The sequence below is a fragment of the Rhodohalobacter sulfatireducens genome, assembly GCF_022012475.1.
Classification (GTDB): domain Bacteria; phylum Bacteroidota; class Rhodothermia; order Balneolales; family Balneolaceae; genus Rhodohalobacter; species Rhodohalobacter sulfatireducens.
Genome location: NZ_JAKLWS010000007.1, coordinates 57,672 through 115,342, shown reverse-complemented (window position 1 = coordinate 115,342; position 57,671 = coordinate 57,672). Strand labels below are relative to the sequence as shown.

The 57,671-nt window shown below is 41.5% G+C and carries 39 protein-coding genes (2 of these 39 cut by a window edge); 26 read left to right on the top strand and 13 right to left on the bottom strand.

Annotated features, from left to right (window positions below; genetic code table 11):
• The 9 genes from L6773_RS07790 to L6773_RS07750 all read left to right on the top strand — a co-directional run.
• Positions 1-1,028, top strand: the end of a protein-coding gene (locus tag L6773_RS07790) for a hypothetical protein (protein ID WP_237853308.1). Its footprint begins 1,345 nt before the window's first position; 1,028 of the gene's 2,373 nt are visible here — the last part of the coding sequence; its start codon lies off the left edge, out of view; it ends in the stop codon at positions 1,026-1,028.
• A gap of 206 nt (positions 1,029-1,234) precedes the next feature.
• On the top strand, positions 1,235-3,397 hold the full coding sequence (locus L6773_RS07785) for a hypothetical protein (RefSeq protein WP_237853307.1): 2,163 nt from the start codon (positions 1,235-1,237) through the stop codon (positions 3,395-3,397).
• 36 nt (positions 3,398-3,433) lie between these two features.
• Positions 3,434-5,746: a hypothetical protein gene (locus tag L6773_RS07780; RefSeq protein WP_237853306.1), complete on the top strand. Its 2,313-nt coding sequence runs from the start codon at positions 3,434-3,436 to the stop codon at positions 5,744-5,746.
• 218 nt (positions 5,747-5,964) lie between these two features.
• Positions 5,965-8,457: a zinc-dependent metalloprotease gene (locus L6773_RS07775; protein WP_237853305.1), complete on the top strand. Its 2,493-nt coding sequence runs from the start codon at positions 5,965-5,967 to the stop codon at positions 8,455-8,457.
• 112 nt (positions 8,458-8,569) lie between these two features.
• The gene (locus L6773_RS07770) at positions 8,570-9,607 is read left to right on the top strand and encodes a glycoside hydrolase family 43 protein (protein WP_237853304.1); all 1,038 of its coding nucleotides are present in this window, start codon (positions 8,570-8,572) and stop codon (positions 9,605-9,607) included.
• A gap of 243 nt (positions 9,608-9,850) precedes the next feature.
• Positions 9,851-11,050, top strand: a complete 1,200-nt coding sequence (locus L6773_RS07765) for a lysophospholipid acyltransferase family protein (protein WP_237853303.1) — start codon at positions 9,851-9,853, stop codon at positions 11,048-11,050.
• A gap of 1 nt (position 11,051) precedes the next feature.
• Positions 11,052-12,431 (top strand): sodium/glutamate symporter family protein, encoded by a 1,380-nt coding sequence (locus L6773_RS07760; protein WP_237853302.1) that lies wholly within the window; start codon positions 11,052-11,054, stop codon positions 12,429-12,431.
• A 311-nt stretch (positions 12,432-12,742) separates the two neighbouring features.
• Positions 12,743-13,228 carry a hypothetical protein gene (locus tag L6773_RS07755; RefSeq protein ID WP_237853301.1) on the top strand — a complete coding sequence of 162 codons (486 nt, stop codon included), beginning with the start codon at positions 12,743-12,745 and terminating at the stop codon, positions 13,226-13,228.
• A gap of 12 nt (positions 13,229-13,240) precedes the next feature.
• Positions 13,241-13,909 carry a hypothetical protein gene (locus L6773_RS07750; RefSeq protein ID WP_237853300.1) on the top strand — a complete coding sequence of 223 codons (669 nt, stop codon included), beginning with the start codon at positions 13,241-13,243 and terminating at the stop codon, positions 13,907-13,909.
• 225 nt (positions 13,910-14,134) lie between these two features.
• Here L6773_RS07750 and L6773_RS07745 read toward each other — a convergent pair whose 3' ends face one another.
• Positions 14,135-14,752 carry a DUF2238 domain-containing protein gene (locus L6773_RS07745; protein ID WP_237853299.1) on the bottom strand — a complete coding sequence of 206 codons (618 nt, stop codon included), beginning with the start codon at positions 14,750-14,752 and terminating at the stop codon, positions 14,135-14,137.
• 527 nt (positions 14,753-15,279) lie between these two features.
• On the opposite strand from L6773_RS07745, the gene L6773_RS07740 reads away from it, so the two are divergent.
• Positions 15,280-15,936: a hypothetical protein gene (locus tag L6773_RS07740; protein WP_237853298.1), complete on the top strand. Its 657-nt coding sequence runs from the start codon at positions 15,280-15,282 to the stop codon at positions 15,934-15,936.
• 4 nt (positions 15,937-15,940) lie between these two features.
• Here the strand turns inward: L6773_RS07740 and L6773_RS07735 are convergent, their stop codons facing one another.
• Entirely contained in the window at positions 15,941-16,717 is a 777-nt protein-coding gene (locus tag L6773_RS07735; RefSeq protein ID WP_237853297.1) for a CPBP family intramembrane glutamic endopeptidase, read from the bottom strand.
• 115 nt (positions 16,718-16,832) lie between these two features.
• Between L6773_RS07735 and L6773_RS07730 the strand changes: the two genes are divergently transcribed.
• Positions 16,833-17,711, top strand: coding sequence for a DUF4097 family beta strand repeat-containing protein (locus L6773_RS07730; RefSeq protein ID WP_237853296.1), 879 nt, complete (start codon positions 16,833-16,835; stop codon positions 17,709-17,711).
• Positions 17,712-18,090: 379 nt separating this feature from the next.
• Here the strand turns inward: L6773_RS07730 and L6773_RS07725 are convergent, their stop codons facing one another.
• Positions 18,091-19,710 (bottom strand): peptide chain release factor 3, encoded by a 1,620-nt coding sequence (locus tag L6773_RS07725; RefSeq protein WP_237853295.1) that lies wholly within the window; start codon positions 19,708-19,710, stop codon positions 18,091-18,093.
• Positions 19,711-19,891: 181 nt separating this feature from the next.
• On the opposite strand from L6773_RS07725, the gene L6773_RS07720 reads away from it, so the two are divergent.
• Complete coding sequence (locus L6773_RS07720; RefSeq protein WP_237853294.1) at positions 19,892-20,311, top strand: fasciclin domain-containing protein; 420 nt, start codon at positions 19,892-19,894, stop codon at positions 20,309-20,311.
• Positions 20,312-20,390: 79 nt separating this feature from the next.
• Here the strand turns inward: L6773_RS07720 and L6773_RS07715 are convergent, their stop codons facing one another.
• A complete protein-coding gene (locus L6773_RS07715; RefSeq protein ID WP_237853293.1) occupies positions 20,391-21,542 on the bottom strand; it encodes an aminotransferase class V-fold PLP-dependent enzyme in 1,152 nt (383 codons plus the stop codon).
• Positions 21,543-21,724: 182 nt separating this feature from the next.
• Entirely contained in the window at positions 21,725-22,591 is an 867-nt protein-coding gene (locus L6773_RS07710; protein ID WP_237853292.1) for a DUF72 domain-containing protein, read from the bottom strand.
• Positions 22,592-22,922: 331 nt separating this feature from the next.
• Between L6773_RS07710 and L6773_RS07705 the strand changes: the two genes are divergently transcribed.
• Both L6773_RS07705 and gcvP read left to right on the top strand, forming a co-directional pair.
• Positions 22,923-24,782, top strand: coding sequence for a sodium:solute symporter family protein (locus L6773_RS07705; protein WP_237853291.1), 1,860 nt, complete (start codon positions 22,923-22,925; stop codon positions 24,780-24,782).
• A 409-nt stretch (positions 24,783-25,191) separates the two neighbouring features.
• Entirely contained in the window at positions 25,192-28,119 is a 2,928-nt protein-coding gene (gene gcvP, locus L6773_RS07700) for an aminomethyl-transferring glycine dehydrogenase (RefSeq protein WP_237853290.1), read from the top strand.
• 223 nt (positions 28,120-28,342) lie between these two features.
• Here gcvP and L6773_RS07695 read toward each other — a convergent pair whose 3' ends face one another.
• The 5 genes from L6773_RS07695 to L6773_RS07675 form a co-directional block, all read right to left on the bottom strand.
• Positions 28,343-29,104 (bottom strand): creatininase family protein, encoded by a 762-nt coding sequence (locus L6773_RS07695; RefSeq protein ID WP_237853289.1) that lies wholly within the window; start codon positions 29,102-29,104, stop codon positions 28,343-28,345.
• A gap of 150 nt (positions 29,105-29,254) precedes the next feature.
• The gene (locus L6773_RS07690; protein WP_237853288.1) at positions 29,255-30,760 is read right to left on the bottom strand and encodes a PH domain-containing protein; all 1,506 of its coding nucleotides are present in this window, start codon (positions 30,758-30,760) and stop codon (positions 29,255-29,257) included.
• A complete protein-coding gene (locus L6773_RS07685) occupies positions 30,753-31,232 on the bottom strand; it encodes a PH domain-containing protein (protein ID WP_237853287.1) in 480 nt (159 codons plus the stop codon). Before L6773_RS07685 ends, L6773_RS07690 begins: the two co-directional genes overlap by 8 nt.
• Before the next feature lie 180 nt (positions 31,233-31,412).
• The gene (locus tag L6773_RS07680) at positions 31,413-31,589 is read right to left on the bottom strand and encodes a BF3379 family histone-like protein (RefSeq protein WP_237853286.1); all 177 of its coding nucleotides are present in this window, start codon (positions 31,587-31,589) and stop codon (positions 31,413-31,415) included.
• A 332-nt stretch (positions 31,590-31,921) separates the two neighbouring features.
• A complete protein-coding gene (locus L6773_RS07675) occupies positions 31,922-33,280 on the bottom strand; it encodes an MFS transporter (RefSeq protein WP_237853285.1) in 1,359 nt (452 codons plus the stop codon).
• Between the two features lie 240 nt (positions 33,281-33,520).
• Here L6773_RS07675 and L6773_RS07670 point away from each other — a divergent pair, with 240 nt between their 5' ends.
• The 10 genes from L6773_RS07670 to L6773_RS07625 all read left to right on the top strand — a co-directional run bounded on the left by L6773_RS07670 (position 33,521) and on the right by L6773_RS07625 (position 49,557).
• Positions 33,521-34,531, top strand: a complete 1,011-nt coding sequence (locus tag L6773_RS07670) for an isocitrate/isopropylmalate dehydrogenase family protein (protein WP_237853284.1) — start codon at positions 33,521-33,523, stop codon at positions 34,529-34,531.
• Between the two features lie 740 nt (positions 34,532-35,271).
• Positions 35,272-38,544, top strand: a complete 3,273-nt coding sequence (locus L6773_RS07665) for a SusC/RagA family TonB-linked outer membrane protein (protein ID WP_237853283.1) — start codon at positions 35,272-35,274, stop codon at positions 38,542-38,544.
• Between the two features lie 26 nt (positions 38,545-38,570).
• Positions 38,571-40,484 (top strand): RagB/SusD family nutrient uptake outer membrane protein, encoded by a 1,914-nt coding sequence (locus L6773_RS07660; protein ID WP_237853282.1) that lies wholly within the window; start codon positions 38,571-38,573, stop codon positions 40,482-40,484.
• A gap of 362 nt (positions 40,485-40,846) precedes the next feature.
• A complete protein-coding gene (locus L6773_RS07655; RefSeq protein WP_237853281.1) occupies positions 40,847-41,275 on the top strand; it encodes a response regulator in 429 nt (142 codons plus the stop codon).
• A 114-nt stretch (positions 41,276-41,389) separates the two neighbouring features.
• Positions 41,390-43,513, top strand: a complete 2,124-nt coding sequence (locus L6773_RS07650; protein WP_237853280.1) for a glycoside hydrolase family 18 protein — start codon at positions 41,390-41,392, stop codon at positions 43,511-43,513.
• Entirely contained in the window at positions 43,510-45,051 is a 1,542-nt protein-coding gene (locus L6773_RS07645) for an SPOR domain-containing protein (protein WP_237853279.1), read from the top strand. The genes L6773_RS07650 and L6773_RS07645 overlap by 4 nt, the downstream gene beginning before the upstream one ends.
• A 16-nt stretch (positions 45,052-45,067) precedes the next feature.
• The gene (locus tag L6773_RS07640; RefSeq protein WP_237853278.1) at positions 45,068-45,397 is read left to right on the top strand and encodes a hypothetical protein; all 330 of its coding nucleotides are present in this window, start codon (positions 45,068-45,070) and stop codon (positions 45,395-45,397) included.
• Positions 45,398-45,428: 31 nt separating this feature from the next.
• On the top strand, positions 45,429-46,877 hold the full coding sequence (locus L6773_RS07635) for a TackOD1 domain-containing metal-binding protein (RefSeq protein ID WP_237853277.1): 1,449 nt from the start codon (positions 45,429-45,431) through the stop codon (positions 46,875-46,877).
• 3 nt (positions 46,878-46,880) lie between these two features.
• Entirely contained in the window at positions 46,881-48,203 is a 1,323-nt protein-coding gene (locus L6773_RS07630; RefSeq protein WP_237853276.1) for a glycosyltransferase family 2 protein, read from the top strand.
• Positions 48,204-48,324: 121 nt separating this feature from the next.
• The gene (locus L6773_RS07625) at positions 48,325-49,557 is read left to right on the top strand and encodes a hypothetical protein (RefSeq protein WP_237853275.1); all 1,233 of its coding nucleotides are present in this window, start codon (positions 48,325-48,327) and stop codon (positions 49,555-49,557) included.
• Positions 49,558-49,605: 48 nt separating this feature from the next.
• Here the strand turns inward: L6773_RS07625 and L6773_RS07620 are convergent, their stop codons facing one another.
• A complete protein-coding gene (locus tag L6773_RS07620) occupies positions 49,606-52,122 on the bottom strand; it encodes a family 10 glycosylhydrolase (RefSeq protein ID WP_237853274.1) in 2,517 nt (838 codons plus the stop codon).
• A gap of 195 nt (positions 52,123-52,317) precedes the next feature.
• Positions 52,318-55,359 carry a T9SS type A sorting domain-containing protein gene (locus tag L6773_RS07615; protein ID WP_237853273.1) on the bottom strand — a complete coding sequence of 1,014 codons (3,042 nt, stop codon included), beginning with the start codon at positions 55,357-55,359 and terminating at the stop codon, positions 52,318-52,320.
• 287 nt (positions 55,360-55,646) lie between these two features.
• Between L6773_RS07615 and L6773_RS07610 the strand changes: the two genes are divergently transcribed.
• Positions 55,647-56,105 (top strand): hypothetical protein, encoded by a 459-nt coding sequence (locus tag L6773_RS07610; RefSeq protein WP_237853272.1) that lies wholly within the window; start codon positions 55,647-55,649, stop codon positions 56,103-56,105.
• 66 nt (positions 56,106-56,171) lie between these two features.
• Here L6773_RS07610 and L6773_RS21715 read toward each other — a convergent pair whose 3' ends face one another.
• Entirely contained in the window at positions 56,172-56,420 is a 249-nt protein-coding gene (locus tag L6773_RS21715; protein ID WP_369431495.1) for an SRPBCC domain-containing protein, read from the bottom strand.
• 670 nt (positions 56,421-57,090) lie between these two features.
• Here L6773_RS21715 and L6773_RS07605 point away from each other — a divergent pair.
• Positions 57,091-57,671, top strand: partial view of an alpha/beta hydrolase gene (locus L6773_RS07605; RefSeq protein ID WP_237853271.1) — the 5' portion only. Its footprint extends 301 nt past the window's final position; only the first 581 of its 882 coding nucleotides appear in the window; its start codon is at positions 57,091-57,093; the stop codon falls past the right edge of the window.

The following is a 57,671-nucleotide window of genomic DNA, read 5'->3' as shown; positions in this document are numbered from 1 at the left end:
CGTATGAGGACAGTTTTTTAATATTGCAAAACCAAAATGGTATAGAGGTAAAAAGACTGGAAGTTGGAGCACAGACGGTTTCATATTACACAAGCAGCAATGGGGAAGTCCATCCTGGTACAATTGCGGCAAATCCACTTGCCATTCTTATCGATATTACCAACGATGGTTTCAATGAGGTTATATATGGAAGAAGAGATCGTCTAAGTCAGTCAAACAGGGAAATTTCTGAAATATCTGCATATTCAGTTAGTGGAGATTCTTTAATCTGGAATCGTGAATTGATACTTAATTATGATTTTCCAAGACAATCAGGAGTTACACAACAAGAGATGTTGATTCGGGAAATGGGGCTGGTGGATACAAAAGAAGGGCCAAAGGTAGTTGTAAATGCAAATTCATTTTACTATTTCCAAACTATTTTATACCTGGTAGATGTTGTCACCGGCGAAATAGATGCGGAATATCTGCACATAGGCCATGTGAGAGATATGATTTTGCAGGATATAAATGGTGATAATCAAGCGGAAATCCTATTCTCAGGAATCAACAATGCCTACTGGTTGGCTGCACTGGGAGTTTTGGATATTGATACCTTTCATGGACACTCGCCACTAACCAAAGATTACAGACCTACCGGGATTGAACCCGCAAGTGAGTTACATTACATTTTAATTCCAAAAACAATCGTAGCGGAGTATACAAGCCCTTTAATGAAATATAATGAAGCTAAAAATTTATACTACGATGCGGCGAACAAAACAATCAGAGCACTCGTTGAAGAAGCTCGAATTCCATTCAGAAAAGAGTTTGGGGATGTCATGGTTTCAATAAGTTTTGAAAATGATCTAAAACCTATTGGCGTAGGTACAAGCGATGTGTACGATATCGTTGCCCGGCAACTTTATGAAGAGGGGGAAATTCCGGAAATTCCCGATTTTGATTACTTTCAGGCTTACAAAGATTCCATCCTCTATTGGACAGGAGAAGAGTTTTTATTAGCTGAGGAGTATTTTAACGAAAACTAATATTAGTCCAAAAATATTATATGCCAGACCCGATTCAAATTGAAGAGAACTTCCAAGATTTGTTTGGGTCATTTGGTTCCACACCTTCCATTCGATTCCGCCATGAGCTTTTCTTCGAATTTTTAGAATCACTTGAGGGTGAGTACAGGAAATACGAATCGTATATACAACAATTACTGGATGAATTACCGTTCTTTAAGGGGTATTTGTCTTGGAGTGGTATAGATCCAGAAGAGATCGAAGAAAAGCTTGTACTGTTTAAGAAAATCCATTCAACAATAGATGTGTCGGATAAGGGAAAGCAATTATCTGACTTGATAACAAATCTCCAAGAAGTATGGTTACTACTGCAAGTTTGCATTGGCAATATTAAAAAGACAGGTAAGGTTCTTCATAAACTAACCGGTGTTTATTGGCCAGAACCAAAAGTTTCGGAACAATTGACACCAGATTGGAATCAATCCATCATGAGTCTTTATGAACATCTTTTAACCGAGCTGCAAAAAAATCAAAAGCGCCCGGTTGAGCAGGAAGAATCACTTCAGAGATTATACAAAGAGGTAAAGGGTGTCATTAAAAGGAAGGAGGGAAATATACTCATACCAGTTTTGGAGCGATACGTTGGAGTTTATCAAAATAACAGGGAATATGGCCGCTTACGAAATATGACCATTGAACTTTATGGGGAGTCCGAATCAAAATCAAAAGATGAATTGATTTGGGCAACAAATATTTACGGAGCTGAAAAAGCTTCAGTTGAAAAGACAGAAAATCCAATTAATGCTTCAAGAAAGCTTTTAAATATGTTCATCCCACGAAGTGCATCTGGAAATTATTATCGGGGTGCCATACAGTTTGAAAATGTAACAGCTATCCACAATGGAAATTCAGCTAATCTTGCTATTGCTGCCCTTTGGTACACTATTCTACTAAAGAAAGCCGGTCAAAGAGAACGATATTCAATCCATTCAAACTCTGCTATAACGGCTGATATTGACAAATATGGAAACATTAAGACTGTTGACGAAAAAAGTATTGAATTGAAAGTAAAGGCTGTCTTTTTTTCATGGGCAAAAGTATTAGTTGTACCTGCATTACAAAGAAATCAGTTTGAGCTTGAGGTTCAAAAATTAAACGAGAGATTTCCTAATCGAAACTTTTCCCTTATAGGAGTGAATCACCTACAAGATATTTTCTATGACAGACGAGTAGCTATCTATACAGTTCAGGGTAGATTATCATACTTTTTTAATCACTTAAAGAATGAATATTCGAAGTTTGTTTTAGTTCCGGTTATAATTGTGCTGCTTTTAATAATTGCAAGGATGGCGTATGGACCGATTGACCAAAATCCAGTTATTATCGAATATGAAGGTAGTGATATAGTTTTAAAAAATTCATCCGGATCAACGATTGATCGAGTAGAAATCGGTGAAATAACAGTGGATCTTCAGAATGGTACGGGAGAGTTTCAGCGAAGACCTTTAAGCACCTTATTAGATCTAAATGGTGATGGTATTAATGAATTAATTTATGCAAACAGGGTGACCCGACAAAGTTCAGATCAATCGTTTATAAGGGCAAGGTCTGTAAGTGGTGATTCCTTGATTTGGGATCAAAAATTTATCGCAAATTATTCCTATCCACGTCAATCGGCAATGATGAACTTCAATCTTCGTCCAGTTGAAATAGGAATCTTGCATACAAATAAAGGACCAAAAATTGCTGTGAATTCAAGTGTCATTCAATATTTTCAATCTGTGGTTTTTACCATAAATGCTTTGAACGGAGAGATTGAACAAGAATACGTTCATTCTGGAAGGTTTGACGATATGTATGTAGAAGACATAAATGACGATAATAATGATGAAATTATTTTAACTGGCATTAATAACGCTTATTGGAGTGCAGCTATAGCTGTCTTAGAATATGGGAATGCGCAAGGTTATGCTCCCGCAACGATTGATTACATTCCATCGGATACTGAGCCAGCTGACGAATATAGATATATACTTATTCCAAAAACGTTAATTGGAGAGTACTTTAGTTCAATGCTAAAATATAATCGTGGAAAAGCCGTAAACGTAGATGAATTGAATAATAGTTTTCTTTTTGTAGTTCAGGAAGGCAGACGTGAGTTACATGGGTATAGCGATGACCTATTAGTACTTTACTATTTAGATTATAATTTGAAAGTTCTCGGTATTGGTACAAGCGATTTGTATGATATCGTTGCCCGGCAACTTTATGAAGAAGGGGAAATTCCGGAAATTCCAGATTTTGATTACTTTCAGACTTACAAAGATTCCATCCTCTATTGGACAGGCGAAGAGTTTTTATTAGCTGAGGAGTATTTTAACGAAAACTAAGAGTACATTAAGAGCTAATTTTTTGGGGGTATACCTATGCCAGACCCAATTCAAGTAGAGCAGTTGTTCCGTGAATTAATGGAGCAATTAGAGTCTACAATTTCTATTCGTCACAGGTATCATTTATTCAGAAGTTTTATTGACATCCTTGAGGGATCCTACAGCAAGTTTGAGTCTTACATCCTTCAAATTGCAGATGAGCTTCCTGTATTCACAGGCCCATTAACCTGGACCGGTATTGATCCGAGTGAGATTGAGTATGACCTGGCATTGCTCGATAAACTGGAATCAGAGCTTCATCTTTCCGATAAAAGTGAAAATTTTACTGCTGTATACAATCGCTTAAGAGTGGTATGTATACTCCTTTATGGTTGTTTGAATGATCTTAAGGGGGTCAATCTTCATATTGAAAAAACGCTGGGTATGTCCGGAATGAGCTATCCGAATGATGTAAGAGATACTTCTGTACTTAATCTACTAAAAGATTGGATTGCCAAAACACTTCAGAACAGAAAAGAACTTACAAGAAAACAGAATGATTCTTTGAAGCGAATGCTTCGAGAGGTCAAAAAAATTCAGGGTACAGAAGATTGGAAACTATTGATTCCTGTAGCCGAGAAATATCAGTCAGAAGGAATCGGTTATGGCCGTTTGCGAAAAATTTCAGTCGAAAGATATTCTGAAACCGGCAATGAGGATGAGCTGGTTTGGAATATGCAGGTATATGGTGCGGCAAATCCTTCAATGAGTGAAAAAAAGAATGTTCATATTGCAGCCCGAAATCTCTTAGAATCTAAATCCGGAAAGCGAAATAATAACTATTACCGCGGAGGTGTAAATTTTGATTTTCGGAAAGCATTTCATGTCGGTAACTCAGCGAACCTGGCCATTTCTGCCCTTTGGTATACACATCTTCAAGAGGCAACGAATCAAAGAAATCGATATAAAATAAATTCCCATTCAATAATTACGGGTGACATCGATAAAGAGGGTAACGTACTCCCCGTTGATGGAGAAACAATCGGTTTAAAAGTAAAAGCTGCTTTTTTCTCATGGGGTAAGATTTTTGCCGTTCCGGCATCACAGCGTGGCCTGTTTGAGAAGGAGCTGAACACTCTTCTGGATAAATATCCAACACGAAATATCGTGTTATATGGTGTCAGTCATCTGCGAGAACTCTTTTTCGACCGCCGTTTGACCGAACATGAAGAAGAGGGGCGGATCAAGTATTACTTCAAGAGATTAAAAAGCCAGGAATTCAGATTTATCACGGTACCACTTATTACAGTGCTGTTGGGATTTATCATGTGGTTGATTTTTGGTCCTGTCGACAAGAATCCGAACACTTTGCAATATGAAGGAGAGCAAATGACATTGATGAATCAATATGGACAAAAGATTCAAAGCCTGAAGGTTGGTAGTGTAATAGTTGAAGCAATACAACAGTCTCAGAATCCTATTTTTCCATACAAAGCATTATTGCACGATTTAAATAATGATGGCATCAATGAACTGTTTTTTTCAAGAATGTTGTCCGAGCAGAATTTTAACAGCCCCGAAGAACTGATTGCATACTCGGTGTCAGGGGATTCAATCATATGGAAGAAGAATTTATCGTTCGATTTAGAATTTCCAAATAAACCGGAGATACAGGAAAATGGTTATAAAGTTTATAGTTTGAATATTATAAACAGTTCAAAAGATAACCTGATAGTAAACATAGGGCACGGAAGATTCTTTCCGAGTATCATTCTCAAATTAAATGCAGAAACAGGAGAAGAAAGCAGCCGATATATTCATTCAGGCCGAATAAAACAGACTAAGGTCGTAGATATTGACAATGACGGAGACCAGGAGGTTATTGGTTTGGGACAAAACAATGCCTTTGATGAGATTACAGTTTTCTTTGCACTGGAAGCTGATAAAATTGTCGGATATTCTCCCTCGACGGATGAGTATACAGTACTTGGCTATACACCTGCGGAACATGAATATTATGTTCAGGTTCCGCGATCGATTGTCGGGCAGGTATTTAAAAGGCGTGTTGTGAATAATACACCGGAAGCTTTTTTTGTGAACTCTGATGAGGAACTATTTCGTGTCCGGGTGAATGACTTTAGACTTCCTGAAAATGATCCTTTCCAGGTTAATTATGCAGCCCTAATATATATGATCGATTATAATTTTAGAGTTAGATCGATAGGAACACAATCATACTACGATCTTTGGGCAAAAAATCTATATGAAGATGGCATGATTCCGTTCGAACCGGATCATGAATACTTTGAGGCGTTTAAAGATTCATTGCTTTATTGGGATGGGCAGAGGTTTAAATACCGCTCTAATTAAGATTTTTTCTTCAACCTATCAAAATTGTTACGACATGCTAATACCTTATTATAAGAAATTACTCATCAAGGGTGATATTTATTAAAGCCATTCACAACCGACTTGAGCACCGGTTTGAATGGCTTTATTTTTTGCAACAGTGTTTGGCAATAAGAACTTCCAAATTCCACCAACATTTCGTTTCTTCAATTATCACGAAACCCAAAACATCTATTGTAATGAGACGATTTGTTCTGTTTTCTTTCTTAAGTGCTCTTTTATTTAGTTTAATTGCTTCACATTCTCTGGCCCAATCCACCATCTCAGAAAAAACCGAGGGGATGCAAAAGTACGAAGGTTTTTTTGATTACTGGTGGGATGATACAACCGGAAAAATTTGGTTAGAGGTCGATAAGTTAGACCAGGAATTTATCTACGTGAATTCATTGGCTGCCGGAATCGGTTCGAATGATATCGGCCTGGATCGCAGCCAGCTTGGGAATACCAGGATCGTAAAATTTGAAAAGGTGGGACCAAAAGTTCTGATGGTTCAACCCAACTACGATTATCGGGCAACTTCAGATAATCCACTGGAAGAAAAATCGATTAATGAAGCATTTGCCCAATCGGTATTGTTCGGGTTTGAAGTGGCGGCTCAACAGGATGAACGTATATTAATCGATATCACTGATTTTTTGATGCAGGATGCACATGGGGTGGCTGAAAGACTGAGTGATACAGACCAGGGAAATTACTCTGTGGATGCATCCAGGTCTGCCATTCATTTGCCCGGTACGTTCAACTTTCCAAAGAATTCCGAGTTTGAAGTTACACTCACATTCACCGGAAGTGGTGCAGGCAGTTGGCTGCGATCGGTTACACCTAGTCCAAATGCGGTGACCGTCCGTCAGCACCATTCATTTGTAGAGTTGCCGAATGATGACTACCAACCACGGGAATTCGATCCGAGGTCAGGATTTTTTACGGTCGACTACCAGGATTACAGTGCTCCTATCGGCGGAGAATTTTACAAGCAGTACATTGTACGCCATCGGCTGGAAAAGAAAAATCCGGAAGCAGAGGTCAGTGAGCCGGTAGAGCCCATTATCTACTACCTCGATAACGGGACTCCCGAACCTGTTCGTTCGGCTTTGCTTGAAGGTGGACGCTGGTGGAACCAGGCTTTTGAAGAGATTGGTTATGAAAATGCATTCCAGGTTCGAATATTGCCGGATGATGCCCATCCGCTGGATGTTCGGTACAATGTGATTAATTGGGTCCATCGATCAACTCGTGGCTGGTCATACGGTTCATCGGTAGTAGACCCACGAACGGGGGAGATTATCAAAGGGAATGTGCTACTGGGCTCGCTTCGGGTTCGCCAGGATTACCTGATTGCCGAAGGATTACTGGCACCCTATGAGGAGGGTATCGAACCGGATGATAAGATGCTTGAGATGGCGCTTGCCCGAATTCGCCAGCTTTCTGCACATGAGATTGGCCACACACTCGGAATTGCTCATAATTTTGCGGCCAGTACGAACGATCTGTCTTCTGTAATGGATTATCCCCATCCCCGCGCAACTGTTCTGCCGGACGGATCACTGAGCCTCGAAGAGGCTTATGATACCGATATCGGTGAATGGGATAAGCGTACTGTTGCGTACGGTTACCAGGACTTCCCGGATAATGTGAATGAGGATGAGGCATTGGAAGAGATCATCCAGGAAACACTTGATATGGATCTGCTTTACATTTCCGATGAGGCGGCTCGCCCGCAGAGTGGGATCCACCCGAAAGCACATTTATGGGATTACGGCACGGATGTGATCGACCAGATGAATCATATTTTAGAAATTCGACAAACGGCACTCAATAATTTTGATGAAGAGGTGATCCAGATGGGCCGACCCATGGCAGACCTGGAAAACGCACTAGTTCCTATTTATCTCTACCACCGGTATCAAATAGAAGCCGTTTCCAAACTGATTGGTGGTGTGAATTATGCATATAATCTTCGGGGTGATGGGCAGGCGAACCCTCAAATTATTGATGGAGATCTCCAGCGAGATGCCGTCCAGTCTCTCATCCAAACTCTCCGGGCTGAAACTCTGGCACTCCCGGAAAATATCCTGGATATTATTCCACCTCAGCCGGCTCAAACGCCGTATTCACGAGAACACTTCAGGGGATATTCAAATCCTATGCTCGACCCGGTAGCGATGGCAGAAGTCGCTGCAAATCAAAGCGCAACTATGATTTTTAATCCCGAAAGAGGAGCTCGCCTTACAACTCAATCAGCCCGAAATCCTGACCTTCCCGGATTGATGGAAGTGGCTGAGGAAGTATTAAACGCCACAATTTTAGGAGAGATGAATGAAGGGTACCACGGGTCAATTCAAAGAGGTATCAATATGGCTGTGTTTCGAAACCTGGTTGGACTGGCATCCCATGAAAATGCATCTCCGGATGCGAAAGCCATCACGAAAATGGTTCTGGAAAATCTACAGGTTTCACTAACTGAAAGAATATTTGAGATTGACGATCCAACTTGGAACGCCCATTTCAACTATATTCTTGATTTGATTGAGCAGTACAAGGAAGATCCGGAGTCCTTCTCAACTCCACCGGCACCCTACACGCCTCCGGGGTCGCCGATTGGCAGTGGAAAAACTATTGAATACGGGTGCGGGATTTTCCCCGAAGGGATCCCTTTGGGAAACCTTCGATAAATAAATAATAGAAAATACTATGTGTAATTATTTAAAAACAAAGTCATTATTATTTGTAGTTGCTGGGATTTTGCTCAGCGGCTGCCAGGCAGAGTCTGGTAATGAAAATGGAATGTCAGATTCATCTGCTGAACAAGATACCGTTCTGACATCGGTCATGAGTGATACCTTAAATGCTATTTCCGAACCGTTGGTTAATCATATGTATACAGCTGATCCATCTGCCCATGTGTTCGATGGAACACTTTATATCTATCCATCCCATGATTATGAATCCGGAATTCCACAGGATGACCTGGGCAGCCATTTTGATATGCAAGATTATCATGTGTTCTCGATGGAAACCGTGGGCGGTGAAGTGACCGATCATGGATTGGCACTACACGTGGATGATGTGCCGTGGGCAGATCGCCAGATGTGGGCTCCCGACGCCAATCGAAAAGGAGATACGTATTACTTTTATTTCCCGGCAAAGGACGAAAATGGAGTATTTTATATCGGGGCTGCTACATCAGATTCGCCAACAGGTCCGTTTGATCCACAGCCCGAGCCTATTGAAGGAAGCTACAGCATGGATCCGGCTGTATACAAAGACACAGATGGAGAGTATTACATGTATTTTGGTGGTATCTGGGGAGGTCAGCTTCAGCGTTGGGAAACCGGCGAGTATGTTGAAGAAGATGTTTATCCAGCGGATGATGAACCCGCCATTATGCCAAGAATTGCCCGCATGAGCGACGATATGCTGAGTTTCGCTGAAGAGCCCAGAGAGGTGATGCTTTTGGATCAAAACGGAGATCCTATCACAGCCGGAGATAATGACCGCCGATTCTTTGAGGCTGCCTGGGTGCATAAATATAATGACACCTACTACTTTTCATACTCTACTGGCGATACACACAAAATCGTGTATGCAACCGGTGATAGTCCGTATGGCCCTTTCACCTATCAAGGCGTGATTCTGGAACCGGTCATTGGTTGGACAAATCATCACTCTATTGCTGAATTCGAAGGCCAGTGGTATCTCTTCTACCATGATACCGAACTCTCCGGCGGTCAAACACACCTCCGAAACATCAAAATGGCAGAGATGACTCACAACCCGGATGGAAGTATTGAGACGATCGATCCATATCCGGATATGGAGTAGAAAGTGTGAAACGGGAGACGGCAAATGCCGTACTTTTGTTTAAAAAGTTGACAGTAGGCAATAGGCAAAAGTCGCTTTGCCTACTGTCAACTGCCTACTACCCAAGAATTTGGTAAGAGTTTGGTAGATGCAATTTGGTGCTTTGAATTAGTCCTGTGCCACTTCTCTCCAACTTTTTCACTACCTTTCATCGCATGAATCATCTGCAACAGGATTAATCTCAGAAAAACTCTGCTATAGCGAATGCTCGACGATTTTACTTTCGAAAAAAATGAACGGGGCTTCTCAGATAAAGCATTCTCATTTCTCAGGAAGACATTGATACCGGCTACCCGGCTCGTGTTCAGTCCGCGAATAACCAATCCGGAAAATATGCCGATGACCGGTCCGTGTTTCGTCTACGGAAATCACGCCAACTACTTTGATCCGTTTATGATCAATGTTGGGATGACACAGGAACCCACAGCAGGGGTGATGACACGCGACCAGTTTCACAAAACCATTCCCAGAATTTTTATGGATGGGATTGGCATAGTGCCGACCAGTAAGTATGTACCTGAGCCGGGGATCATTCGCAAAGTGATGAAGATGATCGATCAAAGGCGGATGATCGTCATTTTTCCGGAAGGCGGCCGTCGATGGGATGGGAAACCGAAACCGCTGATAGAAACCACACTTAAGCTTTTTTGGAAAATGCGTATTCCGGTTCACCCGGTACAAATTCACGGATCCTATTTGGGATGGCCGCGCTGGGCAGATAAGTTACGAAGAGGAAGTGTTGAGATGCGGTACCTCGATCCCGTACACGCCTCCGATTTTGATGATTACGAGACGTTTGCTGATCACTGCCGTGAACTAATCACGTTTGACGAGTATAATCCTCCCCAAGAGGCGATGCCGAAAAAATGCAGTAAACCCGCCTCGGGTATTTACCGTTTTCTCTATCGTTGCCCGGATACAGGAGTAAGTGGAGCCGTATTTTCTCCCGACGGAGAGCAAGTATTCAGCCGAACATCTGATTTTCATTATCGAATGAACACGGCATCCAGGTTAATTGCCCCTGACGGTTCAGTGGTTTCCATCATCGATCTGTACGATAAAATAAACGCGATGCCGATGGTATATGATGAACCGGCCGAAAAAATTCTTCTTCAAAAAAATGGCAGCCAGGTGAATAAAGTAGATGAATTACAACGCCTTCAACCTATTGACCGGGGGTTGGTTCAGCTGAATGTTGATGGATTAAAGGCCTCAGTTGGTTCACAAAAATTTGACCTGACACTGGACCAAATAAACTACACTTCTGTTGAGCAAAACCACAAATTGACAGTCACTAGTTCCGATCAGATTATACAGATTAATTTGGAAGGGCAGAGCGCACTTCAATGGCAGCTCTACATAAACAGGTTGAAAGATGGAGAAAATCCTGTAAATTCGCTCTGACATGAGCTCGTGGACACTCGACATAACTGCCGGTAATTTTTTCCTCGATTTTGCCTGGATGGGCGTTCTCCTGGTTATTGCTACCTACCTCAGAAGCAGGGTGAGCATCCTCCAGAAATACCTCATTCCTGCCAACCTTTTAGCGGGAACTCTTGGATTGATTTTGGGGGCTAACGTGCTTGGATGGATCGATCTCACATCCGATCGGTTGGGGACATATGTCTATCACCTTTTGGCACTTCTGTTTATTGCGTTAAGTTTGCGGGCACCAAAAAGTAAAATGGGACTTTCTTCTGTACGATTCGGACTGATCTTTATCTCGGTGTACCTTGTTCAGGCAATTATCGGTTTATTAATTGCCTTTTTGTTGATCTATACCTTTATCCCCGATCTGTTTGCCGGAATAGGTCTTCTGCCACCATTGGCATTTGGCATGAACCCGGGTATCGCTTATACCATCGGCACAAATTGGGAACAGTTTGGTTTTGAAAGCGGGGGAATTGTTGGACTTACTTTTTCAGCCTTTGGATTTCTTGTTGCTTATACCTTCGGAATTTGGCTGGTTCGGAGAGGCATTAAAAAAGGGTGGGCAACCTACATCAAGACAGACGATGAGTTGCCCGATGAAGTAAAAAAAGGAATTCTGGACGAACCGAAAGCAAATGAGGATGAGAAAATCACCACCTCGCCGGAAAACATTGAGTCGTTCTCATTTCATATAGGGTTGATTGGGTTTACGTTTATCCTAACTTACCTGGTGGTAACCCTGATGGAGTGGGGCCTGATCTCTGTTGGGGCTGAGAACGAGGTTACAACGCTTTGGTCATTCCATTTTATAATCGCGGCAATCGTTGCGCTTTTTGTGAGAAAAATTATGGATACCACAAAAGCCAGCCGTGTAATTGATGATACCACAATGACACGCTGCTCCAATCTTTTTATGGACTTTATGATTGTGGCGTCGGTAGCGGCTATAAGTATGGTTGTTGTCGTGCAGTACTGGTTACCGTTATTAGCAATCTCAGTTCTTGTTACTATCGCCACGTGGGGGGTTATTCAATATATGACGCGTGATGCTTTTAAGCAGTTTGAGTTCGAACGTTTTGCAACCATCTTTGGGAATATGACGGGAACGCTTCAATCGGCACTGGTTCTGTTACGAATTGTGGATTCCGGAATGAAATCTCCCGCCAGTTACAACCTTGTGTATGGAAGCGGCCTGGCTTTGGTTTTCGGCTTTCCTCTGCTACTGCTGATCAATGCACCCGTCCACTATTTCGATGATCCCACCGAAGGCTTCTGGATGGTCCTTTTTGCCCTCATCGGATACTTGATGTTGCTTGCTATTGCCTGGCAGTATTTGAAGAGGAACGGAGATTAAAGAAACATTGCACTTTTTTTGTTGACGAGAGACTCAAAAAACATGAGATAAAAAGATGCGGTTGGCAAGAATGCATAACCTGCAAGGAAAATGCAGTGTTTAAAGAACGGTATCCAGGTAACTACTGAGCGCAGCTAAAAATCTTATCGTTATAACGCTGTGTTTTCTGCCGAAAATTTTTCCTCAACCCATCCAGGTTTTGAAACTCTTGACGGGTTGATGTGCCGAAAATTCCTACAAGAATTCCTTATTGATACGAGCATTTCACTTCTATCTTGTTTACTTTTATAGGTAAGAAAGTGGTGAGAATTATGGCTCGGGGCCTAGGATCATATAGCTCTTTACCTCTCCTGCCTTTTCGATTCAGGCTTGCCGGTTATATTATGATTTTATGTAGTTTCGGAGCCGCATATCTCTATTTTTGGGGAGGTCGGCCGGCACTGTTTGAAGTTCCCGTTTTTGCCATCCTTACATCATATGCTGAAACACGCTGGTTTGTACTAGCCCAAACAAATGCACTCGATGAAATTGCTGTAATTTTTGCTGTATTGGGGTTGTTATTCATTCTTTTTTCAAGAGAAAAAGAGGAAAATGAGGAGACACTAATTTTGCGGATCAAATCTTTATTTCTGTCCGTTTATTTAACATCTGCATTCATCATCATTTTTTATATAACTGTATTTGGATGGCCGGTTTTTATTCTCATCTCACTCTCCTTCATTCTATTTCTACTGATCTCCATTATCAGTTTTAAAATCTATTTAATCAGATACTCAAAAATAAAATCAAGTCAATGAAGGAGGGTTATTATGAAAGTCAGAAAATATATTCAACGAATCATTGGAGTCTTGCTGGCAGTAAGTTTGATAAGTTCATGCGGAATACTTGATAGTGATTCCGGATCATCAGATAAAAAAGCAATTGGAGGAGATCCAACTCCTATGGGAGCGGTGGGAAACTCATTTGATGTACCGGCTTTTCCGGGAGTAGAAAATCGTGAGGTTGAAATTACCGCAAGTGAAGATGGAATTTCAACAATCCGTGCCTCGGCAAAAGTTACTGATGAAACATATTTAACGATGGCAGAAGCTGTGCCATATCTGGAGGTAAATGGAGATGTTGTTTCCGTTACCAAGCAGGCAAGAATTACATCGAAAGGCATTCAACAGGTTTATGAAGATGGAGACCTTCATACAGTTGTTAACTATGATGCTAAAAAAGGAGATACATATAAAGCGAATAAGTATGGTCAAACGATTACCAGGAAAGTGATGAATGTTTCTAATGAGGATGATTTTATGTGGGGCTTTATGATGATCAAAACCATCCAGATTGAAGAAACAGGCAGAGGTATTCCCGGTGTTTCAAAAATCGTTTATTATGCGAATCACAGGTTTGGAATCGTGGGCTTCGACGTACACTTCGAAGATGGATCTGTTAAATATGCATACGTGTACAGTGATCAGTACAACGAGTAAAATAATAAGTTCAATTTAAAGGAGGCTTTTTTAAAAGCCTCCTTTATTTTTTAGTAGTTCCAAACATCTGCTCCATTCTCCAATTCGAAAGCATTCAGGGTAATCCAAATAAAATTGAATGCATAGTAATGTCATAATATTACTTATAACATGAAGGATGTTTCCTAGGTTAATTTACTCTTTTGCCCAACCGAAAAAACTAGAGATATTTGCAATTATTACTTATCAAGAGCTTCTATTTTTAAATTTAAGTAGGACAAAGAAGAGTAAGCAACCAACCAGGTTGGCAAGCAGATCCTGCATGTTGTTGTGATAGTCTCCTACTCCATTTCCGGGTACCGTTAGCATCACAAGGTACTCTATGATTTCTATGATGGCCCCGAGACCCAAGACAATAAATATCACAAAAAGATATTTGAAGCGGGGAACTTGAACATCAAACAGAAACAGGATGTAATTAATAATGATTGCAGCGATAAAGGCATTAACCAAGTGCACATATTTGTCAAAGCGAATACCAAATATTGTATTGTCGTACAAGCGCTCTCCTCCCGCTTCTAAGAGGCCGCCTGAAAAATGAATAAGAATACCAACTTGCACCAGGACCAGAATATAGGAAGGCACTTGAAACTGCCTGAAATATTTCCAGCCAAATCCCAATGCAATGATTATCAGAAGTGCATATACGAAAAATTCGTGTAGATTACCTTCACCACGGTATTCAACAAACCTGCCAACATAAGCAAACTGACACATCCAAAGGAAGAGGAATAGATTTAAGCTCCAAAATATATCTAAATTCTTTACTCGTAGATTGAATGACTCCTGACCTAATTTATCCATGAATAAATCTCTCTCTTTTTTAAAATCACGCCTTTCTGTGATAAAACTTTGATCAACAATTGAAGGAGCTGATCTATTTAAATTTACTTAACACTCCAATAATAAACTAAGACCTTTTTTTTGCAGAATGATTAAATGTACAAGCAGTTAAAATAGCATTTACGTATTTTTAGTAAAGAAATGTGGTGAGAAGAGATGCTGCAAAATGTTGATTCATACTATGAATTGTTTCTCTTGTCAAATCTAGCGGGATTTGTTTTTGCCTCTCTATTTTTTCGCGTTTTTGGAGTATCTCATCTTAAAATTTTTGAGGTAAGAAGCATCCAATCAAACGTTACTAATCCTGCCAAACTGTTTACAACGACAAGATTTCGATCGGTTGATAGAGACTATAAAATAGTACCTTTCAATCTTATTAAACCCAATCTTGCTCTTTCAATAAGTGCTCTTCTCGTTCAACTACGCGGAAAAATTGTAGATGTCTTATCAAGTAAAAAGTTGAATATTAATATTCATAAATCGGAGTAATGATGAAAACAAGGAGTAATTTTCTATTTGTACTGGCAGTTTTATTGATGGCCGGGTTAACATCCTGTGATATTTTCGGGGATGATTCTAAGTCTGCTACCGAACCCATAGGGGGAGATCCCACACCCATGGGATCTGTTGGCAATACATTTAGCATTCCCGGAATGTCGGATGAGGTTATTGAGGTCACACAAAGTGACGGATCAGTTTCAACTATAGAACTTACAGCGACCATAACTGATCCCGTATTGCTGGATATGGCTGAACAATTAAGCTTTCTTGAAGTAAATGGGAATCAAGTCAGTGGTTCTAAAAAATTCCGAATTACAAGTAATGGAATCCAAAGTTATACCAAAGATGGCAAACCATTTACCATGGTAGACTATGGAGCTAAAAAAGGGGATACCTATACACTCAAAAGAAGCAGTTCAGACCTGGTCCGGAAAGTCACTCACAAGTCAACTGATGATGATTATTCGTGGGCATTTTTTATGATCAAAACTGTTCAGGTAGAGGAGACAGGCCAAACCATGCCCGATATTTCTAAAATAAAATATATTGCGAACCACCGTTTTGGCCTTGTTGGGTATGAAATCCATTTTGAGGATGGATCACAAAAAACATTCACGATCTTTAGTGACCTTTACAACGAGTAAAGGGTTAGAACAGATCACCGATGAGCTTTTTCAATCCCGGTACAACTTCCCTGATCACATATAAATCAGGGTTGTTGTAAAAGGGGCCGATACGCATATGAAGTTTTACGACTTGATGGAGAATCGTACCGAGAATGGCATGACTTAAACCCATCAACAATATATTTGGGCGGTAATAATAGATCCATGCCCAACCCAACCCGGCGAATAATGTGCAAACCATTAATTCGGTGTTTGGAATATGATAAAGCGAGAAGATTACAGCTGTTATCACTACCACCGATAATTGGACCCTGCGATTACTTTTATGGTGAGTTGTCTTTGGAAAAGCCTGACGGATTCGAGGCATCATAAAACCAAAAAAAATGACAGCTTGTACGGTGCCATAAACAAGATATCCTGAGAATTTAATGAGTAAAGCGTTCCACTGTAGCTGGAACAAGGATTCCTGGTTAAATATAGCTGTGTATGAAATCAGAGTGATACTTCCCACAATTGTAAACACAGAATAGGAAAGCCAGCCTTTATTTATAGAAGTTTGTACTCTTTTTTTTCTCGAAGGCAGAACAAACCCCAAATCACGGAATGTAAAGTAATGTAGTTTTTTCGGTGAGTACCATAAGATATAGTACCCACCAAGAAAGACTAAAACCCAAAAGATAAGTTGCAGTGAAGGGGATGAGCCGATTTGGGGACCGGCAATCCATAACCCTGTAAAAAATAGTGCTGTAAAAATGACTATTTCTGCAATACCCCAGTATGGATGAACAGGCTTATTCATATCTACTTAATTCTACCTTCAATTTAAGCATTCTTTACTTGAGAGGTTCAGCCGTATAACAAAATTATTTGTTGTTCGTACCAAAAACAGTCAATTCTAATCACATCAATAAGAAATGTTAAAAAGAATTACGCTGAGTTTTATCATATCAATGACACTTGCCGTTGCCACTCTATTTTCTCAGTCAACGGATGAATTTAATTTGGATCAAACATATTCCATAGATTTTGGGGGTACAATCCATCTGCAAAGTGACGATGCCGAGGTCCAAATCACCGGTTCCAATCGAGAGGATGTTCGAGTAATTGTAAACTATGAATTGACAGTACGAGGAATTACGTTTGGAGAATCCAACGATTTTGAGATGATTGTTGAGGAAGATGGCGGAAATCTAACCATTCGTGAAAAAGACAGAGATTTTGGTCCGTCAGGAATGATTGGGGTCAGCAGTGAAGAATATACCATTGAAATTGAAGCGCCCCGAGATGTAAACCTGGATATTGAGGGAGATGACGAAAAGTACGAGATAGCAGGAATAGATGGATTTATCCACCTTGATGCGGATGATTCCGATGCAGAAATTTCTGATGTGAATGGTGAAGATTATTCATTCTCATTGGATGACGGAAGCCTGGTGATGGACGGAGGAAATGGTCAGCTGAAAATCGATACAGATGATGGCGATATCCAAATAAGGAATGGAAGTTTTGCATTCATTGAAGCCTCATCGGACGACAGCGATATTGAAGTAACGACAGCTCTTTTTGATGATGGAGATTACCGGTTTGACCTGGATGATGCCGACCTGATGTTCACTGTAGTAGCCGGAGGCGGAGAAATTAATATTCGCCACGATGATTCTGATATATCAACAAGCCCGCAATTTGAGAGTGTACGGGATGAAGATGAACATTCGATCTACAGACTTCCGGGAGGAACTGCGAGCGTTAATATTCGATCAGACGACGGGGATATCAACCTGAGGGTTTATTGATTTTTGAAAAAAGAAAGTATTAGACATTGTATTTTTTTACAGTTTAAAATTTTTATCCAAGTACTTAGATTTTTAGCATTTCAACATTCAGTGCTGGCAGGAAAAAATACAATGTCTTACTAACGCTACTGATAATTGATTCCTGTGATTAGCTCAAAAAAATCATCGGATGAGTGTGTATGATTGAGAAGATAATTCGAGTTAGATCACTCATTCGATGACTGCTGAAACTCTGGAAAGACAGGGTATTTTTATTGCTAATTCAGAGTATCTATTCAGGCACAAAGTGTTCTAATCATTCAAAATTCATTGACAATAAGAAAAAATCCCATGTCTCCTTACACAACTGCTTACTGATCCCTGATAACTGGCCACTGCCTCAGTCTTGTTTGTACTTAAACAGGTTCTCGGCTCCCACTTTTTCTTCTGCCTGGTTCAGGGCATACCCACTTTCAAACAGAACGATGGGGTTCCCCTCCATATCTTTGGTGATGTGCGTTGAATAGTTGTTTTCGAGCTTCTTGATGATATCCTCACTTTCATTCGGTAACCATCGGGCTGCATGGTACGAAACCGGCTGCTGATGTAGTTCAACACCATATTCGGCAGACATCCGGTGAGTTACGACATCAAACTGAAGTACACCTACGGTTCCAAGCAGAAGTTCATTACCAACACCCTGAGGTACCTCAAAAACGTGAACCACACCCTCTTCCGAAAGCTGCTTTAAACCTTCGCGAAGCTGTTTCCTTTTGAACGGATCTTTGGTGGAAACCTTCATAAAATGCTCCGGTGTAAAGAGAGGAATTACATTAAATTTCACCGGATTATCAGAGTAGAGAGTTGAGCCGATTCGGAAAAAACCGGGACTAAACAACGAAACAATATCCCCGGGATAGGCCTCTTCCATAATGTTTCGTTCATCGCCCATCAATGTATGTGGGGTAGACATGCGTACTTTCTTCCCGGTTCCGGCATGTGTTGCTTCTAATCCACGCTCAAATTTACCGGAGGTGATTCGAACAAATGCCGCACAATCGCGGTGATCCGGATTCATGTTTGCCTGGAGCTTGAATACAAATCCGCTAAAGGGTTCATTTAGATTATGCTCATGTTCCTCAGAATCATTGTATGGCTGTGGACTTGGTGCTAAATCCTGGAAATATTTCAGGAAAACATCCAGCCCAAAATTGTTCAATGCAGATCCAAAGAAAACGGGGGAAACTTCGCCCTTTTTGAATCCCTCACGATCCATGTTCTCAAACATATCCTCAATCAAAAGGATCTCTTCAGTCAGATCTTCCTTTTCAGGTTCCGATAACGTGCTTTCTGCCAACCCCTCTTCCAACGAAGAAAAAACTTCTGTCTCCGCCTTTTGCGCCCCATGTTTTGATTTTCGGTAGAGGTGCAGTTCTTTACCAATCAAATCATAAATACCCTGGAATTTACGTCCATATCCAACAGGCCAGCTTGCAGGAATCGCCTCAATGCCAAGCCGATTTTCAACATTACTCAAAACCTCAAGCGGATCCATACCGGGGCGGTCGCACTTGTTTACAAATGTAATGACAGGAACCTGCCGCAATTTGCAAACTTCAAACAGCTTCTCAGTTTGCTCCTCAACTCCTTTTGCAACATCAATTACCATCAAGCCGGAGTCGGCGGCAACAAGTGTTCGGAGGGTGTCTTCGGAAAAGTCTTTGTGGCCGGGTGTGTCGAGAAGGTTGTATTTGATACCGTCTTTCTCAAACCGAAGAACCGATGAGGTTACTGAAATTCCACGTTCCTTTTCAATAGCCATCCAGTCGGATGCGGCATATCGGGCCGCTTTTCTTTGACGGATTGACCCGGCTTCGTGAATGGCACCTCCATAGAGAAGCAGTTTTTCCGTGAGGGTGGTTTTCCCCGCATCCGGGTGCGAAATAATGGCGAACGTTCGCCGCTTTTTCGCCTCTTCTAAAATCTGGTTGTCCTGGACGGTTGTATCGGTTTCTGGCATTTCGTGGTTCTGATCAGTAAAAATTCAAAGACTCGTAAGATAAGGAATTTTAAAGTTGTGTTCATCTGTCCCCTTTTACAAATAAATAACGGAACACGAGTATTTAAAATTTGTTTAGAATGTTGACGCAAAGCGATAAAATCATAAAAAATAATCTAATATTAATTCAAGATTTAGAGCTATGATTAACAAGAAGAGATTATCCGTAATATTGTCGGTATTCCTATCCATTTTTTTGGTCGCCGGATTAAGTAATTCAAATGCCCAGGATAGTAATGTAGTTGAAGTGATAAATAACAGTGAAAATCATACGGTGTTCGCTGACCTATTAGATGAAACAGGTCTCAATGATGTAGTGTCCCAAGCGGGTCCATATACCGTGGTGGCTCCTACTGATAAAGCGTTTGAGGAGATGGATGCAAACCTTGAAGATCTGCGGGCAAACTCTGACAGCTTGGAAAGTGTAGTTATTTCCCACCTGTTCCAGGGAGAAGTTGCTGCTCAAAAAGCTGAAGCTTCACTTGGAATAGAAATTCAAGAAGGTGGAATAGAAGCATCGAACGGTTTGGTGCATGTTGTTGATGAAGTGATTGAGAATTAAGTTTAAACAAGTAAATATGTAAAGAGCCGTTGCTCGCTATTAGGAGCGGCTCTTTTTTTATGGAAGAAGAAGTTCTCAATCAGCTTAGCGAAAGCAGTGCTTCTCTAAACACTTCTACGTCTTTTTCATCATTGTATAAATGGGGTGATACCCGAACAGATGAACCGCGAACAGAAACATGGATGTTGTGTTCAGAAAATTTATCATTTAGTTTTTCCATGCTGATATGGTTCGGCAACCGAACTCCAAACATGTGATGACCCCGCCAATTTTCATCCTCAATCCGGAATCCATTTTCTCGTAATTCGCGGATAGTTTCAGAGCACAGATTTTTACAATAGCTTTGTATCGCTTCCGGAGTCCACCTGTTCACCTGTTTTAAAGCCTCTGCCATCATCGGCAGATTGATAAACTGACTTCGCTCACCCATATCAAACCGTAGAGCTCCGGGTTGATATTCCTCCTCGTAATCTACAAGGCCGCCGAAATTTTCACTGTTCTTGCGGACGATCCAGCCCTCCTCCAATGGAGATCCATCTAGCAGTCGCTCACCAAAGTATCCAAGCGAAGTTCCATAGGGTCCCATCAGCCATTTATAGCCGGCGCAAATCAAGGCATCGGGTTGAATGCTATTGACATCAAAAGGCAGCGCCCCTACCGATTGTGTCCCGTCGATCACGAAAAGTGCATTATTTTCGCGTGCAAGAAACCCGATCTGTTCCAGGTCAAAATGTGTGCCGTCGGTCCAGTGAACACCGCCGAGGGCCACTAGAATGGTATCATCAGAAATAGATTCAAGAATTCTCTGATTCCATCTTTCGCCACGATTTTTAATGTCAGATGGCGGCTCAACGATCTTAAGTGTACAATTATGATCCTTACAAAATCGCATCCAGGGGTAGACGTTGCTTGGAAACTGCTCCCCGGCAACGACAATCTCACCGCCTTTTTTGTGAGGAAGATTCTTAGCAACTGCAGCCATACCGTATGAGACTGAGGGCATCAAAGCAATTTGTTGCGGGTTGCCTGCATGAATCAAGTTTGAAAATTCGCGGCGTACTATGTCTGAATTCTCAAAAAAGTCGTTTGGCTTGATGTTCCAAGGATGTCGTTTACCTTGAACACCATCAATCCCGGCTTTTTCTACTGACCGGAGGAGGGGAGACAGGTAGGAACAGTTCAGGTAATGTTGGTTATCGGGAAGTCGAAATAACTCTTTTTGACACTTCATACAAAGAAAATAGGTTTTAAGTTATATTTATGAAAACCGGGAAGGTTAAACCACGGCGGCACAAAGAATCTACAAAGGACACTATGAGTAATGAACAGATTTTTAAAATCGATCAAGAAAAAACGTTGTGTGCACTGTGGTTTCTCTGTGTCCCTGTGGTTATAAAAGTACGTTGGTCAATTTTAAAACAATCCTAGCTGTTTGTCTTTCCGATCAACAGGCCATTCAGGCAACGGTTCCAGCTCGGTGAGGTTAGCGAGCACGTGATGAAAGTACCTGGCTAATTCAGGAGCATGAAGTGTGTCCGGTGAGTGAATGAACATATAGGGATGCTTTCCGTCGCGAATCCAATTGGCGATAATAATTGCCCACTCCTTCAGGTGAGATTCATTCTGGACGACTTCATTACCACCCACATAGCGGATGAACGGATTGGCTCCCGTTGAATCAAAACGAACCGGTGTTTTTGGTTTCTTTTTTTTGGCTTTTAAAATGGAGGGATCATCTGTTTTAATTTCATGCAGTCGACGTGTATCAAACACCACACGGTTTACACCATAACTCTTTAAAAGATCGTTCAGATGGCGCTCCTTCTTTCCCTTGTCAAAAAAATCGAGATGGCGAACTTCCACCGCAAAACTGAGATGGGCCGGCAAAACTTCAACCAGCTCTTCGAGATTCTGCACCTGTTCGTATGAAAATGTTGGACTGAGCTGAATATGAAAAGGCCCCAATTTTGTGCGAATAGGCTGAAACAGATCCAGGAAGGAGAGAACCTCTTCCGTTACATTTTTAAGCTGCCGTTTATGGGTGATTTCTCTGGGAAACTTGAAACAGAATTTAAAATCAGAGGGAACCTGTTCGCCCCATTTTTGAATCGTTTCCGGTGTAGGAACCCGGTAAAATGTAGTATTCCCTTCAACTGAATTAAACACAGAAGCATATTCATTAAGGAAATGATCGGGCTTGGCTTCATTGCTAAAAAAATTACCGATCCAATCCTTAAACCCCCACTGGGTAAGGCCAATATGGTATTTTTTTATGCTCATAGCTTCATTTAAACAGGATTCTATCTATTCAATAAACGAAATTTTCACATTATATCATTAAAAAACAGGGCAGAGTACGATTTCGGCCAAACTTTATTCGGCTAAAAATTAGGAAGCGGTTCCAGATTTGCTTTACATTCACTGACTTCTATATTCTGAGATGATGGTTGACAATTAGTACGCTAACAAACCTGCTCTCTAATTTTTTTGGGATAACACGAATTGTTTTTTAATCATCATACCAGCATATTAGACGAAATTTTCAGGTACAATGCTGAATCGCAAATTGCGATCTATTTGGCGACTATGAATCTCAATTTTGTATAGGAAAATGGTTTCAACTCTTACAACACTGGACTGGATTCTTGTAGCATCCTACTTTGTTTTTGCTCTCTCTATAGCTCTCTACTTTTACAGCCGTGCCGGCAAAAACACAACCGAGTTCTTTTTGTCGGGCCGAAATATGCCCTGGTGGATTATCGGTACGAGCATGGTGGCAACCACTTTTGCGGCAGATACTCCACTTGCCGTTACCGAAATGGTAGCACTGGATGGAATTGCAGGGAACTGGCTCTGGTGGAACTTCCTGATGGGAGGGATGCTCACTGTTTTCTTCTTTGCACGATTGTGGCGCCGAAGTGGAGTGTTAACCGATGTGGAGTTTATAGAACTTCGATATGCGGGAAAACAGGCTGCATGGTTACGAGGAATTAAAGCGATCTATTTTGGACTGTTGATGAATATTATCATTCTCGGCTGGGTATCCCTGGCGATGGAATCGATCTTTAATGTGTTGTTTCCGGGTATGACACTTTTTGGCCAGGAGGCGTTTAATTTTCTCGGAATTCATATAAGTGCTCCACTTTTATTGGTTGGATTTTTGATCATTTTCGTGGGCTTTTTCTCCTTGATTTCAGGACTATGGGGAGTGGCAGTAACAGATATATTCCAGTTTGTTATTGCGCTGGGTGGAACAATTGTATTGGCTGTTTACGCTGTAAATATTCCTGAAATTGGTGGAATTGCAGGACTGCAGGAAAAACTCCCGCCGGAAACCTTTCAGTTTTTACCAACCATTGGCCAGACGGCAGAGGGGGTAGCCGTTCTCTCGCTTAGCTTCGGGGCTTTTGCAGCTTATTTTGGTGTTCAGTGGTGGTCGAGTTGGTATCCGGGGGCAGAACCCGGCGGTGGCGGTTATGTAGCCCAGCGAATTATGAGTGCCAAAGATGAAAAGCATGCCCTCTTCGCAACGCTTTGGTTTAATATTGCTCACTACTGCCTGCGTCCATGGCCATGGATTATTGTTGCACTGGTTTCACTTGTACTCTATCCTAATCTTGCTGATTCCCGTGAAGGTTTTGTTTTAGTAATGCGTGATGTATTGCCTCCCGGATTGCTTGGTCTTTTATTTGCGGCATTCTTGGCAGCATTTACCAGTACGTTTGCAGCCCACCTTAACTGGGGAACTTCATATTTGGTGAATGACTTTTGGCGGCGATTCATCAAACCAGACGAAGATGAAAAGCATTATGTATTTGTTTCTCGGGTTGTAACCTTTTTGTTGGCCATTCTCGCATTCTTCGTCACTACTCAACTCAGTACCATTCGCGAGGCTTGGGGACTTGTATTGACAGCTTCCGGCGGACTCGGTCTTGTACTGATTCTGCGATGGTACTGGTGGAGAATTAATGCCTGGAGTGAACTGGCTGCCTCTCTGACCCCGATTTTTTTAGTGGTACTTGTTCTTTTAGGCGTCCCGGTTCCCGGAATTCAGGATCCGTTTCCAATGAATCTTTATTATGTGGTAGCCATCACTACCGTTATCTGGCTGCTGGTTACATTCCTCACGAAACCAACCGATCATAAAAAATTGACCCTGTTCTTCCGTAAAGTTCGTCCCGGCGGCCCCGGCTGGAAACCGCTCCAGGAAGAAAATCCAGACATTGAAGACGACGGTGAACTGATGCCACTTCTCTACAATTGGGTTGCGGGTGTAGTACTTGTGTATATGGCACTGTTTGGATTCGGACACTTCCTGTTTGGTAATTACGGCAGTTTTGCCATGTGTCTTGTTGCAGGCTTGCTGGCCCTCGGTTACCTCTACTGGGATCTGAGCAAACGCGGCTTCGATACCATCATCGAAGTGGAAGATTTCGATCACAAGCGTGATGCTTCGGAGGCCGGGCAATAGAAGAACCTGGCATCCCGACTATCCGGGACTGCCAGAGTTCGGGTATTTTCTACATTCCCTTATAAAAGCTTAAACCAATGTTACGCAACTCTTGCAGGAGACCGAAAAGCACGGTCACTCTGCCAGGTTGCTTGATTAAGAACCTGACAGCGTCTGCAAGACCTGTCAGCGTTCGGTTCTTCGACAAAAATTTTAGCCTACACAACTCTAATAGACCTACACTCCGAACAGACTCTTGCAGATTGATATCTTAATTTTCATACATGCCAAACCCCAAAAAAATACATATCTTTATCTGCTGTTATACTCAATGAAATCAAGCCAAAAAATCCCAGTCTGAAGTGAACCTAATGCGCCGGCTTGTTGTTTCAGATCAAAATGATATAATACACCGAGATTTGATTATTTTATGCAGATAAATTTTGAGAACGAACGCTTTTCTACACGGCATATTGGCCCCGATGCACAGCAGAAAAATGAGATGCTTGAAGTTTGTGAAGCTGGATCCATCGAGCAGTTGTTAAAGGAGACAATACCTGCCAAAATTCGGCTTGATAAGCCACTTAATTTACCTCCCGCACTCAGTGAAAACGAGTACCTGGATCACATCAAAAAAACAGCATCCCGGAACGAGATCTACAAATCGTTCATCGGGATGGGCTATTACGATACCCATACCCCGAATGTGATTTTGCGAAATATCCTCGAAAATCCAGGCTGGTACACGGCCTATACTCCCTATCAAGCTGAGATTTCGCAGGGACGTTTGGAGGCTCTGATCAATTTCCAGACAATGGTCACTGATCTGACCGGAATGGAGATCGCCAACGCCTCTCTGTTGGATGAGGGAACAGCTGCTGCAGAAGCGATCTCAATGCTGCATGGACGTCGGAGAGGGAAGAAGCGAAAGAATGCAAACACCTTTTTTGTCTCAGAAAATTGTCACCCTCAAACAAAATCGGTACTCAAGGGCCGAATTGAACCCTTGGAGATCGAGTTGGTTTTTGGCGATCCGGAGAAAGTAGATCTGACGGATGAGAACTATTTTGGAATTCTGCTTCAGTATCCAGACACATACGGCACAGTAAAAGACTTATCGGAGATCATCAAAACAGCTCATGATAATCAACTGTTTGTTACGGTTGCGGCCGATTTGTTGAGCCTTACACTTCTCACACCTCCCGGCGAAATGGGAGCAGATGTCGTAGTGGGAACCACCCAGCGATTTGGTGTGCCGATGGGTTATGGTGGTCCGCATGCTGCTTATTTTGCCACCAAAGAAGAATTTAAACGACAAATTCCCGGTAGAATTATTGGGGTGACAAAAGACGCTGAAGGCAACCCTGCATATAGAATGGCTTTGCAAACAAGGGAACAGCATATTCGTCGTGAAAAGGCCACATCCAATATTTGTACTGCCCAGGTTCTCCTCGCTGTTATTTCCGGAATGTACGCTGCTTATCATGGGCCGCAGGGCCTTAAGAAGATCGCCTCAAAGGTGCACGGACTTGCAAAATTGACATCCGCCGGTTTACAGGAGTTAGGATTTAAAACCGTCAGTGATCAGTTTTTCGACACAATTACGGTTAAAGGCCTTGGTGCCGATCAAATCGATGAGATACGATCAAGAGCAATTGACCGTGGTATGAATTTTCGGTATCTGGATGAAGGAGTCGGCCTGTCTTTTGATGAGACAAAAGATTTGAGTGATGTTGAAGATGTATTAAATATTTTTGCAGGGGCATCAACCAAAGAGAATTCGTTTGATGTGCAAAAAGCATCCATGGTCATGAGAGTTGATTTTCCTGAATCGTTGGCCCGAACAACGTCCTATTTAGAGCACCCGGTATTCAACCAGTTCCATTCAGAGCACGAGATGCTTCGTTATTTGAAAGAGCTCGAAAACCGAGACTTGAGTTTGACGCATTCCATGATTTCTCTCGGATCGTGTACAATGAAACTAAATGCAACGGCTGAGATGATTCCACTGACATGGCCGGAGTTCGGCAGTATTCATCCATTTGCTCCAACAGATCAAGCCAAAGGATATCACCAACTCTTTGATGAGTTGGATGAATGGTTATCGGAGATCACCGGCTTTGAGAAGATTTCACTTCAGCCGAATTCAGGCGCACAAGGTGAGTACACCGGCTTAATGACAATCCGCGCTTACCATCGTGCCAATGGTGATACACAACGAGATGTGACTATTGTACCGTCCTCCGCTCATGGAACAAATCCGGCAAGTGCTGTGATGGCCGGTATGGACGTAGTGGTAACCAAGTGCGATGAAAACGGGAACATCGACCTGGACGATCTGCGTGAAAAAGTAGAGAAGTACAGTGATCGGTTATCATCATTGATGGTTACCTACCCATCTACGCACGGAGTTTTTGAAGAAGATATTCGAGAAATCTGCCAAATGATTCACGAACATGGTGGCCTCGTTTATATGGATGGTGCGAATATGAATGCACAAATTGGGTGGACCTCACCGGCACAGATTGGGGCTGATGTTTGTCATCTGAACCTCCATAAAACATTTTGTATTCCTCATGGCGGCGGTGGTCCCGGAATGGGGCCCATTGGAGTGGTTGAAAAACTGGTTCCCTATTTGCCTGATCATGACGTGGTGAATATCAACGGTGGTAAAGGGATCCCGGCCGTCTCCTCGGCTCCCTGGGGGAGTGCCAGTATTTTAACGATCTCGCATGCATACATCCGGATGATGGGTGCCGACGGATTGAAAGAGGCTACCGAAGTAGCAATCCTGAATGCGAATTACTTAAAAGATCGATTGAAAGATCACTACCCGATTTTATACACGGGGCGAGGAGGCAGATCTGCTCACGAGTTTATTGTAGATCTTCGTGATTTCAAACAGGATGTTGGAATTGATGCTACCGACGTTGCAAAACGTTTGATGGACTATGGATTCCACGCACCTACGATGTCATTCCCGGTTCCGGGAACTCTTATGATTGAACCGACTGAAAGTGAATCGAAAGAGGAGTTGGATCGATTTTGTGATGCGATGATTCAGATTCGAAAAGAGATCCGGGAAGTGGAGGATGGAGAAGCTGACCCTGAAGAGAATGTTCTGAAACATGCCCCACACTCTATGAGAGTGGCTTTGAGTGATGAGTGGAATCGGCCTTACTCACGCGAAAAAGCGGTCTTCCCGGTTCCACATCAGCGATACAACAAATTTTGGCCGGCTGTTAGCCGTGTGGACGATGCGTACGGCGACCGAAACCTCGTGTGCAGTTGCCTTCCCGTTGAAGCCTATTCTGAAGGACAAGAACCTGCGGCGGGCGAGTCGGTGTATCCGGCATAGATATCTCTTCGGCTGGCGAATTGACCGACTAAATATGAAGGTTGAGTCACAAGCGAGACGCTTGCGCCATCAATGTAAGAAGTATCCGGCGTAAGAAATCCCTCCTTGAGGAGGGTGCCTTAATTTTTTCTTTTGAAATTAAGGCGGGAGGTGTTCACTGTGCTTTCCGAACACCCCTCCCTCCGATGTTTCGGAGTACTCCCCTCAAGGGGAGATTTAAATCCTACTCATATAGCCGGTCGGTATCAACCTCGGCTAACTCAATCATCAAACTCCCGATTTTTTCTGTCACTTCTTTCAGAAAAGCTTCTCCTTTATCTTTGGTGGCTTTTTTGGGATTACCAATCCCTGTATCAGCCGTAACCTGAGACCATTGGCGTTCTGTCCAGGCCCAGCCTTCACGTATACCTTGAATGACTGACGGTTTCTCTGCACCATCACCAGCTTCTTCCAGCGGTCGAATGAGTTCTTCCCGAAGGTAAAGCATTACACTGGTTTCCATCTCATCAGCGTGATCCCCTTCTTCCTCAAATATTTTGGATTTGTCACCCACCTGGAACCAATTACATAGGGATAGAAACATATCAGGAAACTCAAGTCCAAGTTCCCGAAGAAGAGGTTTGAAATTATTGCCGCCGTGTCCGTTTAAAACCAGCAACTTTTTAATTCCCTGGCGGTCCAGGACAGTGATAATATCACGTAAAATGTGGAGCTGAGTACTTGGGTTCAGGTTTAGGTCCAGTTTAATATCCGGTTGGCCTGTGTTCACGCCAAACGGAACGGTGGGAAAAACAATCACTTTTTTCCCGGATTCCCAGGCAATTTTAGCGGACATCTCCGCAACGGCATCAACCTGGTAATTATCCGTGGCATACGGCATGTGGTAGTTGTGTGCCTCCGTAGCACCCCAGGGCAAAACAGCAAGCTCCACGTTCATCTCTTTGATATTCTTCCAATTGTTTTCGGCGAGGATATAGGGCTTCATTTGAGGTCTAAAGTTTAAGGTTTAAAGTCCAAGTTTTTTCATTTTAAAATGATTCTGTGAAATTGCAAAAAAGCTTTTTCCAAATTCTTCAATTGTTTTCAAAATTCTTACTTGAACCTTAGACCTTGAACTTAAAACCTTAAACTATGTTTACGCCCATCCGGGTAACTGAATGACCTGTCGTTCTGTTTCTGATTCAAGACTTTCGTCAATCGTCGTATTTACACCTTCAATTCTGATCTGCTCAAGAACCGTAAGGCCATCCTCCAGTTCAACATCCCGAACGTTGAAGGATTTTCCACGATCACCGGATGCAACATAAACCTGGACCGAACAAAGATTCCTGTATCGCTGAAAAGGACTTTGGCTGATGGATGCATCCTGAACGCGTTTTTTCTTAATGTAGGCCGTAGATTTGGAAAGATTTCGGCTTTGAAGAACAAGAATGTCATCACCCCAGCCCAATGCAGTATCATTATACTTGAGCCATCCCCAAATGATTGCAAGTATGGGAAAAATCCACATCAATACGTTCAGGTCAAACCACCACCAAACCCCCGCTGTGACGGCCGTAACCAAGAATGTGGATCTGAAAATATAACGTCTGAGGGAGCGATTCGGCGGTTTCAATGCAGCCAGTTCTTTTTGATAATCCGGTAGAACTTCATCCAATAGCGAGAGAATCCGTTTCCGTTTAATGAGCGGGAAAAACAAGATCGATCCGGTCCCCCTGTCATCTCCGTAACCGGCTGCACTTTCCAGGTGAATGGAAGCATAACCCAATGGTTGGCGAATAATTCCCTCGGAAATGTGAATTGCCTGAATGCGGTTAAAGGGAACCGTACTTCTTTTCTTTTCAAAAATACCGCGGGATATCACAATCTCTTTCTCTTTGATCTCAAGCGAGAAATTTCCATAGTTAAACAGTGTTCCAAAAAAGGAGAGTAGCCAGGCAAAAACAATGAATCCTGCAATAAGCGCAATATAGAACATCGTATCTGTTTGAGACGGCAGGATACTGTAAAGGTAATCGTAAAACTGTGACTCACTAATCAGCGGTTCGATCTGGGAAAAGACGGTACCAATCACAGAAAGAGCTATACCGAAACTCCCGGATGTTGAAGCTGCAATCAACAACTCCTTATTGGGAAGAGAGATCGTTTGTTTGATATCATCTTCAATTTCGAACTCGGCACCATCATTATCTTCTTCACCCGAATCTTCTCTCTTTCGCCTTAATAAACGATTGATTGCCTCAGCCCTGTCTCTAGTGATCGCTTCGATTGAGGCTGCTCGTGAACTGGCTCCGGCTGTTTGAATATCCAGCTGAACCAATCCAAAAATGCGCTGTATGATACCGGCTGTTATATCAATTACCTGGATGCGATCTTTGGTGAGGTAAAGGTTTTTGCGTACAAAAATTCCGCTTTTGATATGAATCAATCCATCTTCAACTTTATATAAGAATCGCCACCAATTGGCAAATCCCACAATCAGCAAAAAAGCAAAACCACCGAGGGTCCACCACAAGAAAGAAAAACTTTCGCTTTGGGCACCAACGAAAAGAAACACGATAATGGTAACAATATTTCCGCGAATCAAACCGAATGCCCGGCTCAGGGCTGCAACGGGATGTTGGCGTTTAAAATCAGACATCTTCTTCGGCAAGCCTTGCGTAAGTGGAAATTTGTTGACGAACCCTGTCGGCCAGCACCTCATCGAGGGCCGGAATTTCATGAGTAGTAGCGGCGGTCGAGATAGTTACGCTGGCCAGGTCATAAGATCCCAAAAGTGGACCCTGTCGCGTATCCACATGCTGAACCCGGCTCAGGGGAATCAGCGTTCGGGTTTTAAAAATTACACCCCGTTTCAGGTCAATTTCGTTTTCATCAATAGCATAACGCCAGTTTTTCCATGACAAATAAGGCATTAAAAAAATGGATAGAAGCCAGGCGATAAACACAATTACAGCAAGTGATACGACAATCCACTTATGAAATCCATCCATCCCGAAGATTGCGGCATAAACCACCGGGATAATGAAAAAGAAAAGGGAGCGTATGGAGTTGCTCCATTGCCAAACACGAATAGCTCTTGGAGTTAATTTATGAAATGGAGGTTCTTTCATTTAGGTACGAGTACTAAGTACGTTGTATTAGCGAATTCGATAGACCCTAAAAATAGATGTTTTTCTACCAAACTGTAATTCAGTTTTGATTATTCAATCTTGCAAACGTTGGAGCAGGCAGAAATAAAAAAAGCCACCCCGAGCTTCGGAACGGCTTTCTCTAAAGAAAATCGTCAGGATTTATTCTTTATTTTTGATGTCTTGGATTTCAACCCGAATATCCTGGGATAGTTTTTTTAATTCCTGAAGTTGTTTTCTGGCTCTTGTACCAGCAGCCTTATTACCTTTTTCGTAAAACTTATCAAGATCTTCCGAAAGCTCAGCTACCAGGTTCTGTACTTCTTCAATTCTGCTCATTTAATTCTCCATTTAGTTAGGTTATTAATTCGTGATGATAGCGGTCTATCACCCTTCCGCATGTTATGATTTCACATAGATCCCATAAACATAATAATCCACCAAGGTAAGAATATGAGGATTAAATGTAGCTATTTGGGCTATAATTTTTTTGGATCGGTGATAAATGAATTGAAGAGTTTTTTTTAAGATTGAGGATGATGATAAAATACCATTTAAGTAGTTGATAATATTCAATATACAATCGATCAGTTATTATTGGTAACTGATGTAGTTGATCGAAAGAGCCTTGTGTGGGTTCTGTCATGATGAACAGAAAGTTCGATTTTAACTCAATAATCGCCTTTTTGCTGAGCTTGGAAATCATCGGCGGCAGCCTCCCCTCGCTTCTCGTTCACAAAAAAGCAAACCAGAAGTGCTACTAAAAACACAAAGGCGCAAAATAGAACAGATTGATGGAGGCCAAACTCAGCCTGGAGAAGTCCCAACCCGATAATGCCAAACACACCGGCAATTTTGTTGGAGAGCCCCCAAAATCCAAAAAATTCGGCTGATTTTTGTTCCGGCGTAAATATTCCAACCAATGCGCGGCTGGCAGATTGGCTGGACCCGAGACTGATTCCTGCAACAATTCCAATCCAAAGAAATACGTATTGGGCTTCGAAGTTTGTGTTAAATGAAGTATTCAACCACGTCGTAATATCAGTGACTGCCCAAATACCCAGTACCCCTAAAAACCAGAGTATAAGTGTAAAATTATAGGTGAGTTTAGCCCCGATCTTATCCTGTATATACCCAAATAAAAAAGCACCGATTGCAGCTGTGATCTGCACGATGACAAACATCATGATTCGAACGGATTCATCCCAGTTTACAACCTGATCGCCGTAAATAAATGCAAATGAAACTACGATGTAGACCCCGGCCATTGCAAAGAAAACGGAGACCAGGTAGATAGCCAAGTCCTTGAATTTAGTGATCATTCGCAATGTTTCACCCAAACGTTTAAACCCAACAGAGAAAAATGTTTCTTGAGTTGGCAACTCTTTTCTGGCACCGGGTTCTTTTACCCAGAGAAAAGTAGGAATGGCCGTTATCATGAAAAAGAGTGCGGTAAAAGGCCCGACCCAACGAATGCGATCAAAATTACCGGCTGTTGGTTCACCCAGAAAATAAATAACAAAGCCTGCCGCCACGAGTCCGCCAACATAACCCAAAGCCCATCCGAAACCGGAAATTTTTCCAAGGTCTTTCGGGGGGCCTAAACTCGGCAAAAATGCTGCTATAAAGTTTTCACCGATGGCATAGGCAAAGTTGGAGATGATCAGTAACGTGACACCCAGAACAACCATCCCGGGTTCCACGAAGTAAAGGAAACCGGTACTTGCAACAGTAAGTGCATAACTATAAAACAGGAATTTCTTTTTAAGGGCCGAATAGTCCATAATAGCACCGAACACCGGTCCGCTAAGTACTACGAGAAAATAACTTACTGCCAAGGCTACGCTCCATAGCAAGTTTCCAAGCCGGTAGTTTTGTTCGGCATCTCCAACAATAACCGTTGTGAACAAGACAGGGAAAATTACCGTAATGATGAGCAGTGTATATGTAGAATTGGCAAAATCGAACATCGCCCATCCAAAAATCTCTTTTTTAGATGCACGGGGAATGTCGCTTCGAAGTCGTTTCATGAAGGAGTATTGAAAATCAAGTTCAGAGCAGATATAACAATTTTCGTGATGTAATAAAAGGGCAGGTGATAGAATATCGTGTATTAAAAAGAGATCTCAAGAGATAGAATTAAGTTCACACAATGAGTCATTACTTGCTCAGAATTCTTAAGTGATTGAATTACTAATACCCACTGAATGTTCTGTGACATAGAGATAGATTCTTTATCTTTTGAAAAAAGAAATCAAACAAAATAAAGTATGTACAACATTGTAAAAATACCCGGGGATGGGATTGGAACAGAAATTACTGAATCGGTTACAGCTATTCTTGATGCAGCAGGAGCTGATATCAACTGGATTGAGTGCGAAGCAGGTGAAGCAACATACAAAAAGACGGGGAATCCACTTCCTGAAGAGACATTTGAGGCGATTGAAGAACATCGAATTGCACTTAAGGGGCCGTTAACGACTCCTGTTGGTGCCGGTTTCAGATCAATTAATGTAGCACTGAGACAAAAATTTGATCTATACAGTAATATTCGCCCGGCTAAGTCTTTGCCAAATATTGAAAGTCCGTACAGGGCAGTAGATTTGGTTCTGTTCAGGGAAAACACGCAGGGGCTGTATATCGGGAAAGAGCACTGGGTTGATGAAAATGAAGAACACGCTGAAAGCATTGCAGTAGTCACCCGGCAGGCAAGTGAGAAAATTATTACAGCTGCATTTGAGTATGCCAAACGCTACAATCGGAAGAAGGTGACGTTAGTTCACAAAGCGAATATCTTAAAACTGACTACCGGATTATTCCTGAAAATTGGGAAAGAGGTATCCAAAAACTATCCTGATATTATTTTCGAAGATCTGATTGTAGATAATATGGCTATGCAGATGGTTCTCAATCCCCAGCAGTTTGATGTTATCGTTACAACCAACCTTTTTGGTGATATTCTATCTGACCTGGCATCCGGACTTGTTGGCGGTCTTGGAGTTACCGGCGCTGCCAATATTGGTGATGATGCAGCCATGTTTGAAGCGGTTCATGGTTCGGCGCCCGACATTGCCGGCCAGGGAAAAGCCAACCCAACAGCTTTGCTGTTTTCAGCGTTGATGATGTTGGAGTACCTCGATGAATATCGCACTGCGGAAAAAATTCGGTCAGCCGTTTACACAGTATTGCAAGATCATAAAGAAAAGTGTACACCTGATGTGGGAGGCAGGGGAACAACAAAATCTTATACAGAGGCCATTTGTAAACTGTTGATAGATTAGGGCGGGGAGCTTAGATAAGATTTATTAAACTAATTTAATTAAGTGTTATTCAAGTAAACCTTACTACTTCTGAAAGCCTGGCCGAAACGATTAAAAAACATGTAAATAGTCGATTTTTAGATGGGGGAAACCCTGATTAAAAAGAGGCTCCGTTCTTTTTTTCAAATCACCGGTAATTTAAATAATTGTGGGTATTGCTTAAATATTTTTCAAAATTAAAAATGTGCTAATACAGTCGAATAAGGCCTCTTTAAGCATTTTTTTTAAACAGTGAATCAATTCAAATAAAAATTTTTAAGTTTCAATTTAGAATGAAAATTCTATCTTCAACAGTATCAAGAGATTAAAAAAAAGACCTTTTGGTTTTAATATTCTACCCCACACAGGCCTAAGGTTTTCCCCTAGATTCAATCACTCAAAAAAGCAATACCATGAACGTTAGGCGATACTCAAACACCAAGGGCTATGTCTCCGGTAATTCATTTTTAGTGGTTTATTCATTTTCAAGAGTGTGTCATAATCAAGTATGATCTACAAAAACCCAAAAATACCTGAAAAAAGTATTCGCTTTTCTGACAAAAAAATCTACAGGCTATTGTGTTCAAAATAATATGCTCTGTCCGTAAGTCTGAAAAGAATAAAGTTACAAGAGATATAGTGTAAACACTGGTGAAAATTTTCAGGGACGCAAAGGATCGTTGAAAGTGGGTATACCACATAACCTATAAAAAAGGTATACCATGAAAATAAAAGTAGACAATTCATTTTTAGAAATGCCTCTCCGCTTTTTAACCAAAGTGGGGTTGAGCATGTACCTTGTTCTGTTTTTGTGCTCAGTTGTTAATGCCCAGGATATCCAGACAGTTCATGAAGTTTCAGGAACTGTAACGGATGCCAGTGATGGTGAAACGCTCTTGGGGGTTAATATTATGGTAGTGGGTACCACCACCGGTACAACCACAGACATGGAAGGAAACTACACCCTATCGGTTCCATCGACAGATTCCCAGTTACGATTTTCGTATATAGGATATCAACCTGTTGTGGTGAATGTTGAAGGCCGATCAACAATAGATGTGGAGATGGAAATTTCTGCAATCCTTGGCGAAGATATTGTTGTTACAGGATATTCTGCTCAGCGCCGAATAGATCTTACGGGATCTATTAGTGTGGCTGATGTGCCTCAAATGCAAAAAATTGCTGAATCATCTGTAAGCCGCCAGTTACAAGGCCAGGTTTCGGGTGTAACCGTTTCGCAATCGGGACAGCCGGGGGATGAACCCTCTGTACGTATTCGGGGTATAGGTAACTTTGGTAATGTTAGCCCGCTATATGTTGTTGATGGTGTTCCCACAAGCACTATTGGCGACCTGAACCCAAGAGACGTTGAATCATTGCAGGTGTTGAAAGATGCTTCGGCAGCATCCATTTATGGTGCACGAGCTTCGAACGGGGTTATTATTATTACCACGAAACAGGGACGCCCCGGCTTAAGGGTTTCTTTTGATTCTTATGTGGGGTATGAAACTCCAAAACATCACGGCAATGCATTTAATATTGCTTCTCCTATGGAGATGGCCGAGCTGGAGTGGTTGGCCTACAATAACTCTGGACTTACACCTTCTTCATCATTATACGGAGACGGTACAACACCGCAATTGCCGGATTATATTGCACCGGCCGGTGCAATGGAGGGTGAAGTAAACCACGATGATTACTATGTAAATCCCTACTACACGAATACAGGCGATTTGGGAAATTTTTACCGAATCACCCGGGCCAATAAACAGGGTACCAACTGGTTCCAGGAAATTTTTAAACCTGCATACACGGTGAATTCTAACCTGGCTATAAGCGGTGGTACAGATGACGCCAGCTATATGCTTTCACTGAACTATATCAACCAGGAAGGTACATTGCTGAGGACCTACAATGAGCGGTACACGCTTCGTGTGAACACCCAGTTTAACCTGAAAGAAAATATTCGCATCGGCCAAAATGCCTCAATAGCCGTGTGGGAAAATCCACAGTCTGGCTCGCTTGATGAAGGTACGGCTACAGGTATGGTTTACCGGCAGCAGCCGATTATTCCTGTGTATGATATTGCCGGCAATTTTGCAGGTAACTTCGGCGCCCCTTTGGGTAATGCAAGTAACCCGGTAGCACAGCGCGAACGAACAAGGAATAATACGGGCGAGAACAATCGAATATTCGGTAATGTGTTTGCAGAAATCGATTTTCTCGAAAGTGTAACATTCCGTTCTAATTTTGGAGGCAGTTATGCAACAAGTAATTGGAGTTGGTTCCAGTTTCCGGAATATGAAAACGCAGAAAACGCTGTTGTAAATTTATACGGAGACGGTGCCTGGAACGGTACAAACTGGACCTGGACAAACACGGTAACATACACAGATCTCCTGGCCGAGGTTCATAACATTAATATTGTACTAGGAACGGAAGCCAACGAAGATACCGGCCGTGAACGAGGGGGTACCCGGACAGACTATTTCTCATTTAATCCAAACTATGTGAACCTGAGTAATGGTGCCGGAGATCCCACCAACTATAGCTGGCAGTATGAAAATGCACTGTTTTCTGTATTTGGCCGGGCTGAATACAATTACGATAACCGTTACCTGTTGAATGCAACTGTTCGGCGAGACGGTTCATCCCGATTTCTCGACAACCGATACGGATTATTCCCATCCGGTAGTATAGGCTGGCGGATTTCAGAGGAAGCATTTATGCGTGATGTAAACTGGCTGACAAACCTTCAATTGCGTGCAGGATATGGCGTAATGGGGAACCAGTTAAATGTTGCATCAGACAATGCATACTCACTATTTGGCGGAAACCAGCTTTCTACATTCTACCCAATTACGGGAGGTCCAACTATATTTCAGGGATTCGCACAGACACGAATCGGTAATCCCGCAGCACGATGGGAAGAGTCTCACACAATGAATATTGGTGTGAACACCATGTTGTTCGACGGAGCCCTTGAAATTGATATGGACTTCTATAAAAACGACGTGAGAGACCTGCTGTTCAACCCGGAACTTCCCGGTCAGGCCGGACTCGCATCACAACCATATGTAAATGTGGGTAATGTTGAGAACAAGGGACTTGATATGTCCATTACAGGACGAAGGGATATTTCTCAGGATTTCAACATCAATGCTACGGTAAACTTTACCACATACAGCAATGAAGTGGTGAAAATTGCCGAAGGTGTTGATAATTTCGATGGGACAAGCCGTCGCTTTGGTAGCGGTAATCCCATTGTTAGAAACCAGGTTGGATGGCCAATATCCACATTCTTTGGTTATAAAATTGAAGGATTTTGGAACGAACAGTCGGAAATTGACCAAGCCAATGCAAGTGCGGGCGGCGTTTACCAGGAAGAAGCAGCTCTCGGAAGATTCCGATATGCAGATGTAAATGGCGACGGACGCATTACTGCAGATGACAGAACGAGATTGGGAGATCCACACCCAGATTTTACATACGGACTGGATCTGACCGTAAACTACAAGAGCTTTGATGTAAGCGCATTTTTCTATGGATCAGAAGGCAATGATATCTGGAACCAGGTAAAATGGTGGACCGATTTCTATCCATCATTCCAGGGTGCAAAAAGTAAAACGGCCCTTTACAACTCCTGGACACCGGACAATCACGATGCCAAGGCTCCGATTCAGGAAAATGCCGGTTCAACGGCTACGAACCTCGTGCCTAACTCCTACTATGTTGAGGACGGTTCATACCTGAGATTGAGAACGATCCAGGTTGGTTACTCATTCACTCCCGATATGCTCTCGTATGTTGGGTTGAACAGGCTGAGGGTTTATGTGCAAGCTCAGAACTTGTTTACGATAACCAACTATTCCGGACCTGATCCTGAAGTGGGTAACACCCAGTCAGCCAATGCCAGTACAACAAGTTTTGGTGTAGATGAAGGTGCTTATCCGACTTCCCGCCAATTCCTTTTTGGATTTAATCTCGGTTTTTAAAGAAATAAAATAGACAGAGGTCTAATATGAAGAACTCAAGAAATCTAATATTCATACTTGCAGTGATTTTTATTACAGGTATGTTCACAAAAGCATGCGGAGACGAATTTCTTACGCGCCCTGCTATGGGATCGCTGAGTGAAGATGTAGTAGCCGATCGAAACGGCGTTGAAACACTTTTGATGGGAGCTTACGGGGCTCTTAGTCAAACCGGTAGTCAAGGTTGGGGGGATGGCCTTCCGGGTGACGGAGCCTGGGCAGTCTGCCCTTCCAACTGGTTGTACGGAAGTGTGTTGGGAACTGAAGCTCACAAAGGAAGTGATGCGGGTGACCAGCCACAAATGAATACCCTCGGAGGGATGAACGTTTCACCTTCCACCGGCTTCATAAACCTGAAATGGAGAGGCCTTTACGAAGGAATTGCCCGCGCAAACTCTGTATTGAGTGTGTTGCCGGATGTACCAATTTCCGAAGGTGTTTTCTCTGAAGCAGATAAAGCCAGGATAGAAGCGGAAGCGCGTTTCTTACGCGGTCACTTTTACTTTGAGCTGAAACGTTTCTACAATAATGTTCCATGGATTGATGAAACTGTGGATGCCCTAACACCACAGCCGAATGATCAGGATATTTGGCCAAATATTGAAGCGGATTTCCAGTTTGCTTATAACAACCTGCCGGCAGTTCAAGGCCAGGCAGGACGACCTAATAGCTGGGCAGCCGCATCATACCTTGCCAAAACATATATGTACCAGCAGAAATTTTCTGAGGCCAAAGCTTTGTATGACCAGATTATACCGAATGGCAATACCTCAAACGGACTGGCATATGATCTTGTACCTCTCGACCAGGTGCATAATCCTGTAAATAAAAATAATGCGGAATCGGTTTTTGCCATTCAGGCTTCTGCCGATGACGGAACAGGCACCATTCAGAATGCCAACCCCGGAATGATGCTCAATTATCCGTATAACAGTCCGTTTCGCTGCTGCGGGTTTTACCAGCCTACACTTTACCTGGTTAACTCTTTTCAGACAGTTGACGGAAAACCATTGATTAACGACTTCCTTTCAACTCCTGTGAAAAATGACCTGGGTGTTCTTTCAAGTGAAAACTTTGAACCACACAGCGGTACATTGGATCCACGGCTTGACTGGACTGTTGGCCGCCGTGGTGTTCCATTCCACGATTGGGGTCCACATCCCGGTCAGCGATGGGTGCGTGACCAGGCTTATTCCGGTCCATATGCTTCCAAAAAACATATCTGGTGGCAAAAAGATGATCAGGACGTAAACAATCCGAGCCAATGGGCACCCGGTACATCGTACAACATCCCGATTATTCGCTTTGCCGATGTGTTGTTGATGGCTGCAGAAGCTGAAATAGAAACGGGTAGCCTTTCCCAGGCTTTGCAGTATATAAACCGTGTACGTGAAAGGGCTGCAGATGAGAGTGCATGGGTTAAAAACGAATTCAACAGGGGATATGCTTTTGAAATCGTAAACAGCGAAGCAGAGATGCTGGCACTCGAACCCACTTCCGGAAGTTGGGTCGTACGTGAAGATACAGGAACCACCTTTGTGTACCTGGGCGGCGGTGCAGCCGATATCAATAATTGGAATGAATATTCAGAACCCAATTATAATATTGCTCTGTATGATGATCTTGGCAATCAACAGCAAGCCAGGGAAATTGTACGATTTGAGCGTAAGCTTGAGCTGGCACTTGAAGGACACAGGTACTTCGACTTAGTTCGTTGGGGAGTTGCCGAGGAAGAAATCAACGAGTATATGGACTATGAAGGTGATTTCTTTCCTGCATCATATATAAATGAGGGGCAATTTACACCAAATAAAAATGAGTATTTCCCGATTCCACAGCGGCAAATTGACTTAAGTACTGTGGGCGGAACTCCGGCATTACAACAGAATACCGGTTACTAATAACCAAATTCTATTAAACAAAAAGGGGGTACATATTCTGTGTGCTCCCTTTTTTTTTCAATTACAACTGTTGAGTAAGATTGACTTTTTGAGTAAACAATCTACTGCCCACCTGCAGACGAAGAACGCTTTATTAAAAAATTGATTATGAATCCGGCTGAGGATCAATTTTAAAATTTAGTGACCTTTTGCATGCTATACAGAAAAGAGTAAAAAAATATAATGCCCAAAGGCTATTGCAAAAGTCTTGTATCAGTAGTATATACTATCCAAACATTAAAAAAATTTAAATATTTTAGAAATACTACAGGCTATAAATCCAGAGTGATCTTGTATATGTAAAAATCGCAGATCAGCTCTTCATGAAGGATTTCAGCCGGATTTTTTTCGTTGGCTGTGGAAGTAATTATGATAACAAGCATATGAGGTCGAACTCAAAAATTTTAATTGTAGAGGATGAGTTGGTATTGCAGTTGATGCTTGAGCACATGCTGAAAAAAATGGGATTCGAACAATTTGGTACTGCAACAAAAGGTTCAACAGCTATCCAAAAAGCTAAAGAAGATTCTTACGACTTAATTTTGATGGATATTATGCTACAGGATGATATTGATGGAATTGAGGCATACAGAGAAATCAAAAAAGAAAAAGAAATTCCGGTAATCTACATCACGGGAAATACCGATCCGCGAAATAAAGAGAAAGCAAATAATATTGGCTATCATGATTACCTCGGTAAGCCAATCACATTTTCACATCTAAAAAACTCTATTGAACGCTTAAAAAAATGAGTGGAGATTAATAAGATTGATTAATCTTTTCTTAATTTTCAAATGTTGAGCTATAAAACTCTTATCATAGGAGGAAAGAGTAAAATAACTGTACAGAGCAATCTCGAATTTTCTATGACGATTATTTCAAGATTATTAATGGCCGGGATCATACTTTGTTCACCTGCCGTATTGTATGCTCAAAGCCTTTCTGAGTCAATGCAGCAAGACGCCTACTTAAAACAGTTGGTAAATGAGGTTGATTCCCTCGCTGCAAACAAAGCCAAGCAGAATATTTATCCCGAGAAACTTTCCGAATCTCCAATCACATCTGTTTATAACACTCTTCATGCTCTTTCTTTTGATACCTTAACCTATTATGGCCCACTACTTGCAGAAGTAACAGCGGAGAAAAAAGCAGCAGCCGACGATATCGGTCTGAGGTTTAGAACCGGATACCGGGAAAATATTGAAGAGGGAATCTTTTCAGGTGGAGATATCTTCTACCTTCGGCGTTTTAATGCCGGTTTTCAGTGGGATCTGCTGAGTGATGGATGGTTCGATAGCCATAAACGGTCAGAAGAGTTAGAAGTCCGTGAAAAAATGGTGGAAAGAGAGATCAACCGCCAGCGTGCAAATGAGGAGTATGAACGTTTGTATAACCGGCTTATTTATCTATTTAATCTTCAAAAGATTGAGGTCATCAATGAGTATCTAATCCTACTGAATACAAACCTGGAACTGTTTCAGCGTTTACATTACCTGGATTATGAACCGTGGGAACGTGTTTTGGAGTTAAGTGAACAGAAAGCAAGACTACAAAATGACCTATCCTCCTATCAAGAATATAATCGGCAGGTTGAAATAACGGTTCCTGATAGTTTACTTCCACAAATTCAGGCATTGGATGCAAGTAAATTTCCTGTTATTGAACTAAATATCGATGCCGCAGCTGTTGCAAATGACTCAGCTTTTGTTCAGGAATCCCTGAAAAATGAGGATCTTGAAAATTTAAATTACAATGTTTTTAGGGATGTCTCCTTAGCAGCTTATGCCGATTATAATATCTACGATGGTACCGGAACGGCCCTGGATCCGGAAAATCTAGGCGGCAGAGAATATTTTTCTGTGGGTGTTAACTTTTCCATTCCTATTCCTTTTAATTCGAGTGAAAAAAAGGAGATGGTTCAGCAGAGAAAATTACGATATATAAACTCTCAAAAAAGAGAGCAATATTCTGAGAATAAAGAGATTTACAATATTTACTACGAATACAAGTATAAAACTCAGCAATTCATACAACTGTACAAAGACTACCAATCGCGCCGGGAGACGATAGAAAATTATCAGACTTTGAAAAAGTTGCAGGATTCAGGCTACAGTACTCAAAGGATGGTACATCTTCTGTTACAGAGATATGCTGTAGTTTTACAAATGATTGACCTTAAACAGCAGATGTATCTGCAATTAATTGATATCGATAAATATTTGACAGATCATTCGATAATGGAGTATGCATCGCCCCTGGATATTTCCAATCTCTTTCCATACCAGTCTGTTAAAGCTGATGGGATCTATATCTGGTCAGAAACTTTTGCAAATAATCGTAACGAAGTTCTTCTTGAATTTCTGAATAGACTAAATGTTAAAAATGTCTATTTATCGTTGGGATCTGATCGCACTCTTTATGAAAAAGCTAGTGAACTGATTAAAGCAGCCCGAGAGTTTAATATTAGATTCCAATTGCTTTCCGGTGATAATGAGTTGATACAGACTGAAAATCAGATGGCAGAATTACAGGATCTTGCAGATCTTGCTGATGAGTTGGGATTTTCAGGCATCCATTTAGATGTAGAACCTCATACGTTTGCTGATTGGGATGCTGAGCGTAATACTTATGAGCAAAAATATGTCGAGATGTTGGAAAACGCGAATGAAGTGCTTTCGGGAAGTCAGCTTTCGCTATCCGTCTCTATCCCACATTTTTATGAACCAATTCTATCTAATATTTACCAAAATGCAGATTATATTAATGTAATGGTATATGAAACAACAGATATAGAGGTTTTGAAAAAGAGAATTGAAAGTGAATCTGAGATATTTGGGGATAAACTACATATAGCTGTACGACCTTCAGATTTTGCGAATTATGATGATCTGAATACGTTTGTACAGGAAATTAAAAATCAAACGATGGTTCAGGAAGTGGTTCTCCATGATGCAGGTGCAATACTAAATTCCGGGAGGAGTAGCAGATGAAAAGTGAATACTTTACTAAACGGTCTCAGAGTTCACAACTTCGGGGGCGACGGGAAAAGCCAAAACCAAAGCAGATAAACTGGGACCGAATCGTCTATTTTGTTTTACTGATCGTTGGTTTGGGAATCCTGTTTTATTACATCTTCATAAGCACTTTTTATGTATCAGGTGAGGGGTTGGTTGTAACAGAAAATTTGAAGGTTCGGGCTCCAAGTGATATTGAGATTCGAGAACAGCTTGTATCAAACGAAAGTTTTGTTGAGAGAGGCGATCCTATATTTCGATACAGTTTTTTGAACTGGACCGGTACTGTTGATGAGATTGAAGACATTGAAGAAGATATTGCAGATGCCAGCGAAGAAATCCAGGACCTTGAAGATGAAATTACTATAAAGCGGCAGTCCATACAGGAGATTCAAGATCGAATTACCTATCTGGAACAACAGAGAGAGGACTTCCTGGAAAAAGTTCGACTGAATGCAGCAACTTCATATGAATTAACTGAAGTTGAAAGTTCGCTTTTTACAGCCCGTTCTAATCTGCGCCAGGAACAGTCTGAATTAAACGTATTGATGAATAAAAGAAGCCGGCAAATTCAAGCAAGAGAAAGTTTGTCAGCCGAAATCCAGGAATTACAATCCGGCGAGAATTTGATTCAAACATATTATTCTCCTGTAACCGGAATTGTTAATAATATATCTGTACGGGATAATCAGCAGGCGTTTCGGTCGGATCAAATCATGAGTATAAAACCAAGAAATGCTGATGTGTACATTTTTTCAGTCTTCGATCGTGAAGATGCCGAATTTGCCCAACCGGGAACAGTCATGAATATTGAATTTGATAACGGGGCTGAGAGCGTTGGAGTTATTCGAAGCAGTTATGACGCACGGGAAAATTTGATTGAACATTTTGAACAGACCGGTACGTTAACCACAGAATATGTGGTAGTAGAATTAGCACCCGTTGATTCTGTTACTCGGGCTCAATGGGTTCAGTTAGACAGGTCGGGACTCAGTGTATTCAGACGAAAAATCGGTAAAGGAGAGGTTGGCATTTCGGAGACATCATACTCTGCTCAAATACGAACAAATGACGGAGCTGAAGACCAACAATTTCAATCTGAACAGGATTCAATCTCAACTCAGTCGGAGGAGGACACTGTCTCTCAACCTCCCGCCAATTCCGGTACTGAGCCGGTTGATACGCTAAATAGCAGCGCCGATGAGGAAACGGCAATGGATAAGTTAGATGGAACCGATGAGCTATACGGGTTAATGGGTGATTCATTTAACAATCAACTGGATGGATATACTATAAACCTGTATTCACTGGAAGACCAGGAAAAAGCTTCTGAGATTTCAGATAATATCAGGGCTGAGGGATTTAGGGTTGATGTGAATTCTGTTACAATCGATCAAAGAAACTTGTGGCGAGTAGCTGTAGGTCAGTTCAGAACTGTCGATGAAGCAATGAAAGCTGCCGAAACAATTCCGGCATCAATTGCAGATGAATATTTTATACATCGCATACAATAAAACAGGTTAGATTTTTATGAGCGAGGAAATTGAAGTACAAGAAAAAATTGAGTTTGATGACCTGAAATTTTTACGATTTAGGCCATCACCTTCTTTCAATCCAGATATTTTGGAAGATTACGATGCAGTGATTATGGAATATTTGGACAGCCATAATGTCTTGGAAGCCATTCATAAAATTCGATCACACAACGAAAAGCTTGTGTACATCACTCCAATATTTCTATTAAATGAGGGTGGGTATATGAAAGACTCAATTATTGAGATGGTTGATGGAGTAATTCCAAACATAATGAATCTCGATTATGCCGCTGCCACAACGCGAAAAATTACTAGCCGACTGTAAAAGCCTGAAGATCAATTAAAGCATAAAAAGAATGAAACTGAACAGTTTAATTATTGACGACGATGCTTCCTTCCGGGTATTGCTGCGAAAAATGGTAGAAAAACATGATTCACTTACTATTGGCGGTATGGCCGAGAATGGTGAACAGGCTATGGAAATGTTGAATTCAAAAAATATTGATCTTGTTTTTTTAGATGTTCAAATGCCAGACATGTCTGGTTTTGATGTATTGGATGCCGTAAAAAATATTGACCCAACGCAGGTAATTATTACAAGCGGAAGCAGTGCTCATGGTATCAAAGCATTTGATTATGGAATCACCGATTATCTTGTGAAACCATTTACACAGGAAAGGTTTGAAGAAGCTATAAATCGGGTTTTGCGAAATGCTGAGAGAAATCAGTATACAACCACTTTAATCAATCAGATCTTAGGAAAAGTACTACTCTATATTCACACTCGTGATTTTCAGGATTTCCGTCCTATTCCGTCTCGAGAATCAAAGCTTGGATATCTCTATCCCATGCTGACATCAAACCTGGATTTCAGACGCGAGGAGAAAGCACTTGATATTCTCGACATGGCAGAACAAGAAGGCTTTTTAACATCAACATACATTGATAGTTTTTACACCTGCAATAATTGCTACAACAGTTACCTGCTTTTTCGGGAAACCTGTCCCAGTTGTCAGTCTGCTGATGTAGAATCTGAAGAGCAAATACACCATTTTCCATGTGCTTATGTGGGGCCAATATCAGATTTTCAAAGCAGCTCTAATCCAAATGCACTTGAATGTCCAAAATGTGAACGAATACTCAAGCATATTGGAGTAGACTACGATAAACCCTCTATTGTATTTACCTGTAACCGGTGCGATCACATATTCCAGGATCCGGTTGTAAAAGCCAAGTGCAATGTCTGTAGTTCAGATATGAATGTAGAGAGCTTGTTGAAAAAGAATTTGAAGTCGTATCAGTTAACAAGTTTGGGAAGAGATGCTGCACTTGGAAAAGTGATCATTGATTTAAATGAATTTGATGATATGGTCGATGTGATCGATAAAGAATATTTTCAGCGGTTGCTTTCTAAAGAGATTGAACGCAAAAAAGAGGCTACATTCGACAGCACAATTGCATCCTTCCAGTTAGAGAATATTTCCGAAATATATGAGCAGATCGGGAATCAAAACAGTAAAAAACTGGTGCGGGAAATTTTTGAATTAGTGAATAGTGAAATAAACCGTTCGGATGAAGTAGTATTTCAAAGTATGGTAACTATATGGTTATTAGTTACAGAAAAAGGTGTGAGTGAAGCCACTCCGGTGATCAAGAGAATTGAGCAAAGAATTAAAGATTTAGTGGATGACAACTACTCAAATTTTTCACTCTCAATCTCTAAGAATATAAAACCGGTTGTAACAACCAAAACCGCTTCCGAACAATTGCAAGAGTTAAACGCAACACTTCGGGATATATCCTGAGCTATGGTGGAATTCTTAGAATTTTGGAATCAACAAGGGGTAAGTGGATTTATCCGTATTTTTTGGTTCTATTTTCTTTTTGAATTTCCGCGATACATTTTACTCGATTATGTTTTTCTACTCATATTTAAGCTAAACAGTTTTTTTAATAAAGAGAGCTATGAAGATGCAAGAGAGAAACTTTGGGCTGACCATCCTTTAATCACAATTATCATACCCGGCAAGGATGAAGGAGCCAATTATTATCGATTGGTTCGCTCCTTAGAAGAACAAACCTACCAAAATTTTCAGTTAATTATCGTTGATGATGGCTCAGATGATGAATCTGCAATCATTGGGCGCAAAATGCAAAAAGAAGGATTAATTGATCTTTTCTTGAGAAATGATGAGCGCGGCGGAAAGGCATCAGCCGCAAATTTGGGGTTAAGATATGCCAAGGGGAAATTTGCAGTGCATTTAGACGCTGACAGTTCATTTTATCGTGATGCAATTGAAGAGGTATTGATACCATTTTATCAAGAAGAAAATGTTGGCGCTGTTGGTGGTACATTGGAGGTTAGGAATAGCAGCGATAGCCTTGCTACCAATTTTCAAAGTGTAGAGTATTTATTGAATTTTACTGTTGGAAGAATGGTGGCCAGTTCACTTCGAATATTACGGGTCATATCCGGAGCCTTTGGGGTGTTTAGAACTGATGTGCTCAAAGAGATTGGGGGTTGGGATGTAGGGCCGGGAATGGATGGCGATATAACATTAAAGATCCGGAAAATTGGTTATAAAGTAGAATACACTCCTAAAGCCGTTTGCTTAACAAATGTACCCGAAACCTTTAGGAAATTGACAAAACAGAGAATTCGTTGGAGCCGGTCCCTGGTACGATTTCGCTTCAGAAAACACAGGGATTTTCTCTTCCCTTCCAGCCAGTTCAGACTGATCGACTTTTTGGCCGTGGTTGATAATGTATTTTATAATTTTGTACTCAACTTTTTATGGTGGATCTATCTTTTTGATATCTTGATCCATTATACACCTCAAATATTATATGTTTTTGTAGCTGGATCGATACTTTATACAGTTTCTAAATTTATTGAATTTGGTGTTGTACCAATTCTTTCATCCAACAAATCTGATAAAGTTAGGCTGCTGGCATACATTCCCGGGATGACATTCTATACCGGTTTTTATATTCGATTTGTCAGAACATATGCGTATATCAAAGAATTATTCTTTCATGATTCTTATAAGGATGAGTGGAATCCTGAAAAAACATCAAAAGCAGCAAGAGAAGTCGAGGACAGAATAAATACAATATTTAGTAACAGATAGGCAGATTGAATTCTATCCAGTGTGATCATTAGATCTTTTTAAGATTGATGATTAATCAAGTACACTTACTTATTTTGGTATAGATGCGAGAGTTAACGGGAATACATAAACATATATCAAAATGAGTGCGCAAAATCTTTTTAAAATACTTCTGATCTTAGTGATTGTTGTAGTGGCAGGCTGTGAGTTTTCTGTTGACTCTACTGAGGTTCAGGACCAAGAGCAAGTCTTTACAGTTACTGATGATGTTGTAAATCGTATAGTTGATCACAATACTGCTGCAAAATCATCAGAAGTATCAGCAGGCAAAGATGCAACGGACTATCTTACGTTAGACTATACCATTGAGTCTCCTGTTGTTGGTGGAAATAAAACAAGGGCCAGTCATTTATACCTGCATAACAACACGGTTTATATAGGCTACAAAGTTTATCAGGGAGATTTTGGCGGTGGCATTGATATTGTAAATGCAAGCAATGGCAATGTATTAGAATCGGCTTACTCTTTCCAAAGTGATGTTTTTGATGTTCAGGAAGTTGTCTATGATCCCGAAGAGGATGCTCTTTATGTAGCTGGAGCCCAACCCAGAAAAAGTGAAGGCGCTCCAAAATCTTGGGTAATTAAAATGGATCCGGATGATGCGGAAATTGAAGAGAATGTTGGACTTTCCGGCAACGTGGCAAAAAGCATAGATGTATCAAATTTTGCGAATGGAGAATATGTATATGCAGTTTCTGATTTTGATGATCTCTATCGTTTTGATAAGAATTTAGAATCAGAAGAAGTTCTTCCAGCCGGGGGTGGAATTGAATTTCGCTCTGTTGGTGCAAGATTCCAGAATCAGGTATTTACTCTTGACCTTAAAGGGAATGTAAGACGAGTAAATCCAAGTTATAATGGATTTCAGTGGACTTTAGACCTGACAAATAATGATGAATTTGATACTGATTTAGGAATCGCGCGATTGAATTATTTCAATAATAATGATCCCAATATTGTCCTCGTTGCATTAAATGAATATGGATGGGCGGCACTTAATCCAGCCGGGCAAACTGAATGGGTAGAAGATAATGGAAAGTATTATGTGAGCTTGACAGGCTATAATAACGGTGAAAACGGAAAGAATAAAAAGCTTTACGTTTATGCCGCAAATTCATCCGATGATGGCCAGTTTATCGATATTTATGATTTGCCAAATGGTTTTCAAGGTAAGGGGCCTGACTTAATTGAGAGTTTGAACCTAAATGATTTTAGTGAGCTCACTGATGCTCCTATTAATCATGTTATTGCAACTGATGATCACCTTTACGTCGCGAAGGGGCAAGACGGTGTACTGATTTTCAGCATTAATTAAGTTTAGAAATTTCAGATTTTGGGGAACCACTAGAAAGTGGTTCCTTTTTTAATTTCCAGAACTTATTAACGTTTTCACCTTATCTTTTATGACTCCGTTATTCAGGTATTCCTGAAGATGATCTCCGGGACAAGAAGTTTCAGCCCAGTCTCCGTGCCCATAGATATCATCAACAGACAAACCATATTGTTGAATAGCATGTGCCATCATTTGTGCAATAGCATCGATCTGAGCTTCTGTAGGTTCCTGTTGATTGTAATTGCCCATCACGCTGATTAGCAAATGTCCGCGTGGATCATAAGTTGTATTCGTTTCGCCTGCATAGTTAGCATCACGGCCCTCATAAATATTACCACTCAGATCGATCAGGTAATGATAAGGCAGATCCCACCAGTTACGGTCTTCTGCACCCCATTCAAACAAATTGTTCAATATTTGAACCGGATCGTCTTCAGGATCGAGGGGTTCGGCACTGCCAGAATGATGCAATGTAATTTTATTGATAGCGTGGGGCACACGAAGTCTGTATTCAGCTGACCCGGTGCTCAGAGCCGACGCCCTGTCAACCGGCAGCGATGTTACCGTTGCAACTTCAAATTGAGCTATTCCACTGTCAAAATTTGTTTCAATCAGCCCGATGTGATATCCGTACCAGTTCATCGCTTCACCGGGTTGAAGTAAAAACTGCTCGCTAACACCATTTCGATAGAGTTGAACCGTAACACTTTCGTGAATATCAGTGCTGTCTGTTTCCTCCTCGGAAGAGATTCCCATAAAGTGTCCCGGGTAGGGAGTGGATTTCAACATCCGAGAGAGAATAAGGCTGAAGTCTCGAAATTGAAGAGTGTCTCCATGCGTCAGGTTTCTTCTAATAGCGTTTGCATCGTATCCCAAAGGCTCTTTATCAGCCCAATCCTCTCGCTTTATGAAATTTTTGGGTAGCTCTATAGAATCCAGCCGAGCTGCTTCATAAGTAGCTGTTTTTATCGGTTCTGATAGCTCTCCTTCAACTCCGGTACGATTTACACCGGAAACGATAATTTCTGATGGTCGTTTCATTCCTTCCCATCCAAAAAATTCAATCTCGCTGTGCGATGCTGAATAGTATTCAACTTCCCATTGATCGTTAAATTTCGTTCGAACAACCCACCATCGAATATCGTCCCCATTTTGGGGCTCAAGCTTAATGGACCAGTAGGAGTTGTAATCATAAAAAGAAACGGAGGGCGCAGCCGGTTCTTGGTCAGATATCCAGGTGGAGGCGGGGACAAGAGATGGATATGCATTTGGCCCGGCAGCAATTATTTGGTTGAAATCATCAGGGTTTTCCATAAACGCTTTCATACTGAAGTGAACGGCACCGGTAACATTCGGGAAAGCTCGAGAGGTGTAAAGCTGACCGGTGATTTCGTTTGCAGGCCATGAGGTGCGGATTCGACTCGTATAAAGACCCGGCCAAATGTGGCGGTTATGATCATTTTGCTCTACCCACCAATCCAGCATGATGGGAAACGGCTGCCCAACCTGGTCCATCCTGTAATAGATCTGAGGTGTGAAATAATCCACCCAACCCTCCTTTAGCCAGAGACGGGCATCTGCATATAGTTCATTATAGGCATCAAACCCGGTTGTTTTTTCGGGATATCCGGGCCGCCAGATTCCAAACGGACTGATTCCAAATTTCACATGCTTTTTTACTTGTTTGATCTCTTCCGACAATTCCTTCATCAGCGTATCTACATTGCTTCTTCTCCAATCCTTTCGCGAAAGTTTGGTTCCATTTTCAAGCGCTTTCTGCCAGCTCTTGTCATCGGGAAAATCGGCTCCATCGGCGTAGGACGGATATGGATAGAAATAATCATCAAAATGAACTCCGTCAATGTCATATCGCTTGACCACATCTAAAATTACATCAATGGTATGTTGGCGGACTTCAGGAATACCGGGATCGAGCCAGAGATAATCGCCATACTGATGAACCCAGTCGGGCTGAATGTTACTGATGTGATCAGGGGAAATTTTAGATTTATCAGAAGGATGTCCCGCCCGGTATGGATTAAACCATGCATGAAGTTCAAGTCCCCGCTTATGGGCTTCAGTAACGGCGAACTCAAGAGGGTCATAAGCCGGCAAAGGCGGCTGGCCCATTTTACCCGTCAGGTAATACGACCAGGGTTCAAGGGGTGAGGGATAGAGTGCATCCGCCGCAGGCCGAACCTGGAAAATGAGGGCATTGAAATTCAGTGCAGCAGCACGATCCAGGATGTCAATCATCTCCTCTTTCTGATCATGTACTGTTAAGCCGGGTTCCGAAGGCCAGTCGATGTTTGCAACAGTGGCCACCCAAACAGCCCGGAATTCCCGGTTTGGTTTGAGAGATTCGGCGTCTAAAGTTGATGAATCCGGTATTTTTGATATAGTTTCTTTGCTACTCGGAATAGTCTCTTCAACCGGTTCCACAATGGGTTTGCTGGAACGGCAGCCGAACGCAACAAGCAGAATCACCATAGCTGCCATGAGCAGATTTGGAGTTACCTTTTTAGGGTATGAAAATGTGAGAATCATAAATTCGAAACGATCAGTCGGGAATTCTTTGAAGATATGATAATAAGCAAAAAATCAATGCTTTGAAGCCGGGAATTGTTTGGCTGTTGATTAACGAGCGGCTGCTGAATGCACTTAAGCTGCCGAATTCTTGGAGTACCCTTTAGGGACTCTCCAGCCCCAAAAAGCATCGAGCAGCCGGGGGATCAAAGTTCATTACTTAATCACACTCACCATCACACTTTTTTGAAAGGTTGAACCAGATCCGGAGGTTGCGGACAGCCGAAGAATGTAAATACCCGATGAGATTCCACCTGTATCCCACTCTTTTATATAGCTTCCTTCGGTTTGAGAATCACGAAACAATAATTTGATTTCGCGCCCTAAAAGATCAAAAAGTTGAAGTTTTACATCGGCCTGTTCAGCAAGCTGATATCTGATATTTCCTGTTTCCTGCATGGGATTCGGAAAGGGATTAAACAGTTTGAACTCCTCGGGTGGAGCCGAGGGATCGATATAGATCCAATCCGTGTAATCAGAGGGTAATGATACCAGTGAATCTGAGTTCACAGCTTTTACAAACCATCGTTGTTCAAACTCGCCGAGCGGCAGATTGTTAATGGAGGTATCCGAAAAACTATTTGTTTCAGATCTGCCGACTATTTCAGCGGGTTGTTCGGACTGATCGGTTCGTTCTCGCAACTGTTTCCAGATTTCATAAAAAGAGATATCCCCCCCGGGTTCATCCCACATCAAGACAGCTGCGGGTCCTGAAGTACCATCTTCAATTGATACGGTGAGATTATTGGGGATATCAGGTGCTGTACTGGAACGCATGTTAACCGTAAAATCAGAATCCTGTACCCATGAATTATTTTCTATTCTGAACCTTGAAAACCCAATATTTTGATTGGCCCGGAGAAATATTTCGTTTTCATTCAGCGGGCCGGATTGAATGTTAACCAAACGATCATTTTCCGAGGTATCAGCTGCAAAAACAAACAGGTCAATTGTCTCTGAGTTCAATGGATATGTGAGATAACTCAACCCACCCGTATTTGATACAAATTCTGGCTCAGATGTTGGAGTGTTTTCAAGTATTTTCAGGATACTTGCAGTTGCAAACCGATCGTTTTCCTGTTCACTGAGATAAGACTTTCTTATAACGGGATATGGCTGTTTTTCTCCGTTTATTCGGTTTTGAGCTTCCTGGATATGAACCGTTTCATTCTCCTCGAAATAATTTCCAGACAATGGAACCGTGAATAAAAAGAGGCGGTGAGTGGGACTCGTAAAGGATTGATCTGAAAAATCCCAAAAGAACCAATCATTATTTGTAGAGGTTTGATTGCTGTTGCCGTAGTACCGCATCACAAAATCATTGCGCCCCGAAACGGCTGTTATATCATTGATATCAACCAGGTAGGGATCTTCGCCCTTCACAAATAAAATGGATCGATGATAGGTAGAAGACGATTCGGTTGGTGATTCGAAATTCAGCTCTACCTTGCCTGACAATAACTCAACATTTGGGGCAGGATTTTGATAATCTATTTCCGCTTCATCATGCTCGCTCACTTTTCTGGCCTCAGCAATGGATGCAAAGGGGCTTTCGAGTCCACCTTCGTTCTGATAAGTAACAAAATCAAATGTTGCTTCAATATTCGATGCATTATACTGCATGGTATTCGTGTATTGGTACCCATTCCACGTGCTGTTTGTCTGTGGATTCCCGCTGTCGTATCCGCCATCAACCAAAAAAGAATATTCGTCAATGTAGTAGAGCAGTTGTAATTGATCGGGCTGTTCGTGCCCCTCGCCGCTGGTAACAGCCTCTCCCTTTTCGCCCACAAATGCAAGATAATGCTGCCGGTTTGATCTATCAGTATGGCGAAGTACAAGTTGTTGCTCTGCAGGGTATGTTTGAGACTCAACTTCGGAACCACCGATATCATTGATTGGAATTGCGGCTTCCACCAGGTAGAATTGGTCTTCCGTAAAGGTCTCTCCATGATTTTCAGACACGCGGTCAAAAATGGTGGAGAATGTATTGCCAATCTCGCTATCTCCATATTCCTCATTCCACCTGAGTAAATTCGCTGATTGAATTGGACGTTTGTTACTATCATCCAGAGGGGGGAGGGACCCATCCGGTGTGGACAGATCTGCAAGCCAGCGAACAGGGTTCAGAAACCAGTCGTTAAAAAAAGGATCGAACGAGTTATCCAGATCTTCATTGATCCGAATTGCATGCCAGAATATAATGGCGTCTTTCAGTACAAAATCAAAATAAAACGGGCCCTCGGCCCAAAAGCGGCTGCCATTTGCGGTTTGATACATCCAATATAGTCCTCTTTGGTCCTCATAAGGCTCACTGGCTTTTCTTCGTGTTGTAGTGATATATCCGTCCAATAGATCCTGGTCATCTTGCATTGTAGCCTGTGCACTCATAGATGCATAAGCGAGGGCAAGATATCCCTTGAGTGGCCGATTTCCGGCTTCAAGGTTATCCTCCGTAACAGAAAAAAGATCACCTGCACTGTATTCTCTTTTCAATCCTTCGTTAAAAAGTATATCAATATCAGCTCTGAACCGGTTCATCAAACCTTTCTTCTCCTGTTCGTTTAGGAGGAATGACTCTTCCAGGGAATAATGTTGATAAGCATTCTCGATAGCCAGGTAGAGATCTAGTGCACGGGCTGTATTGCTGTATGATCGAATCGCATTTAGATAGTCGTCAAAAGGCTCATTTCCGGGGATTTTTCTTGCCAGTTTATCATTTTTAGTTAAAGTTGTGAGAGCATTTTTCAATGCCGTCATTATGGATGAGTGTTCACGGATATTTAGTCCATAGGCACTATTTGCTTCCTCTGAGTTGATACCGTTTTGTTCTAACACAACTGACGCCAAAGCTTCAAATGCCATGTACTGCAGGATGTTGGTTGTGTATTCTATCTGATCGGTTTCCGGGTTTAGCGAGATTGGTTCTTTCGCCTTGTCTAAAATCTCTGTAACCAACTGATATGTTGAACTACTTTCGGAGGCTGCCGCATTGTTCAAAATCTGTGCAAGCCCCAAACCACTTTTTCCTTCATTCGAAAAACCGGCAATGGATAATCCCGGCCGCATAGAGATTAAAGGGAGATCATCCGTAAAGCGGGTGTTTGGTTCATTGGGCGGAATATTATTAATCACCTGTGCAGAAAGAGACGTATTGAAAAAAAATAAAATTAGGTATCCAAAAAAGAATTTTTTCATCCCTTGATATCTTTACGAAAAATTTTTCAGTGTATAAAAGTTCACTTGAAAGTTATTAGATATTTATAATCATTCAATTGAAACCTTGATCTCAAGTTTTTTTTATAAAGATAATAGGATGAACGGGAATAATCTTGAATACAATAATCTTAACTCGGGTAATTTAAATTTTGGTCAAAGTATACATTTTTATCAGAATTTTTAGCAGTAAAGGGCTATAAGGTGAGATAGATTCTGCCTGGTTTACGCATTTCATAATGCCAGTACCATCAACAAATAAAAAAATTATGAAACATATACACTACATAACAATTGTTTTAGTAGTTTTTGTTTTGGTGCTTACATCAGTTTCATGTAAGGATAACTCGACAAATTCGAGCAACATCTCTATTGAGATCACAAATGTAACCCCTTCGTTATTAAGTCTGAATGAATGTGATATTGGTTTGGGCGCACTGGCGTCTGAATTTCTTTTTGACATTGAGTATTCAGCAACCGATGAAATTGAAATCGACGGAATTGAATTTGACCTGCTTTGGGATAGTGAAGATCAAGAAAACAATATCTTATCAAGCCAATTTAATCCCAGCGACGGCTCTGTTTCTTTCGACTGGTGCTTTCGCTTCGGAACGGATGAGCAGTGGTTTGAATTGGATATAAAAATTCTTGCCGAAAATGGAAAGGTCGAGAGTAACGAATATAATATTCGGGTTGATAAACCTGTCGGTGCTAATAAGGAACCTTAGTAACGAGTATTTTATGGATAAAACTTAACCGGTAGTAATATTACCCAGTCTTTCAAAAATAAGTATTCAGCCTTTGATATGGTTTTCGATCATCTCCAGATTCGGAATAAATTCGTGTACTAATTTTACTTCAGTGGTATTGCTTATAGACGTTAGAGTGATTGCAATAAAAGTATCTTGGACAGATTGGGAATTGTAGGTAAGCACTATCTTTTCAAAGGGAATGATCTCTTTACAATCACTAGTATGCGTATAAGTATCGTTTTCATCGTATATATATTTGGCAGTTTCATCCACTTTAGCTTCACTTTTCACAGATTCATACCAGCCATCGGTTCGGGCAAAAAACCATTTTTTTCATCACTTCTTTATCCGGTCAATACTTTAAAATTGTTTACTTATCAGAGTCAATCAGTTAGACACAGTTAATGCAGAATCATTATTCACATCTATTGTAATCTTAATGTGTTTGAATTTTATATTTCTTCCTTGTTATTCGAGATAAAATTTTCCAGTTCGTCGAATCTCTCCTTCCAAAATGTGCTCTACTCTTTGATAAGTTTCACCACTTCGGCCAACGGCTCATAATTTGTATAGGACTTATAACTTTGCACTACCTTCTCTCTAATGATGAGATAAACTTTTTTTAACACTTTAATGTGTTTAGATACAGTAGCAAGCGACATAATACATTATGTAAGACTCGGCAATTTAATTGCCCGAATATTTTTATTTAGCGAGACGGCCAAGAATGGATCTAGGGTAGTATAAGAAAGTGCGTATATTTTTTTGTCTAACATCATTTATCATTCTAAATGATTGAATATAATAGGACTTTCAGGGCTGATAGATAGCCATTCGGCTAAATATCATGATTTCACTTGGAGCAGCCAAAAGTAAGATTAAGTTCTGAAATATGTTTCTTTTTTGAATCAACAGCGAAAAAACTACCTTTAGCATCGAAACTCTAACAACTAGACTATTTATGCTCTACCGAATATTTTCTTATCTGTTTCTATTTATACTTTTGCCTGCAGTTTTACCGGCTCAAACAAGTACCATTCACGAAAGCCTTGCGATTGAAAGCTCTGTACTGAATAAAAATGTAAACTACAATATTTACCTGCCTAACGGTTATGAAGAGTCAAACAGAAGCTATCCTGTGTTATATCTTCTTCACGGATATACTGATAATGAAATTGGCTGGACGCAGTTTGGCGAGGTTCAGCAAATTGCCGATGAAGCGAGCGAAAGTTTGAGCGTTACGGATATGATTATCGTAATGCCCGATGCCGGCGTAAGTTGGTATATCAATAACCATGATGGATCAGTGAATTACGAAGATTTCTTTACACAGGAACTGATACCGCATGTGGATGAAACCTACCGAACGCGGGCAACAAAAGAGTTTCGGGCGGTAGCTGGACTATCCATGGGCGGATATGGTACACTCATTATGGCAACCAAACATTCAGAACTTTTTATAGCTGCCGCGCCTTTAAGTGCAGCTGTGTTTTTAGATGAAGAAATTTCAGGCATGCCCCAGGAAAACTGGGATAACGCTTT

What these genes read in the sequence shown, in the direction of transcription:
- L6773_RS07780 (WP_237853306.1), top strand. Translation starts at nt 3,434, where the DNA reads ATGCCAGACCCAATTCAAGTAGAGCAGTTGTTCCGTGAATTAATGGAG.
- L6773_RS07775 (WP_237853305.1), top strand. Translation starts at nt 5,965, where the DNA reads ATGAGACGATTTGTTCTGTTTTCTTTCTTAAGTGCTCTTTTATTTAGT.
- L6773_RS07770 (WP_237853304.1), top strand. Translation starts at nt 8,570, where the DNA reads ATGTCAGATTCATCTGCTGAACAAGATACCGTTCTGACATCGGTCATG.
- L6773_RS07765 (WP_237853303.1), top strand. Translation starts at nt 9,851, where the DNA reads ATGCTCGACGATTTTACTTTCGAAAAAAATGAACGGGGCTTCTCAGAT.
- L6773_RS07760 (WP_237853302.1), top strand. Translation starts at nt 11,052, where the DNA reads ATGAGCTCGTGGACACTCGACATAACTGCCGGTAATTTTTTCCTCGAT.
- L6773_RS07755 (WP_237853301.1), top strand. Translation starts at nt 12,743, where the DNA reads ATGGCTCGGGGCCTAGGATCATATAGCTCTTTACCTCTCCTGCCTTTT.
- L6773_RS07750 (WP_237853300.1), top strand. Translation starts at nt 13,241, where the DNA reads ATGAAAGTCAGAAAATATATTCAACGAATCATTGGAGTCTTGCTGGCA.
- L6773_RS07745 (WP_237853299.1), bottom strand. Translation starts at nt 14,752, where the DNA reads ATGGATAAATTAGGTCAGGAGTCATTCAATCTACGAGTAAAGAATTTA.
- L6773_RS07740 (WP_237853298.1), top strand. Translation starts at nt 15,280, where the DNA reads ATGATGAAAACAAGGAGTAATTTTCTATTTGTACTGGCAGTTTTATTG.
- L6773_RS07735 (WP_237853297.1), bottom strand. Translation starts at nt 16,717, where the DNA reads ATGAATAAGCCTGTTCATCCATACTGGGGTATTGCAGAAATAGTCATT.
- L6773_RS07730 (WP_237853296.1), top strand. Translation starts at nt 16,833, where the DNA reads ATGTTAAAAAGAATTACGCTGAGTTTTATCATATCAATGACACTTGCC.
- L6773_RS07725 (WP_237853295.1), bottom strand. Translation starts at nt 19,710, where the DNA reads ATGCCAGAAACCGATACAACCGTCCAGGACAACCAGATTTTAGAAGAG.
- L6773_RS07720 (WP_237853294.1), top strand. Translation starts at nt 19,892, where the DNA reads ATGATTAACAAGAAGAGATTATCCGTAATATTGTCGGTATTCCTATCC.
- L6773_RS07715 (WP_237853293.1), bottom strand. Translation starts at nt 21,542, where the DNA reads ATGAAGTGTCAAAAAGAGTTATTTCGACTTCCCGATAACCAACATTAC.
- L6773_RS07710 (WP_237853292.1), bottom strand. Translation starts at nt 22,591, where the DNA reads ATGAGCATAAAAAAATACCATATTGGCCTTACCCAGTGGGGGTTTAAG.
- L6773_RS07705 (WP_237853291.1), top strand. Translation starts at nt 22,923, where the DNA reads ATGGTTTCAACTCTTACAACACTGGACTGGATTCTTGTAGCATCCTAC.
- gcvP (WP_237853290.1), top strand. Translation starts at nt 25,192, where the DNA reads ATGCAGATAAATTTTGAGAACGAACGCTTTTCTACACGGCATATTGGC.
- L6773_RS07695 (WP_237853289.1), bottom strand. Translation starts at nt 29,104, where the DNA reads ATGAAGCCCTATATCCTCGCCGAAAACAATTGGAAGAATATCAAAGAG.
- L6773_RS07690 (WP_237853288.1), bottom strand. Translation starts at nt 30,760, where the DNA reads ATGTCTGATTTTAAACGCCAACATCCCGTTGCAGCCCTGAGCCGGGCA.
- L6773_RS07685 (WP_237853287.1), bottom strand. Translation starts at nt 31,232, where the DNA reads ATGAAAGAACCTCCATTTCATAAATTAACTCCAAGAGCTATTCGTGTT.
- L6773_RS07680 (WP_237853286.1), bottom strand. Translation starts at nt 31,589, where the DNA reads ATGAGCAGAATTGAAGAAGTACAGAACCTGGTAGCTGAGCTTTCGGAA.
- L6773_RS07675 (WP_237853285.1), bottom strand. Translation starts at nt 33,280, where the DNA reads ATGAAACGACTTCGAAGCGACATTCCCCGTGCATCTAAAAAAGAGATT.
- L6773_RS07670 (WP_237853284.1), top strand. Translation starts at nt 33,521, where the DNA reads ATGTACAACATTGTAAAAATACCCGGGGATGGGATTGGAACAGAAATT.
- L6773_RS07665 (WP_237853283.1), top strand. Translation starts at nt 35,272, where the DNA reads ATGAAAATAAAAGTAGACAATTCATTTTTAGAAATGCCTCTCCGCTTT.
- L6773_RS07660 (WP_237853282.1), top strand. Translation starts at nt 38,571, where the DNA reads ATGAAGAACTCAAGAAATCTAATATTCATACTTGCAGTGATTTTTATT.
- L6773_RS07655 (WP_237853281.1), top strand. Translation starts at nt 40,847, where the DNA reads ATGAAGGATTTCAGCCGGATTTTTTTCGTTGGCTGTGGAAGTAATTAT.
- L6773_RS07650 (WP_237853280.1), top strand. Translation starts at nt 41,390, where the DNA reads ATGACGATTATTTCAAGATTATTAATGGCCGGGATCATACTTTGTTCA.
- L6773_RS07645 (WP_237853279.1), top strand. Translation starts at nt 43,510, where the DNA reads ATGAAAAGTGAATACTTTACTAAACGGTCTCAGAGTTCACAACTTCGG.
- L6773_RS07640 (WP_237853278.1), top strand. Translation starts at nt 45,068, where the DNA reads ATGAGCGAGGAAATTGAAGTACAAGAAAAAATTGAGTTTGATGACCTG.
- L6773_RS07635 (WP_237853277.1), top strand. Translation starts at nt 45,429, where the DNA reads ATGAAACTGAACAGTTTAATTATTGACGACGATGCTTCCTTCCGGGTA.
- L6773_RS07630 (WP_237853276.1), top strand. Translation starts at nt 46,881, where the DNA reads ATGGTGGAATTCTTAGAATTTTGGAATCAACAAGGGGTAAGTGGATTT.
- L6773_RS07625 (WP_237853275.1), top strand. Translation starts at nt 48,325, where the DNA reads ATGAGTGCGCAAAATCTTTTTAAAATACTTCTGATCTTAGTGATTGTT.
- L6773_RS07620 (WP_237853274.1), bottom strand. Translation starts at nt 52,122, where the DNA reads ATGATTCTCACATTTTCATACCCTAAAAAGGTAACTCCAAATCTGCTC.
- L6773_RS07615 (WP_237853273.1), bottom strand. Translation starts at nt 55,359, where the DNA reads ATGAAAAAATTCTTTTTTGGATACCTAATTTTATTTTTTTTCAATACG.
- L6773_RS07610 (WP_237853272.1), top strand. Translation starts at nt 55,647, where the DNA reads ATGAAACATATACACTACATAACAATTGTTTTAGTAGTTTTTGTTTTG.